The sequence below is a fragment of the Streptomyces sp. RK62 genome, from assembly GCF_018070255.1.
Classification (GTDB): Bacteria; Actinomycetota; Actinomycetes; order Streptomycetales; family Streptomycetaceae; genus Streptomyces; species Streptomyces nigra.
The window spans coordinates 283,295-340,841 of the sequence record NZ_JAGPYD010000004.1 but is presented as its reverse complement, the minus strand read 5'-3'; the positions used below and the strand labels follow the sequence as shown (position 1 = coordinate 340,841).

Sequence of the window (57,547 nt, the reverse complement as noted above, 5' to 3'; positions counted from 1 at the left end):
GCCTTCAACCGCCAGCCGCACTACACCAAGGGCCTGCTGCTCGTCGGCGACGCCGGCGGACTGGTGAACCCCTTCAACGGCGAGGGCATCGCCTACGCCATGGAGTCCGGGCAGATCGCCGCCGAGGTCATCGTCCAGGCGCACGCCCGCTCGACCCCCGCGGGCCGGGAGATGGCCCTGCAGCGCTACCCGCGCGTCCTGAAGGACACCTACGGCGGCTACTACACGCTGGGCCGCGCCTTCGTGAAGCTCATCGGCAACCCGAAGGTCATGAAGATCGCCACGCAGCGCGGTCTGACCCACCCCATGCTGATGAAGTTCACGCTGAAGCTCCTCGCGAACCTCACCGACCCGACCGGCGGCGACGCGATGGACCGCATCATCAACGGCCTGAGCAAGGTGGCCCCGAAGGCCTGACGGGCCCGGCCCGGAGGGAACTCCGGGCACGCGTAAGGGCCGCTGCCCCCGAGCGGCTGCGGCCCTTACGTCGATCTGTACGGCTCAGAGCACGCGGACCGCGCCCGACGCCGGGTAACCCGACAGGTCCTGGATGACGACGCCCTTGGAGGGGTTGGCCGCGTCCAGGTACTGGCCGTTACCGATGTAGACGCCCACATGGTAGGCGGAGCCCTTGCCACCCCAGTAGAGGATGTCGCCGACCTGCACCTGCGACAGCGGGATGTCGGTGCCGGCCATCGACTGGTCCTGGGAGACCCGCGGCAGGTCGACGCCGACCTGCTTGAAGGCGGCCTGCACCAGGCTGGAGCAGTCCCACGCGTTGGGGCCGGTGGCACCCATGACGTACGCGTCGCCGACCTGGGCCTTGAGGAACGAGATGACCGTCGCGACGCTGCCGCTCGCCGGGGCGGAGACGCTCGCGGAGGCGGACAGGGTGGCCCGCTCGGTGCTGCGGGACGCGGCGGCCTCTGCGGCGGCCTTACGGGCCTCCTCGGCCTTCTTCTTCGCCTCGGCCTTCTTCTTGGCCTGTGCGAGGTCCTTCTTGGCCTCCTCGGCCGCTGCGGCGGCGGCCGCGTCACGCTCGGCCTCGAGCTCGTAGTTCGCCGCCGCCAGCTGCGTGGCGTCGGCGGACTGGGCGAGCTGGTCCGCCAGGTCACCCGACAGGGTGGGCAGTTCGATGGTCTGCGTGACGGGCTCGGCGGCGTTCGCCGTGGCCGCAGCACCAGCCGCTGCCATGCTGAGGACGCCACCGGCAACTCCGGCTCGCATCGCGATCGTGGTCGACGCGGTGCGGCGGGGCTTCCGGTGGCTGCGTATGTGAGCGGTGTGGGACATGGGTACAACCGGTATCAGGGGCTCCTCCATACCTTCAAGAAACGTGGGCTGCGCCACAGTTGTTCAACGGACGGCCCAAATTCCCGGCGGAGCGCCCTTTATTGACGCCGTAACGGACATTGCGGACGGTCTTCATTCCGCCCGTGATCACGGGCTTTCATCATTAAGTCCGAATTGCCCCGCGCTTACCACTGGTTGGGACCGGTGGCCAAGCCCGGTTCTCACGGAGCCCTGACGGGTGTGGCGGAGGTCACGCAACGGTCACGCCTTCGTGTGCGTCCGGTGCCCGGATCGCGCCTCCCGGAGTTCGTGAACGCGCGCACGCGTCCACATCGGTCCCCGCCGCTCCCTCTGATGTGTGAACGCGGTCCTCTATCAAGTCTTCCGGTCCAACTCCAATTTGCATGCACCGGAAGCCTCTTGATATGGAGACGCCCCCTCTGAGCTGGGCTGACGAGCGAAAATGTCACCTCTGGTGATCACTCGGACGCTTCACGTGCGAAGATCACCGCTCATCCGTGTTCATGATCGTTCGTCAGGTGGTGGAGATCACAAAGCTTGTGCAATACCCCGTGTCGCAGATCACAGACCGGCAGGCATAAGATGCGAGGCAGTTGGGCTTGTGACCTGCTTCACATGTTCTCGATCTTCGCCGGGGCGGGCGTGGTTCGTGGGGTTGGTGAGGCGAACGGGCCCGCTGCACAACCGCCAGCAGTCAGTGCCGACTGAGAGGAGCGAGGAGCGGTGAACGCGTATGCGCCCATCCTCGTACTGGGAGCCCTCGGGGCAGGCTTTGCGATCTTCTCCGTGGTCATGGCCACGCTGATCGGTCCGAAGCGGTACAACCGGGCCAAGCTCGAGGCTTATGAGTGCGGGATCGAGCCGACCCCCACGCCGGCCGGCGGCGGGCGCTTCCCCATCAAGTACTACCTGACGGCGATGCTCTTCATCATCTTCGATATCGAGATCGTCTTCCTCTACCCCTGGGCCGTCACCTTCGACTCCCTGGGGATCTTCGGGCTCGTGGAGATGCTGCTCTTCGTGCTCACCGTCTTCGTCGCGTACGCGTACGTATGGCGGCGCGGCGGCCTGGAATGGGACTGAGGGGCCTTTAGACATGGGACTCGAAGAAAAGCTGCCGAGCGGATTCCTGCTGACCACCGTCGAACAGGCCGCGGGCTGGGTGCGCAAGGCGTCCGTCTTCCCGGCCACCTTCGGCCTCGCGTGCTGCGCCATCGAGATGATGACGACCGGCGCCGGCCGATACGACCTGGCGCGCTTCGGCATGGAGGTCTTCCGCGGATCGCCGCGCCAGGCCGACCTGATGATCGTCGCCGGCCGGGTCAGCCAGAAGATGGCGCCGGTGCTCCGGCAGGTCTACGACCAGATGCCGAACCCCAAGTGGGTGATCTCCATGGGGGTCTGCGCCTCCTCGGGCGGCATGTTCAACAACTACGCGATCGTGCAGGGCGTCGACCACATCGTCCCGGTCGACATCTATCTGCCGGGCTGCCCGCCACGGCCCGAGATGCTCATGGACGCCATCCTCAAGCTGCACCAGAAGATCCAGGGCTCCAAGCTCGGGGTCAACGCCGAGGAAGCGGCCCGTGAGGCGGAGGAAGCGGCGCTCAAGGCCCTGCCCACGATCGAGATGAAGGGGCTGCTGCGGTGAGCGACGCCAACGGCACCAACGGGGCGAACGGGTCGAACGGGGTGAACCCCGAGAAGGACCTGTCCGCCTCCAACCTCCCCGGCCAGCGGGGCCAGGGCGGCGAGGAGATCCGTGTCCAGCGCGGCATGTTCGGCGCCGACAACGGCGGGGACACCTCCGGTTACGGCGGCCTGGTCCGCTCGGTCCGCCTCCCGGGACCGGCGAGCCGCCCCTACGGAGGCTGGTTCGACGAGGTCGCCGACGAACTCGAGGGCGCCCTGGAGGAACAGGGCCTGCTGCCCGACAACGCCATCGAGAAGACGGTCGTCGACCGCGACGAGATCACCTTCCACATCGAACGCGAGCACCTGGTCCGCGTCGCCCGCACCCTGCGCGACGACCCGGCCCTGCGGTTCGAGCTGTGCACCGGCGTCAGCGGCGTCCACTACCCGCACGACAAGGGCCGGGAACTGCACGCCGTCTACCACCTGCGCTCGATCACCCACAACCGGCTGATCCGCCTGGAGGTCAGCGTCCCCGACAGCGACCCGCACATCCCGTCGCTCGTCCCCGTGTACCCGACGAACGACTGGCACGAGCGCGAGACGTACGACTTCTTCGGCATCGTCTTCGACGGTCACCCCGCCCTGACGCGGATCATGATGCCGGACGACTGGCAGGGCCACCCGCAGCGCAAGGACTATCCCCTCGGCGGCATCGCCGTCGAGTACAAGGGCGCCCAGATCCCGGCTCCGGACCAGCGGAGGTCGTACTCGTGAGCACTCAGTCAGCATCCGCCCGCGAAACCACCGAGGGCACTGTATATACGGTCACCGGTGGCGACTGGGACGAGGTCGTCCAGAGCGCGGCCAAGGCCGACGACGAGCGCATCGTCGTCAACATGGGCCCCCAGCACCCGTCCACCCACGGAGTGCTGCGCCTGATCCTGGAGATCGAGGGCGAGACGGTCACCGAGGCCCGCTGCGGCATCGGCTACCTCCACACCGGCATCGAGAAGAACCTCGAGTACCGGACCTGGACGCAGGGCACCACGTTCGTGACGCGCATGGACTACCTGACGTCCTTCTTCAACGAGACCGCCTACTGTCTCGCCGTCGAGAAGCTCCTCGGCATCGAGGACCAGATCACCGAGCGCGCCAAGATCATCCGGGTGCTCCTGATGGAGCTGAACCGGCTCTCCTCCCACCTGGTGTGCATCGCCACCGGCGGTATGGAGCTCGGCGCCACCACGATCATGATCTACGGATTCCGTGATCGTGAAATGATTCTCGACATCTACGAGCTCATCACGGGCCTGCGGATGAACCACGCGTACATCCGCCCCGGCGGACTCGCGCAGGACCTGCCGCCCGGCGCGGTGGACCACATCCGCGAGTTCGTGAAGAAGATGAAGAAGAACCTCCCGGAGTACGACAAGCTCGCCACCGGGAACCCCATCTTCAAGGCCCGTATGCAGGACGTCGGCTATCTCGACCTGGCCGGCTGCATGGCCCTCGGCGCCACCGGCCCGATCCTGCGCTCGACCGGCCTGCCGCACGACCTGCGCAAGACCCAGCCGTACTGCGACTACGAGACCTACGACTTCGAGGTCCCCACCGCCGACACCTGCGACTCCTACGGGCGCTTCCTGATCCGCCTGGAGGAGATGCGCCAGTCGCTCGGGATCGTCGAGCAGTGCCTGGACCGCCTCGAGCCGGGCCCGGTCATGGTCTCCGACAAGAAGATCGCCTGGCCCGCCCAGCTCGCCCTGGGACCCGACGGGCTCGGCAACTCCCTCGACCACATCAAGAAGATCATGGGCACCTCCATGGAGGCCCTGATCCACCACTTCAAGCTGGTCACCGAGGGTTTCCGCGTCCCGCCGGGACAGGCCTACGCGGCCGTCGAGTCGCCCAAGGGCGAGCTCGGGGTGCACGCCGTCTCCGACGGAGGCACCCGCCCCTTCAGGGTCCACTTCCGCGACCCGTCCTTCACCAATCTGCAGGCCATGGCGGCGATGTGCGAGGGCGGCCAGGTCGCCGACGTCATCGTCGCCGTCGCGTCCATCGACCCCGTGATGGGAGGCGTCGACCGGTGACCACCTCATCTTCCGAGCGGGGCGTCAGCCTGGGCATGCCCCAACTGCCCGCGCCGGCCTACCCGGACGACGTCCGCGCCCGGCTGGAGGCCGACGCCCGCGAGGTCGTCGCCCGCTACCCGGACTCACGGTCCGCCCTGCTGCCGCTGCTGCACCTCGTGCAGGCGGAGGAGGGCCATGTCACGCGCACCGGGATGCAGTTCTGCGCGGACGTGCTCGGCCTGACCACCGCCGAGGTCACCGCGGTCGCGACCTTCTACACCATGTACCGCCGCAAGCCCTCCGGCGACTACCAGGTGGGCGTGTGCACCAACACGCTCTGCGCGGTCATGGGCGGCGACGCGATCTTCGAGGAGCTCCAGGAGCACCTGGGCGTCGGCAACGGCGAGACCACCGGCGACGGCAAGGTCACCCTGGAGCACATCGAGTGCAACGCGGCCTGCGACTACGCCCCGGTCGTGATGGTCAACTGGGAGTTCTTCGACAACCAGACCCCCGACAGCGCCAAGCGGCTCGTCGACGACCTGCGCGCCGGCCGTGACGTGGCGCCCACGCGCGGGGCCCGTCTGTGCACGTTCAAGGAGACCGCGCGGATCCTGGCCGGCTTCCCCGACGAGCGTCCCGGGGCCGTCGAGGAGGGCGGCAGCGCCGGACCGGCCTCGCTGGTGGGCCTGCGCCTGGCCAAGGGGGAGACCGCACCCGCGCGCGTGGTCCACCCGCGCGACGGCGGACCGCACGACGAGCAGCAGGACAGGACCGCGCACCAACCGTCGCCGGCTGAACACCTCAGCTCGCACGACGCGCCGCAGGATTCGTCCGCGTCCGACCCGGCCCACCCGGCGGGGCCTGTCGCCGAGGAGGGGGAGTGATGACATTGGCACCGGAGCTGAAGGAGAACAGTCCCGAGAAGCTGCTGGCACCCGTGCTGTCGGCCTTCTGGGACGAGGACCGGTCCTGGACGCTCGACGTCTACCGCAGGCACGACGGGTACGAGGGGCTCCGCAAGGCGCTCGCCATGGCGCCGGACGACCTGATCGCGTACGTCAAGGAGTCCGGTCTGCGCGGGCGCGGCGGCGCGGGATTCCCCACCGGGATGAAGTGGCAGTTCATCCCGCAGGGGGACGGCAAGCCGCACTATCTCGTTGTCAACGCCGACGAGTCGGAGCCGGGGACCTGCAAGGACATCCCGCTCCTCTTCGCGAACCCGCACAGCCTCATCGAGGGCATCGTGATCGCGTGCTACGCCATCCGGTCGTCGCACGCCTTCATCTATCTCCGGGGTGAAGTCGTCCCCGTCCTGCGGCGGTTGCACGAGGCCGTGCGCGAGGCCTACGCGGCGGGCTACCTCGGCAAGAACATCATGGGCAGCGGACTCGACCTCGAACTCACCGTGCACGCCGGGGCGGGGGCGTACATCTGCGGTGAGGAGACCGCGCTGCTCGACTCGCTCGAAGGCCGCCGTGGTCAACCGCGACTGCGTCCCCCCTTCCCGGCCGTGGCAGGTCTCTACGCCTGCCCCACTGTGGTGAACAACGTCGAGTCGATCGCGTCGGTTCCCGCCATCCTGAACCGGGGCAAGGAGTGGTTCCGGTCGATGGGCAGCGAGAAGTCCCCCGGCTTCACGCTGTACTCGCTCAGCGGCCATGTCGCCAGCCCAGGCCAGTACGAGGCCCCGCTCGGCATCACCCTGCGCCAGCTGCTCGACATGAGCGGCGGCATGCGCCCCGGTCACCGGCTGAAGTTCTGGACGCCCGGCGGCTCGTCCACGCCGATGTTCACCGACGAGCACCTCGACGTCCCCCTCGACTACGAGGGCGTCGGCGCCGCCGGCTCCATGCTCGGCACCAAGGCGCTCCAGTGCTTCGACGAGACGACCTGCGTGGTCCGGGCCGTCACCCGCTGGACCGAGTTCTACGCCCACGAGTCCTGCGGCAAGTGCACGCCCTGCCGCGAAGGCACGTACTGGCTGGTGCAGTTGCTGCGCGACATCGAGGCCGGCAAGGGCGTGATGAGCGACCTCGACAAGCTGAACGACATCGCCGACAACATCAACGGCAAGTCCTTCTGCGCCCTCGGCGACGGCGCCGCCTCGCCGATCTTCTCCTCGCTGAAGTACTTCCGCGAGGAGTACGAGGAGCACATCACGGGCCGTGGCTGCCCCTTCGACCCGGCCAGGTCGACGGCCTGGGCCGACCACCGCACGGAGGTGAACGCATGACCGTACAGCAATCCGACAGCGGCTCCGCCGCGGGCCAGCGCTCCTCCGGAGGGGGAGAGGCGGCGGTCCCGCCGGAGGACCTCGTGACGCTGACGATCGACGGCGCCGAGATCAGCGTGCCCAAGGGAACCCTGGTCATCCGGGCCGCCGAGCAGCTCGGCATCGAGATCCCGCGCTTCTGCGACCACCCGCTCCTCGACCCGGCCGGCGCCTGCCGCCAGTGCATCGTCGAGGTCGAGGGCCAGCGCAAGCCGATGGCGTCCTGCACGATCACGTGCACCGACGGCATGGTCGTCAAGACGCACCTCACCTCGCCGGTCGCGGAGAAGGCCCAGAAGGGTGTGATGGAGCTCCTGCTCATCAACCACCCGCTGGACTGCCCGGTCTGCGACAAGGGCGGCGAGTGCCCGCTGCAGAACCAGGCCATGTCGCACGGCGCCGCCGAGTCCCGCTTCGAGGGCCGCAAGCGCACGTACGAGAAGCCCGTCCCGATCTCCACGCAGGTGCTGCTCGACCGCGAGCGGTGCGTGCTGTGCGCCCGTTGCACCCGGTTCTCCAACCAGGTCGCGGGCGACCCGATGATCGAGCTGGTCGAACGCGGCGCCCTGCAGCAGGTCGGCACCGGCGAGGGCGACCCCTTCGAGTCGTACTTCTCCGGCAACACCATCCAGATCTGCCCGGTCGGCGCGCTCACCTCGGCGGCGTACCGGTTCCGCTCCCGGCCGTTCGACCTGATCTCCTCGCCGTCGATGTGCGAGCACTGCTCGGGCGGCTGCGCCACCCGCACCGACCACCGGCGCGGCAAGGTCATGCGGCGCCTCGCGGCGAACGACCCCGAGGTCAACGAGGAGTGGATCTGCGACAAGGGGCGCTTCGGCTTCCGCTACGCCCAGCAGCGCGACCGGCTGGACACCCCGCTGGTCCGCAACGCCGAGGGCGACCTGGAACCGGCGTCCTGGCCCGAGGCGCTCCAGATCGCCGCGCAGGGCCTGCTCGCCTCGCGCGGCCGGACCGGTGTGCTGACCGGCGGCCGGCTCACCGTCGAGGACGCCTACGCGTACAGCAAGTTCGCGCGCGTGGCCCTCGACACCAACGACATCGACTTCCGCGCGCGCGTGCACAGCGGCGAGGAGGCCGACTTCCTGGCCGCGCAGATCGCCGGCCACGGCCGTGACCTCGACGGCAGCGGCGTCACCTACACCTCGCTCGAGCAGGCGCCCGCCGTCCTGCTGGCCGGGTTCGAGGCCGAGGAGGAGGCGCCCGGCGTCTTCCTGAGGCTGCGCAAGGCGTGGCGCAAGCACGGCCAGAAGGTCTTCTCGCTGGCCACGCACGCGACCCGGGGCCTGGAGAAGGCGGGCGGCACGCTGCTGCCGGCCGCTCCCGGCACCGAGACCAAGTGGCTGGACGCGCTGGCCGCCGGCACGGGCCTGGAGGGCCCCGGCGCCGAGGCCGCCGGGGCGCTGCGCACCGAGGGCGCCGTGATCGTCGTCGGCGAGCGGCTGGCCGCCGTCGAGGGCGGGCTCACGGCCGCCGTACGCGCCGCGAACGCGACCGGCGCCGCCCTGGTGTGGATCCCGCGCCGGGCCGGTGAGCGGGCCGCCGTCGAGGTGGGCGCGCTGCCGTCGCTGCTGCCCGGCGGGCGTCCCGCGACCGACCCGCGCGCGCGGGAGGAGGTCGCCGCCCTGTGGGGCGTGGCCGAACTCCCCTCCCGCTACGGCCGCGACACCGGTCAGATCGTGGAGGCCGCCGCCCGCGGCGAACTCCAGGCCCTGCTCGTCGCGGGCGTCGAGGTCGCCGACCTGCCAGACCCGGCACGCGCGCGTGAGGCGCTCGCCGAGGCCGGTTTCGTGGTGTCGCTGGAGCTGCGGCCCAGCGAGGTGACCGCGCTCGCCGACGTGGTGCTCCCGGTGGCCGCCGTCGCCGAGAAGGCCGGCACCTTCCTCAACTGGGAGGGCAGGGTGCGCTTCTTCGAGGCCGCGCTGAAGCCCGACCAGATGACCCGCCGGATCGCCCCGACCGACGGACGCGTCCTGCAGATGCTGGCCGACGCCATGGACGTGCACCTGGGGCTGCCCGATCTGCGCACCACGCGCGCGGAGATCGACCGGCTCGGCGCCTGGGACGGCCCGCGGGCCACCCAGCCGCTGGAGATCGCCGCCCAGCTGCCGCGCCCGGCCGCCGGCGAGGCCGTCCTCGCCGGGCACCGGCTGCTGCTCGACCAGGGTCTGCTCCAGCAGGGCGACGAGGCGCTCGCCGGCACCCGGCACGCCGCCCACGCGCGCGTGTCGGCCGCCACGGCCGCCGAGGCGGGCGTGAAGGACGGCGACGTCCTCGCCGTCACCGGCCCCGCCGGAATCGTCGAACTGCCGTTGCGGATCACGGCGATGCCCGACCGGGTGGTGTGGCTGCCGCTGAACTCCGTGGGCGCGGGCGTCGCCTCCGACACCGGGGCGCTGCCCGGCTCACTCGTCCGCATCGGCCCGGCGACCCTCGCGTCCGAGACCCCCGAGGAGGTGGAGGCATGAGCGCGTACTACCTCGCCGCTGAGGACCTCTCGATGTTCGGCCGCGACCCCTGGTGGCTGGTCGTCGTCAAGGCGGTGTTCTGCTTCGCCTTCCTGATGGTGACCGTGCTGTTCTCGATCGTCTGGGAGCGCAAGGTCGTCGCGTGGATGCAGCTGCGCATCGGCCCCAACCGGCACGGCCCCTGGGGCATGCTCCAGTCGCTCGCCGACGGCATCAAGCTGATGCTGAAGGAAGACGTCATCGTCAAGCGCGCCGACAAGGTGGTGTACGTCCTCGCGCCGATCGTCGCGGCCATCCCGGCCTTCATGGCGATCGCGGTGATCCCCTTCGGCCCGGCCGGCAACGAGATCTCGATCTTCGGCCAGCGCACCACCATGCAGCTCACCGACCTGCCGATCGCGATGCTCTACATCCTCGCGGTCGCCTCCGTCGGCATCTACGGCATCGTGCTCGCGGGCTGGAGCTCGGGATCGACGTACCCGCTGCTCGGCGGTCTGCGCTCGTGCGCCCAGATGATCTCCTACGAGATCGCGATGGGCGCCGCGTTCGCCTCGGTGTTCCTCTACTCCGGGTCGATGTCCACCTCGGCGATCGTCGAGGCGCAGCAGGACCGCTGGTACATCGTGCTGCTGCCGGTGTCCTTCCTCATCTACATCGTGACGATGGTCGGCGAGACCAACCGCGCCCCCTTCGACATGCCGGAGTCCGAGGGCGACCTGGTCGGCGGCTTCAACACCGAGTACTCGTCGATCAAGTTCGCGATGTTCATGCTCGCCGAGTACGTGAACATGGTGACGGTCTCCGCGGTGTCCGTGACGCTCTTCCTGGGCGGCTGGCGCGCGCCGTACCCGATCAGTTCTTTCTGGGAGGGCGCGAACCACGGCTGGTGGCCGATGCTCTGGTTCGTCATCAAGGTGCAGCTGCTGCTGTTCTTCTTCATCTGGCTGCGCGGCACGCTCCCGCGAGTGCGCTACGACCAGCTGATGAAGCTCGGCTGGAAGGTCCTCATCCCGGTCTCCGTCGTCTGGCTGATGCTGGTCGCGACCGTGCGGACGCTGCGCAACGAGAACTACGACTTCGCCGACATCGCCCTGTACGTCGGCGGCGGCGTCATCGCGCTGCTGCTGCTCTCCTTCGTCGCGGACCTCTTCCGCGAACGCGCGAAGGGCGGCGAGCGGCCCGCCGAGGAACCCGCCGCGTTCGACCCGATGGCCGGCGGATTCCCCGTGCCGCCGCTGCCCGGACAGGAGTTGCCACCGGTCCCGCGGCGCGCTCCGCGCCGGGAGCGGGAGCTGATTGTCAGTGGCGGGTCCGATACTCACAGTGACGGATCTCTGGATGGAAAGGAGGCGTCCGATGGCTGAGGAGCCAAAGGAGACCGGGCAGACGAAGCACGGCTTCCAGAACCCCGTGGCCGGCTTCGGCGTGACCTTCAAGGCCATGTTCAAGAAGCGGCTGACCGAGCAGTACCCGGAGCAGCAGAAGACCACCGCTCCGCGTTTCCACGGACGGCACCAGCTCAACCGCCATCCGGACGGCCTGGAGAAGTGCGTCGGCTGCGAGCTGTGCGCCTGGGCCTGCCCCGCCGACGCCATCTACGTGGAGGGCGCCGACAACACCGACGAGGAGCGCTACTCGCCGGGCGAGCGGTACGGCCGCGTCTACCAGATCAACTACGCCCGCTGCATCCTGTGCGGCCTGTGCATCGAGGCGTGCCCCACACGCGCGCTCACGATGACCAACGAGTTCGAGCTGGCCGACTCCAGCCGCGCCAACCTCATCTACACCAAGGAGCAGCTGCTCGCCGGTCTGGAGGAGGGCATGGTCGACACACCCCACGCCATCTACCCCGGCACCGACGAACAGGACTACTACCGGGGGCTGGTGACGGAGGCCGCGCCGGGCACGACCCGGCAGGTCGCGGTCTCCAAGGGCGAGGTCCCGCAGGAGGGCGCCTCGACCTTCGGCGAGGACGAGCCGGCGTCGGGGAAGGTGGTCGGCCGATGAGCGCCCAGATCGCCGCCGCCTACTCCACCTCCACCGGCGAGGCCGTGCAGTTCTGGATCCTCGGCACCGTGGCCGTGCTCGGCGCCCTGTGCACCGTCTTCCTCAAGAGGGCCGTGCACAGCGCGCTCTGCCTCGCCGGCACGATGATCATCCTCGCGGTGTTCTACCTGGCCAACGGCGCCTACTTCCTGGGCGTCGTGCAGATCGTCGTCTACACCGGCGCGATCATGATGCTGTTCCTCTTCGTGGTGATGCTGGTCGGCGTGACGGCCGCGGACTCCCTGAAGGAGACCATCAAGGGCCAGCGCTGGCTGGCCCTTCTGTGTGGCCTCGGCTTCGGCATCCTGCTGTTCGCCGGCATCGGGAACGCCTCGCTGCAGCAGTTCGACGGCCTCGGGCAGGCCAACGCGAACGGCAACGTGGAGGGCCTGGCCGCCCTCATCTTCACCAAGTACGTCTTCGCGTTCGAGATCACCGGCGCCCTGCTGATCACGGCCGCGGTCGGCGCCATGGTGCTGACGCACCGCGAGCGCACCGAACGCGCCAAGACCCAGCGGGAGATGGCGGAGGAGCGCGTGCGCGCCGGCCGGCACGTCCCGCCGCTCCCGGCCCCCGGCGTCTACGCCCGGCACAACGCCGTGGACATCGCCGGTCTGCTGCCGGACGGGACCCCGTCCGACCTCACCGTCAGCAAGACGCTGCGCGAGCGCGGACAGATCCGTGACGTGTCCACCGAGGCGCTCAACGATCTGCGGGCGCTGGAGCAGCGCGCGGAGGAGCGCCTGGAGCGGACCGCGATCGAGCCGGCCACCTTCAAGCGGCCGGAGGAGGCGTCCAAGTGAACCCGGTCAACTACGTCTACCTCGCCGCCCTGCTGTTCACGATCGGCGCCACCGGTGTGCTGATCAGGCGCAACGCGATCGTCGTCTTCATGTGCATCGAGCTCATGCTGAACGCCTGCAACCTCACGCTCGTGGCGTTCTCCCGGATGCACGGCAATCTGGACGGCCAGATCATCGCCTTCTTCACGATGGTCGTGGCCGCCGCGGAGGTCGTCGTCGGACTCGCGATCATCGTGTCGCTGTTCCGTTCCCGCCACTCGGCCTCGGTCGACGACGCCAGCCTGATGAAGCTCTGAGGGGTCCGAAGAATCGTGGAGAACCTGATCGCGCTGCTGATCGCGGCGCCCTTGCTCGGAGCGGCCGTCCTGCTGTGCGGTGGCCGGCGGCTGGACGCCGTCGGCCACTGGATCGGCACGCTCCTGTCGTTCGTCTCCTTCGCCTTCGGTGTGGTCCTCTTCGCCGATCTGCTCGGCAGGGGCGCCGAGGAGCGGACCCTGACGAGTCATCTGTTCACCTGGATCCAGGTGGAGGGCTTCCAGGCGGACATCGCCTTCCGTCTTGACCAGCTGTCGATGACCTTCGTGCTGCTGATCACCGGCGTCGGCTCGCTGATCCACGTGTACTCGATCGGGTACATGGAGCACGACGAACGCCGGCGCCGCTTCTTCGGCTATCTGAACCTGTTCCTCGCGGCGATGCTGCTGCTCGTCCTCGCCGACAACTACCTGCTGCTGTACGTCGGCTGGGAGGGCGTCGGTCTCGCCTCGTACCTGCTGATCGGCTTCTGGCAGCACAAGCCCAGCGCCGCCACCGCCGCGAAGAAGGCCTTCCTGGTCAACCGCGTCGGTGACATGGGCCTGTCCATCGCGATCATGCTGATGTTCCTCTGGTTCGGCACCTTCGCCTTCGGGCCGCTGCTCGGCGGCGAGGGGGAGCCGGGTCTCGCCGGGGACGCGAGCGAGGGCAAGCTCACCGCGATCGGCCTGATGCTGCTGCTCGCCGCGTGCGGCAAGTCCGCCCAGGTGCCGCTGCAGTCCTGGCTCGGGGACGCGATGGAGGGCCCGACCCCGGTCTCGGCCCTCATCCACGCCGCGACGATGGTGACCGCGGGCGTCTACCTGATCGTCCGCTCGGGCGCCATCTTCGACGCGGCGCCCGACGCGCAGCTGGTCGTCACCATCGTCGGCGCCGTCACGCTCCTCTTCGGTGCGATCGTCGGTTGTGCGAAGGACGACATCAAGAAGGCGCTGGCCGGCTCGACCATGTCGCAGATCGGCTACATGATCCTCGCCGCGGGCCTCGGCCCCATCGGCTACGTCTTCGCGATCATGCACCTGGTGACGCACGGCTTCTTCAAGGCCGGGCTGTTCCTCGGCGCCGGATCCGTCATGCACGGCATGAACGACGAGGTCGACATGCGCAAGTACGGCGGTCTGCGCAAGTACATGCCGGTCACCTTCGTGACGTTCGGCCTGGGCTACCTCGCCATCATCGGCTTCCCGGGTCTGTCCGGCTTCTTCTCCAAGGACAAGATCATCGAGGCGGCGTTCGCCAAGGGCGGCACCGAGGGCTGGATCCTCGGCGCCTGCGCCCTGCTCGGCGCGGCCCTCACCGCGTACTACATGACGCGTGTGATGCTGATGACGTTCTTCGGCGAGGAGCGCTGGCGGCACACCAGGACCGCCTCCCCGGCCGAGCCCGGCGCGGAGCCCGCCGCCGAGACGCACGGCGAGCACGCGGAGCCGCACCCGCACGAGTCGCCCAAGGTCATGACGATCCCCATGATCGTCCTGGCGGTCGGGTCGGTCGCGGGCGGTGCGTTCTTCAGCATCGGCGACCGCTTCGTGCACTGGCTCGAGCCCATCACCGGGCACGCGCACGGCCATCCGCCGATCAGCGCGGGCACCGTCACCGGCGCGACCGTGGCGTGCATGGTCGTCGGCGTCGCCCTCGCCTGGGCCCAGTACGGCAGGCGCCCGGTCCCGGTGGCCGCCCCGCGCGGGTCGCTGCTCACCCGGGCGGCCCGGCGCGACCTGTACCAGGACGACTTCAACCATGTCGTCCTGGTCCGCGGCGGCGAGCACCTCACACGCTCCCTGGTCTACGTCGACCACACCCTGGTCGACGGTGTCGTCAACGGCACGGCGGCCTCGGTCGGCGGCCTGTCCGGACGGATGCGCAGGCTCCAGAACGGCTTCGCGCGGTCGTACGCGGTCTCGATGTTCGGCGGTGCGGCGATCCTCGTCGCCGCGACCCTGCTGATGAGGGCGGTCTGATACCGATGTCCTTTCCCCTGCTGACAGCCACGGCGGCGCTCCCGGCGATCGGGGCGATCGCCACGGCCGCCGTGCCGGCCGCCCGGCGCACCGCCGCCAAATGGCTGGCGCTGTTCTTCTCCCTCGGCACACTCGCCCTCGCGATCGCCGTCCTGGTCCGGTTCGACCCGGACGGCGACCGCTACCAGCTCACCGAATCGCACTCCTGGATCGCCGACTTCGGGGTCCGCTACGAACTCGGCGTGGACGGCATCGGGGTGGCGCTCGTCGCGCTGACGGCGCTGCTGATCCCGTTCATCGTCCTCGCGGGCTGGCACGACGCCGATCCGCTGGAGACGGGCAGCCGGAGGTGGCGACCGACGCAGGGCTTCTTCGCCCTGATCCTGGCCGTCGAGGCGATGGTGATCCTCTCCTTCGAGGCCACCGACGTCTTCCTCTTCTACATCTTCTTCGAAGCCATGCTCATCCCGATGTACTTCCTCATCGGCGGCTTCGGGGACCGTGCCCACGAGCACGGCGAGAAGGTCGCGTCGACGCAGCGGTCCTACGCCGCGGTGAAGTTCCTGCTCTACAACCTGGTCGGCGGACTGATCATGCTGGCCGCGGTGATCGGCCTGTACGTCGTCGCCGGGAACTTCAGCCTCCAGGAGATCGCCGAGGCCCGCGCCGACGGCTCGCTGGACATGGCGACGAACACCGAACGCTGGCTGTTCCTCGGCTTCTTCTTCGCCTTCGCGGTGAAGGCGCCGCTGTGGCCGCTGCACACCTGGCTGCCCAACGCGATGCAGGAGGCCACCGCCCCGGTCGCCGTCCTCATCACGGCGGTCGTCGACAAGGTCGGCACCTTCGCGATGCTCCGCTTCTGCCTCCAGCTCTTCCCGGAGGCCAGCAAGTGGGCCACGCCCGCCATCCTGGTGCTGGCGCTGATCAGCATCGTCTACGGGGCGCTGCTCGCGGTCGGCCAGCGGGACATCAAGCGCCTGATCGCCTACGCGTCGATCTCGCACTTCGGCTTCATCATCATGGGCATCTTCGCGATGACCAGTCAGGGCCAGTCCGGGGCGACGCTCTACATGGTCAACCACGGCATCTCGACGGCCGCGCTGATGCTGGTCGCCGGATTCCTGATCTCCCGGCGCGGCTCGCGGCTCATCGCGGACTACGGCGGGGTGCAGAAGGTCGCCCCGGTGCTCGCCGGCACCTTCCTGATCGGTGGCCTCGCGACACTGTCGCTGCCGGGTCTCGCGCCGTTCGTCAGCGAGTTCCTGGTCCTGGTCGGCACGTTCACGCGGTACCCGGCGATCGGCATCATCGCCACCTTCGGCATCGTGCTCGCCGCGCTCTACACCCTCGTCCTCTACCAGCGGACGATGACGGGCCCGGTGAAGCCGGAGGTCTCCGCGATGCCGGACCTCAGGGTGCGCGAGATCGCGGTCGTCGCGCCGCTGATCGTCCTGCTGGTCTTCCTGGGCGTCTACCCGAAGCCCGTCACGGACATCGTGAACCCGGCGGTCAAGCAGACCTTGTCCGACGTTGAGAAGAAGGACCCCCAGCCCGAGGTGGAGGCGGCCAAGTGAGCGCATCAGCCGTCCACAGCCTGTGGACAACCGCGGCCGACCCGATCTCGAAGATCGACACGCCGAAGATCGAGTACGCACAGCTCTCGCCCACCCTGATCGTCGTCGGCGCGGCGATCGTCGGGGTGCTGATCGAGGCCGTCGTCCCGCGCAAGTCCCGTTACTACGCGCAGGTGTTCGTCGCCGTCGTGGCGCTCATCGCGTCCTTCGCGGCGGTCGTCGCGCTGGCCGCCGGCGGGTACGCCACGACCAAGTCGGGCATCGCCGCGATGGGCGCGATCGCCGTCGACGGACCCGCACTGTTCCTGCAGGGCACGATCCTGCTGACCGCCATCGTCGGCCTGTTCACCTTCGCCGAGCGCCGGCTCGACCCCGCGGCGCACGGCAACCGCGTCGACTCCTTCGCCGCCCAGGCCGCTTCCGTGCCGGGCAGCGACAGCGAGAAGGCCGCCGTGAAGGCCGGGTTCACCACCACCGAGGTGTTCCCGCTGCTGATGTTCGCCGTCGCGGGCATGCTGATCTTCCCGTCGGCCAACGACCTGCTGACGCTGTTCATCGCGCTGGAGGTCTTCTCCCTCCCGCTGTACCTGATGTGCGCGCTGGCCCGCCGCAAGCGGCTCATGTCGCAGGAGGCCGCGGTCAAGTACTTCCTGCTGGGAGCCTTCGCGTCCGCGTTCACCCTGTTCGGCATCGCCCTGCTCTACGGCTACGCGGGCTCCGTGTCGTACGGCACGATCGCGCGGGTCGTCGACGGCACCGTCGCGGAGGTCACCCCGGCCCTCGCGAACACCATGGGCAACGACGCGCTGCTGCTCGTCGGCGCCGCGCTGATCGTCATGGGCCTGCTCTTCAAGGTGGGCGCGGTGCCGTTCCACATGTGGACCCCGGACGTCTACCAGGGCGCCCCGACGCCGGTCACCGGCTTCATGGCCGCGGCGACGAAGGTGGCCGCGTTCGGCGCGCTGCTGCGCATCCTGTACGTCGTGCTGCCCGGGCTGCGCTGGGACTGGCGGCCGGTCATGTGGGCCGTGGCGATCGTCACCATGCTGGGCGGCGCGATCATCGCGATCACCCAGACCGACATCAAGCGGCTGCTGGCGTACTCGTCGATCGCGCACGCCGGGTTCATCCTGGCCGGTGTCATCGCGACCACGCCGGACGGGGTGTCGTCCGTCCTCTTCTACCTGGGCGCCTACTCGTTCGTGACGATCGGCGCGTTCGCGGTGGTGACGCTGGTGCGCGACGCCGGCGGCGAGGCGACGCACCTGTCGAAGTGGGCCGGTCTGGGCCGCCGCTCGCCGCTGGTCGCGGCGGTCTTCGCGGTGTTCCTTCTGGCCTTCGCCGGTATCCCGCTGACCTCCGGGTTCGCCGGGAAGTTCGCCGTGTTCAAGGCGGCGGCCGAGGGCGGGGCGGCCCCGCTGGTCGTGGTCGGTGTGATCTCGTCCGCGATCGCCGCGTTCTTCTACATCCGGGTCATCGTGCTGATGTTCTTCAGCGAGCCGAGGCCCGAGGGACCGACGGTCGCGGTGCCGTCCCCGCTGACGATGACGGCGATCGGCGTCGGCGTGGCGGTCACCCTGGTCCTCGGCGTGGCGCCCCAGTACTTCCTGGACCTGGCGAGCCAGGCGGGCGTCTTCGTGCGCTGACCGAGCCTTGCGCGCACGGCCCGGCTTCCCCGCGAGGGAGCCGGGCCGTTCCCGTTCCCAAGGGGTGAGCCTGTGGATAACCCGGGGGGCTGTCGGTGCGGACCCCTATCGTGGAGGCAGTGGTCGAGGGACGACGGGCGGGGGACACGGCGATGGGTGCGACGGGCGTGATCAGCGAGATGCCAGCGGTGACCGAGGCGGACCGGACAGGCGACAGCGAGGCGCTGGCGGCGCTCCACCGCGTCTTCGGATACGACTCCTTCCGGGGTGAGCAGGAAGCCGTCATCGACCATGTCGTGGCCGGCGGCGACGCGGTCGTGCTCATGCCGACCGGCGGCGGCAAGTCCCTCTGCTACCAGATCCCCTCCCTGGTCAGACCGGGCACGGGTGTGGTCGTCTCCCCGCTGATCGCCCTCATGCAGGACCAGGTGGACGCGCTGCGGGCGCTCGGCGTGCGCGCCGGGTTCATCAACTCCACGCAGGACTTCGACGAGCGCCGGGTGATGGAGGCGCAGTACGCGGCCGGGGAGCTCGACCTGCTCTACCTCGCCCCCGAGCGCCTGCGGCTCGACGCGACGCTGGACCTGCTCTCCCGCGGCAAGATCTCGGTGTTCGCCATCGACGAGGCGCACTGCGTCTCGCAGTGGGGCCATGACTTCCGCCCCGACTACCTCTCCCTGTCCCTGCTGGGCGAGCGCTGGCCGGACGTGCCCCGGATCGCGCTGACGGCCACCGCCACCCGGGCCACCCACCAGGAGATCACCCAGCGGCTGGGCATGCCGGACGCCCGGCACTTCGTCGCCAGCTTCGACCGGCCCAACATCCAGTACCGGATCGTGCCGAAGGCCGACCCGAAGAAGCAGCTGCTGAGCTTCCTGCGCGAGGAGCACACCGGCGACGCGGGCATCGTGTACTGCCTGTCCCGGAAGTCGGTCGAGGCGACCGCCGAGTTCCTCTCACGCAACGGCATCGAGGCGGTCCCGTACCACGCGGGCCTCGACGCGGCGACGCGCGCGGCCCACCAGTCCCGGTTCCTGCGCGAGGAGGGCCTGGTCGTCGTGGCGACCATCGCCTTCGGCATGGGCATCGACAAGCCGGACGTACGGTTCGTCGCCCACCTCGACCTGCCCAAGTCCGTCGAGGGCTACTACCAGGAGACCGGCCGCGCCGGGCGTGACGGCCTGCCCTCCACGGCCTGGATGGCCTACGGCCTCAACGACGTCATCCAGCAGCGCAAGATGATCCAGCTGGGCGAGGGCGACGAGGCGTTCCGGCGCCGGGCGGCCGCCCATCTGGACTCGATGCTGGCGCTGTGCGAGACGGTCCAGTGCCGGCGCGGCCAGCTGCTCGCCTACTTCGGCCAGGACCCCGAGGCGGGCGCCTGCGGGAACTGCGACACGTGTCTGACGCCGCCCGAGACCTGGGACGGCACCGTGGCCGCGCAGAAGGTGCTGTCGGCGATCGTGCGACTGCAGCGCGAGCGCGGGCAGAAGTTCGGCGCGCTGCAGATCGTCGACATCCTGCTGGGCCGGCGCACCGCCAAGGTGATCCAGTTCGACCACGACCAGCTCTCCGTGTTCGGCATCGGCGAGGAGCTGACCGAGGGCGAGTGGCGGGGCGTCATCCGCCAGCTGCTGGCCCAGGGCCTGCTCGCCGTCGAGGGGGAGTACGGCACGCTGGTGCTGACCGAGGACAGCGGCTCGGTGCTGCGGCGGGAGCGGGAGGTGCCGCTGCGCAAGGAGCCGAAGAAGCCGGCGTCCACGCGCTCGGGCTCCGGTTCCGGACGCGGCGACCGCAAGGCCAAGAGCCCCGCCGCCGAGCTGCCGCAGGAGCTGGTGCCGGCCTTCGAGGCCCTGCGCGCCTGGCGCGCCGAACAGGCGAAGGAACAGGGCGTCCCGGCGTACGTCATCTTCCACGACGCCACGCTCCGCGAGATCGCCACGGTGTGGCCCACCTCGGTGGCCGAGCTGGGCGGGATCAGCGGCGTCGGTGAGAAGAAGCGGGCGACGTACGGGGAAGGGGTGGTCGAGGTGCTGGCGGGACTGACGGCGCCGGGAGCCGCCGAGGCCGCCCCGCAGTCCGCTCCGGCTTCCGCTCCGGCTTCCGCTCCGGCTTCCGCTCCGGATTCCGCATCGGACTCCGCACCGCGGTCCGTGGACCGACCCGCAGCGGACGACTTCGACTGGGCGCAGGAGGAGCCGGAGCCCGACGGCTGGGAGTGAGCCCCGGCTAGGACAGGGTGAGGAGCCCTGGCGCGAAGGTGATCAGCAGGGGGACCAGCGGGACCAGGGCCGCCAGGGTCGTGGTCAGCGCGCGGTCGCGGCGGCCCAGGCGCGGGGGCGGCTGCAGCAGACGGTCGACGCGTTCGCCCAGCAGCCGGTGGGTGGAGGCGCAGGACAGCACGCCCCGGTGCTGGTTGAGCTCGATCAGGGCGAGGGCCGTCGTCAGATGGCCGCAGCGGCGGGACGCCGTGTCGTCGGCGGCCAGTTCGACCAGGCGGTGCGTCTGGTCGCAGAAGTGGGCGAACAACGGGACGCGGGGGAAGCCGGTGGCGAGCGCGGTGGAGAGGTGCAGCAGCCAGTCGTGGTGGGCGCGGGCGTGGCCCCGCTCATGGGTGAGGACGGCGTCGAGCTGGTGGTCCGTGAGGCGGTGCAGGGTGCCGGTGGTCACGATCAGCTGCGGTGGGCTGCCCGGCATCCACCAGGCGTCCGGGTACTCGTCCTCCAGCACCAGCAGCGGGCCGCGGGTGGAGCCGAGGCCGGCCGGCAGGTCGGGGGCGCGTTCGCGGAGCTGGGCCCGGGCGCGGCCGCGCCGCCGGCGCGCCTCGACCAGCTCGCGTCCCAGCATCGCGGTCGTCCAGGCCGCCCCGCACGCCAGCAGAAGGGTGAGGAGCGCGGACCAGGCCGGCGCCGCGGAGAGGTCGTACGCCTCCGTCACGGACGGCGGCGCCGGGGCGAACAACTGGGCCCGTGCGGTGCCGAAGACGGCGGCCGTACCGAGGGCGAGCGCCGTGAGGCAGCACAGCAGGACGGTGGCGACGAGGCACTGCCACACCCACAGCGCGACCACGGGGTCCCGTTCCGGCCAGGCGGCCCGGGTCAGCGCACGCGGGACGGGAATGGCGGCCGTCAGGCCGACGATGCTCAGCAGGAGCAGGCAGACGGTCATGCCGGAGGCTCCGGATCCTGGTGAAGGAAGGTGCGCGGACGACGGTGCGGGGCGGTGGGCCGCGATCGCCCCGAGGGACGCGCTTCCCACCGCCAGCCAGTATGACGGTGAGCCCGGCGGGAGTCAGCGGGAAAGAGCCGACGGAGCCACGGTCGTGACCGACTCGACAGGCTCACCCGCTCACTCGGTGACCGTGCCTCAGCCGGCCACGATCCGGCCGGTGACCTCGCCCAGGCCCACCCGCACGCCACCCGGCCCGGGCGCCCACGCCGACAGGGTGACCACATCGCCGTCCTCGAGGAACGTCCGCTTGCCGTCCGGGAGTTCCAGCGGGTCGCGGCCGTTCCAGGTCAGCTCCAGGAGGGAGCCGCGCTCGCGCTCCGTGGGGCCGCTGACCGTGCCGGAGCCGTACAGGTCACCGGTGCGCAGGGAGGCGCCGTTCACCGTCATATGGGCGAGTTGCTGGGCGCCCGTCCAGTACATGGTGGAGAAGGGGGGCTCGGAGATCACATGGCCGTTGACGGTCACGGTGATCCGCAGGTCGTAGCCGCCGGGCTCGGCCTCGTCGCCGGAGTCGTCGAGGTACGGCAGCAGGGGGTGCGTGCGCTCGGGCGGTGCCGTCCTGGCCTCGTCCAGGGCGTCCAGCGGGGTGATCCAGGCCGACACCGACGTGGCGAAGGACTTGCCGAGGAACGGGCCCAGGGGGACGTACTCCCACGCCTGGATGTCGCGTGCCGACCAGTCGTTGAGCAGGCACAGACCGAAGACGTGCTCACGGAAGTCGCGGAGCGGCACCGGGGTGCCCATCGCGGACGGCTTGCCCACGACGAAGCCCACCTCGGCCTCGATGTCCAGACGGACGGACGGGCCGAAGACCGGCGCCGGGTCGCTGGGGGCCTTGCGCTGACCGGAAGGGCGGACGACGTCCGTGCCGGAGACGACCACCGTGCCGGAGCGACCGTGATAGCCGATCGGCAGATGCTTCCAGTTGGGGGTGAGGGAGTCCTCGGCGTCCGGGCGGAAGATCTGGCCGACGTTCCGGGCGTGGTTCTCGGAGGCGTAGAAGTCGACGTAGTCCGCGACGTCGAACGGAAGGTGCAGCGTCACGGAGGAGAGCGGGTGGAACAGGTCCGCGACCACCTCCTGGTGCGCCGGCACCGTCACCCAGGCGGTCAGCGCCCGCCGGACGTCCGACCAGGTGGTGCGGCCCGCGGCGAGCAGCGGGTTCAGCGACTCCTGGGCGAGCAGCGGGGCGTACGGCGAGCCGAGGGCCTGGGCCGCGCGGCCCGCGTCGAGGACGTGGTCGCCGAGCCGGACGCCCACCCGGCGCGCGGAGTCCGTGCCCGGGAGGGAGAAGACGCCGTACGGCAGGTTGTGCGCGCCGAAGGGGTCGCCCTCGGGGAGATCGAAGGGGGGCATGGGGTGCTGCCTCACTCTCATACGCTCCGTAAGCCATGTGGTCGGGCCCACGTTACGGGTGAGGTGGCTGTCTTGGGCAGGGTGAATATGCCGGGGACGCCGGGGAGGGCGATCGGCTCCGTCCCAGGTCGCCGGGGCCGGCCGTGGTGTCGCACGCGTGGTCACAAAGGAAACGGCCCCAACTCGCCCCACCGTAACGCCGACAGGAAGTTCGGAAAGATCTCGTGGGGGCGAAATCGCCATAAACGGGCGTTGGTTGTGCGCGCATGGACACAACTGGGACCGGAACGAGTGTCAACTCATGTGAACCGAGCAGCCGTCCGGTTCAGGTCGAGTCGATGGGCCTTCCTGTCCGTATTCTCTGATCATGGCCGCACCGATCGCATATTCACTCATCGCCACTGACCTGGACGGGACCCTTCTCCGAGGTGACGACACGCTCTCCGACCGGTCCCTCGCGGCCCTCGCGCAGGCGGCGGTGGCCGGTGCCCAGCACCTGGTGGTGACGGGACGCCCGGCGCCCAGGGTGCGGCCCCTCCTGGATTTGCTGGGCAGCAGGGGACTGGCGGTGTGCGGGCAGGGCGCGCAGCTCTACGACGTCGGCCGGAACCGTCTGCTGTGGTCCATCACCCTGGAGCGGGACCTGGCGGAGACCGCGCTCGGCAAGATCGAGGCCGAGGTCGGGCAGGTGTACGCGGCGGTCGACCAGGACGGCGTCGACGGGCTCACGCTCATCGAACCGGGGTATCTGATGCCGCACCCCACCCTGCCGGCCGTGCGGGTGCGGCACCGCGACGACCTGTGGTGCGAGCCGATCAGCAAGGTGCTGCTGCGCCACCCGACGCTGAGCGACGACGAGTTGGCGGCGACGGCCCGCGCGGTGGTGGGTTCGCTGGCGACGGTCACCATGTCGGGGCCGGGCACCGTCGAACTCCAGCCATGCGGCATCACCAAGGCGACCGGCCTCGCGCTCGCCGCCGAGCACCTCGGTCTGGGCCCGCACGAGACGATCGCCTTCGGGGACATGCCCAACGACATCCCCATGTTCGACTGGGCGGCCCACGGGGTGGCGATGGCCAACGCGCACCCGGAGCTCAAGGCGGTCGCGGACGAGATCACCTTGTCCAACGAGGACGACGGCATCGCCGTCGTCCTCGAGAGACTGTTCGCCTGCAGCCTGGCCGAGTTCCCCTACTAGACCTGTCGGACAGGGGAGGCGCCCGGCGGAACGTGGGGCCGGAACGCGGGCCGGAACGTGGGGCCTAGTAGGGGCCGTTCACGTTGTCGATCGAGCCGTAGCGCGCGGCCGCGTAGTTGCACGCGGCCGTGATGTTCGCGACCGGGTCGAACGGGTCGTACGCGGTGCCCGCCACGTGGTACGTCGCGAAGGTCGGGTCGATGACCTGGAGCAGGCCCTTGGACGGGGTGCCCGCGACGGCGTTGGAGTCCCAGTTGTTGATGGCGGCCGGGTTGCCCGAGGACTCCCGCATGATGTTGCGGTGGATGCCCTCGTAGCTTCCGGGGATCCCCTTCTGCGCCATGATGTCCAGCGCCTCGCGGATCCAGCCGTCGAGGTTGTTCGCGTAGGTCTTCGCGGAGGCCTGGGTGGCCTGGGCGACGGCGGACTTCTTGACGGGGGCGGACGCGGTGTTCGCCTTCGCCGGCGTGGCCTTCTTCGTGGCGCGGACCTTCAGGTCGACACCCGGGTGGATCAGCCGCGGGTTGTCGCCGATGGCCTTGCGGTTGTCCTTGTAGAGCTGACGCCAGCCGCCCTGGGCGTCGTAGCGGTCGGCGATCCCGTAGAGGGTGTCGCCCTTCTTGGTGGTGTAGCTGACCGAGCCGGTCTTGGCCACGGTGGAGACCTTGGCGGGCTCGGCGGCGCTCGCGGTGGTGGCGCCCAGCAGGGGGAGCGCGAGGGCGGCGGTACCGGTGCCGGCGGCGATGACGCGGCGGGCGAGCGGGCTGGTACGGGTGCGGCGGTGCTTGCCTCGGGACATGGCGCTGTTCGTTCCTCTCCGGCGCCTGCGAGGTGAGCTGTCGGGTTCGGGCGGGAGATGCCCGGTCGTGCCGTCGTGCGACGACGCGACTTCACCCCTAGCCGGACCGGGCCGCCATCAAGGCGTCCGATACGGCGACTTACCTGGGTCCCCCGCTCCTGCCGTGCGTGAGTGCGTAGGTGGATGACTCGGGCGGCGGCAGGATTCGGCGTCCGCCCGACAGAGCGGGAACGTATGCGAGAGCACATGTCGGGAACAAGTGCCGCAGACACCTGACGTGCTAGTTGACCATGGTCTGGGGTGTATGGGGTACTTGATCCTTTGCGGTTGCCAACGCTCAACTCGCTTTTGCCGTAAGGCGACGAAGGGCTCCGGCGGGAAGGGGTGAGGGGCGGTGCCGCGTGACCCAACTCACGGCGATCACAACAACGGCAAATCGGGCAATGGCTCCAACTCCCCGTTTATTGCCTGCCCGTCGGACGGGTGTCGCCAGCTCGCCTATCTGTCCCTTGAGTTCGGAAAGTCCGTTTTGTGGACGCGTCGGGGAACCTCGCATGCCGTGCGCGTCGTTGAGTGGGTGTCGGGCGCGGGGGTGTGCGGGTGCCGAGTGGCCGGACAGGTGGAGGTGGCGGAGAGGGCGTCTCCGGGGCGGGCCGGGGTAGACGGGCTGCCGTAGGGAGCGGGTCCGTGATCGGCGATACGGAGTGGCGGGTGCCGGTGCGACTACACACAGTGACATGCCGATAAATCGATGAATCTCCACCCTTATCAGGTGATCGAAAAACATACCGACCGTGAACCGATGTCGCCCGTGGTGGACGGGTGGGCGGCATCGGTGATCGAAACGTGACCGGATACGCTGACTTGAGTGATGGCAGCGACCTATCGACAAACCGTGTAACCAGCCGAAAGACACCAGCAGACAGGAGACCCCTCGTGACCGTCGTCGGGCCGTTCGGGCTGAGCGTGCGGGACCAGGCTCTGGAAGCCGATGTCCAGGCCGGATTGGCGGCTGTCGAGGAGGGACTGCTCGAAGCCACCAAGAGTGAGGTCCCCTTCATCACCGAGGCCGCCCAGCACCTGGTGCGGGCGGGCGGGAAGCGCTTCAGGCCGCTGCTGGTGATGCTCGCCGCGCGCTTCGGGGACCCGTATGCCCCGGGGATCGTGCCGTCGGCCGTGGTGGTGGAGCTGACGCATCTGGCGACGCTGTACCACGACGACGTGATGGACGAGGCCGAGGTCCGGCGTGGGGTGGACAGCGCGAACACCCGCTGGGGGAACTCCGTCGCCGTCCTGACCGGCGACTTCCTCTTCGCGCGCGCCTCGCACATCCTGGCCGACCTCGGGCCGGAGGCGGTGCGGGTGCAGGCCGAGGCGTTCGAGCGGCTGGTCACCGGGCAGATCCTGGAGACGGCCGGGCCGCAGGACGGCCGGGACCCCGTGGAGCACTACCTCGACGTGCTGAGCGGCAAGACCGGCTCGCTGGTCGCGGTGTCCTGCCGCTTCGGGGCGATGATGTCGGGCGCCGACGAGACCATGGTCGACGTGCTCACGCAGTACGGCGAGCGGCTCGGGGTCGCCTTCCAGCTGGCGGACGACGTCCTGGACATCGCGAGCGACTCCCACGAGTCCGGCAAGACGCCCGGCACCGATCTGCGCGAGGGCATCCCGACGCTGCCGGTGCTGCGGCTGCGCGAGCGCGCGGAGCGCCTGGGCCTGCCGGAGGACATCGCCCTGTGCGAGCTGCTGGACTCCGATCTCAGTGACGACGACCGGCTCGCGGAGGCGCTGGCCGCCCTGCGGGAGCACCCGGCGCTGGAGCAGGCGCGCCGGGACACCGTCCGCTACGCGGAGGACGCGCGTGCCGCGCTGGCGCCGCTGCCGGAGAACGACGCGAAGGCCGCGCTGATGGAGCTGTGCGACGCCGTGGTGCACCGCGCCGGCTGAGGCGCTCGGCCCTCCACCCCGCCGCACCCTTCGCAACGTCCACCCCTCGACCCCTACGGGTCGGGGGACGTCCACCCCTCCGGCGTCATACCGCAGGTGTACGCGGAGTTGGCTCCGCAGGTTGACGAAACTCCCTGCCCGATTTGGTCAGATGGACATCACGGAAACCCCAGTCCTCACCGGTTCGGGTGAGAATGGCGGCCTCAGGGGTGGACGGATGCCGGGTCGGGAGACCCACGGGCGCGAAGACGGAACGGACGGCCGCCGCCGACGACGGAGGTAGGGCACACATGGCACCGTACGAAGTCGACGACAGTACGACCGCGGGGGAGGGCGACGACTCGCGTGCGGGCCGGCGCAGGGCCGCACGGTACGTCGTCCCGGTCACGGTGGTGGGGATCGCCGCGGCGACGATCGGGCTCGTCCCGGCGCTCGCCGACGCCGGGGACCCGGACCTGCCGGAGATCACCGCGCAGCAACTGATCGAGAAGATCGCCGAGTCGGACGTCCAGCAGCTGTCCGGCACCTTCAAGATCACGACGGATCTGGGGCTGCCCGACCTCGGCGGCCTGGAGTCGAGCCTCACCTCGGGCATCACGGGATCGGGATCGGGCGACGGTTCGTCCGCCGACCCGTCGGCCAGGCTGACCGAGCTGGCCTCCGGCACGCACACGCTGCGCGTCGCCGTCGACGGCGAGGACCGGCAGAAGCTGTCCCTGGTGGACGGCGGCTCCGAGTACAGCCTCATCCACAACGGCAAGGACGTCTGGGGCTACGACAGCAAGTCCGACGAGGTCTTCCACGGCACCGCCGACGACGCGGAGCGGAAGGGCGAAGGCAAGGGTGAGGGCAGGCCCGACGAGGGCGCCGCCACCCCCAAGGGGCTCACCGAGGAGGCGCTGAAGGCGGTCGACGACACGACGTCGGTCACCGTCGACGGCACCGCGCACGTCGCCGGCCGGGACGCCTACCGGCTGCTCATCAAGCCGAAGCAGTCGGGCACCACGGTCGGCGCGATCACCGTGGCGGTGGACGCGAAGACCGGGCTGCCGCTGAAGTTCACGCTGACCCCCGCGAGCGGTGGCGCCGCCGTGGTCGACGCCGGCTTCACGCAGGTCAGCTTCGCCAAGCCCGCCGCCTCCACCTTCGACTTCACCCCGCCCAAGGGCGCGAAGGTCACCGAGGAGGGCGAGTCGGCCGGGGGCGAGGCCGACGCCCGCAAGGACTTCGAGAAGGAGCTGGAGAAGGGCTTCGGCTCCAAGGCGCCCGCGCCCGGTCACTCCGGCAAGGGGGCCGAGGGCGGTCCCGAGATCATCGGCGAGGGCTGGAACACGGTGGCGGTCTTCGACACCGGCGGCACCGGCGTTTCGTCGGGGTCCGAGGTCGGCGGCGACCTGGGCGGGTTCCTCGACTCGCTGGGCGACAAGGCCAGCGGGAAGTTCGGCTCGGGCACGGTCTTCTCGACGCGCCTGATCAACGCCCTGATCACCGACGACGGCAAGGTCTACGTCGGCGCGGTCGACAAGGCCACGCTGGTGAAGGCGGCCGACTCGGCCAAGTAGCTCCGCGAAGTGGGACGACTGCGGCCCGGCCCCCCGTGGGTCGGGCCGCAGTCGTACCCGGTGCAGCGGTCAGGCGGCCCGGTCCTCGTACGGGAAGCGCGCGAGCGGCGCGTCCTGGGCGAAGAAGGTCTTCGCCCGGCTCAGCGCCTCCTCATCCCGCAGTACGTCACCGGGCTTGCTGCCGTTGCCGAGCAGCACCCCGCCGAACCGCATCCCCATGTACGCGGCCGAGTTGTTGAGGGTGCCGATCAGCGGATCGGCGACCACCTGCTCGTCGTGGGCGAGTGCGGTGACGCCCCAGAGGGTGCGCCCGGCCAAGGTGGCCTTGAAGTCGAGGCCGGGGGTGCGCAGCCAGCCCGACCAGTGGTCGAGGTAGCGCTTGACGTGCGCGGACACCGCGTACCAGTACAGCGGCGAGACGATCACGACGTCCGTGGCCGCAAGCGTGGCGTCCAGCAGGAGTGCGACGTTCCCCTCCGTCGGCCGCACATGGTCGCTGTCGTGGCGCAGATCCTCGAAGTCGGGCAACGGGTGGGCCGCGAGGTCGATCCACTGCTGTTCCACGCCCTCGGGCAGCTGCTCGGCGGCGCGGCGGGCCAGCAGTTCGGTGTTGCCGTCCGGACGGCTGCTGCCGAGGACGAACAGGAAGCGGCGGGTCATCGGTCCCCCAGGTGATGGTGCACGGCGATTAAGTGCCCCTGCATTATATGCGTGTGCATGTAGCTGCCGTCCAGGGACCCAGAACGCCCTCGGCCGCCTCCGCCACCGCGAGCAGCGACGCCTCCCGGCCGTGCGCCGCCACCAGGTGCAGCCCCACCGGGCAGCCGTCCGGCCCGAATCCGGCCGGAATGCTGATCGCCGGATGCCCGCTCAGGTTGAACGCCCAGGTGAGCGCGGTGGAGTACCGGTCGCCTGGACCCTCGTGGCCGTGCGGCGGGGTGGGGGCCGTCGGCGTCAGAAGCAGGCGGGTGCGGTCGAAGAGGGCGGCGAGGCGACGGTCGTTGACGGCCCGGATGTGCACGGTGGCCATGGGGGAGGGGTCCGCCTCGGGACTGCGCAGGGCGAGCCACGCCGGGGCCGGATCCTCGAGCCGGAAGGGGTGTTCCGTGTCCGCGAGCCGGAAGGGGTGCTCCGAATCCAAGAGCCGGACGACACCGGCCTCGGCGAGCCGCACGGTGGCCGCGTGCGCCACCGCCACGACCTCCGGATCGGGAGAGGCGAAACCCAGGTCGGGGGACCAGAGGGCGGTGGGTGCGGCCGGCTCGGGTGGGATGGCCGGCTCGGGCGTGCGGGGGCGCGTGTCGCCCGCCATCACGCCCCAGTACGCCGCCGCGTCGGCCACGCGCCGGGTGAGTACCCCTGGCGCCATGAGCCCCGTGGGATCCGCGGTGGGGAAACGGCCGTTCGTCACCTTCAGGCCGACGACTCCGCACCACGCGGCCGGAATCCGTACCGACCCGGCGCCGTCGTTCCCCGTGGCGAGCGGCACCAGCCCCGCCCCGACCGCCGCCGCCGAACCGGCCGACGAGCCGCCCGGCGTCCGGTCGCGCCGCCAGGGATTGACCGTACGGCCGTACCGTCCCGCACCCCAGGTCTGCCACGGGGTCCCCGGCCCTGGTACCGACGTAGCGCCGACCGGCACGCATCCCGCCGCGAGCAAGGGGCCCGCCGTACGCAGTCCGTGGCGGCCCTTCACCCCGATCGGGACCCCGGCCAGCGGCAGGTGTTCGCCCGCGTCGATCCGGGCGTCCACCTCGCGGGCGCACTCCAGTGCCCGTTCGTCCCACACCTCGGCGAAGGCGGACAGGGCACGGTCGAGGCGCTCGATCCGGTCGAGGGCGTCCGTGGTCACGTCCACCGCGCGCACGGTCCCCGCCCGGACGGCCGAGGCGATCGACACCGCCGAACGAGCCGAGATCGGGGGCTGGGAGCCGGGCTCCTCGGATGTGGTGGGGCTGCGGTCCGGCATGGGTCAGCGCCCGTGGCCGGTCAACCGCGCCAGCGCCTCCGTCTGCCGAGGCGGCTGGGCCGGAGGGCCGGGCGGATCGCCGAGCCGCCAGTCCGGCACCCACGGCACCCGGTACACGTCGATCACCGCTTCGAGTGCACTGACGCGGTCGGCGAGGGGGCGCGGCAGCCGGCCCGGAGCGTCCGCGACCAGCACGACGCCTTCGAGGTCCAGCCCCTGCGGAGCCGCCCCGCGCCGGAAGAGGTCGAGGGCGCCGGGCACGGTGGCCAGCCCGGACGCGTGGGTCCGCGCGACCAGCAGCACCGAGCGCGGGTCGTGCGGGCCGGGCCAGTTGCGCCCGCAGTCCTGGCCGCCGTACACCGTCGCGAGGGTCGTGACGCCCGCCCCGCCGTGCAGGCCGATCCAGGAGAAGCGCCGGGGGGTGCCGGGAGCGGGCGGGGGCGGGGGCGGCGGGTCGTCGGGAAGGGGGACCGGTCCGCGCAGCCAGATCTCCGGGCCCCGGCCGGACGGCCCCTGCTGTTCCCGCATGTCGGTGCGCATGCCCGCGCTCCTCCCTCGTCACGCCATGATCCCGGTGTGGGGGAGGCATGAGAACGCCGTGGCGTGGCACAAGCTCCTGGAACGAGTCTGTGACGTCCTGGTGACGCCCGCGCCGCCCGCGGCCGGAGAGACTCGACAGTACGCGTACGGCGTGTCCGGCGTTAACGACGTGTTCGACGTCGCGGCGTCACCGACGTCCACGATGTGTCCGACCTGAACGACCGCCTGCCCGGCGCATGCGAGTGAGGAAGCGATGTCTCGTCTCAGCCGCGCGATGAAGCGGGAACAGAAACGCGCCGCGTCCGCCGAGGGATCCGCGGCGCAGGCGCCGATCGACGTACGCGTCCCGGTCGCCGGGCCCGGCGCGTCGATCGGCGGGGTGCCCGTCACCGCGGCGCCGGGCGAGGAGATCCAGCGGGCCGTGCTGACCCATCTGCACCGGATCGCCGTGGCCGCCGGGCATCCGGTGCACGCGATGGTCCACGACGAGCGCATCGGGTACGTCGTGCCGCTGTGCGTGGAGCAGGACGGTTCCAGCCGCTACACCGCCGAGCCGTTGCGCACGGAACCCGCACACGTACCCGACACGCCGGGTGTGCCGGTGCCGCCCGCCTCTTCCGTCGTGGAGCCCGAGGAGGACCGGGCCACGCGGGTCCTCCGGCCGCGGAGGGCACCCGAGCCGGACGCGCCGCCCACGTTCCGGCTGCGTACGGTGTCCCGCCGGACGGATGGCGCGGCTCCCGGCACGGTCGCGGCCCCGCTGGGGGAGTTCGGGCCGCCGCCGGTCATGGACGGCTACGGGGCTGCCCCCGACGCCGGGTCCACGGATGCCCCGGCGCCGGACGCCCGGACTTCGGACGCCCCGGCCTCGGACGCCCGGGTTTCGGACGCCCCGGCTCCGGACGTACGCGCCTCGGACGTACGCGTGGCGCCGGAGCCGCGACCGCTCCCGACGGCATCCGCCGTACCGGACCCGGAGTCGCTTCCGGTCTCGGCCCCCGAGCCCGCGCCGCCCCGAGGCTTCGACGCCGTCGCCGAGAGCGTGCTCGACGACGACGCGCAGCCGCAGCCCGGTGCCGCCGCCGACGTCTCGCCGTTCGCCGGGCCGATGGCGCGGGTCCATGACGCCGTGCGCGCGGGGCGGACCGCCGAGGCGGCCGAGCTGGTGGGGCGGGCCGTGGCCGAGGCTGCCGCCCTGATGGGCGTCGACCACCCCGAAGTGCTCCGGATGCGCGAACTCGACGCCTACATCGCCTACTTGGCGGGCGAACCGGAAAGCGCCTTCGCGCTGGCCCTCGACGTGGCGTGGGCGTACCGCCGGACCGGTGACGCGGAGGCGTCGTACAGCAGCCTCCAGGGCGCGGCCACGGCCTGGCGGGCCGTCCGGGACCCGGCCCTGGGGCAGGAGCTCGGCCGGAACCTCCTCGGCCTGTGGAACGACCTCGTCGCCGAGGGCGTACCGACCGCCGAGGAGGCCGAGGAACTGGAGTCGGCCCGGGCCCGTATGGACCGGCTCGCGGCACGGGCCGCCCGGGCCGACGGAGCGACGGGCGCCTGATCGCGACGGGCGCTCGTCGTTACGGGCGCCTGATATTCACCGGCGCCTGTCGCTCACGAGTTCCTATTCGGACAGCTCCCACACCGCGTGGGCGAGGGCGTCGCTGTTGCGGTCGAGTGCGGTGTCGTTGATGTTGGACGTCGTGTCGCAGGACGAGTGGTAGCAGCGGTCGAAGGCCTGCCCCGCCGTGCCGCCCCACTTGGCCGCCTGTGCGGAGGTCTTCGCACGGCTCGCCCCGGTGAACAGCCCGCCCACCGGCACGCCCGCGCTCTTGAAGGGCGCGTGGTCGGAGCGTCCGTCGCCCTCGGTCTCGATCTCCGTCGCGACGCCGAGACCGGCGAAGTAGTCCTTGAAGGTCTTCTCGATCGTGGGGTCGTCGTCGTAGACGAAGTACCCGGCGTTCCGGGAGCCGATCATGTCGAAGTTCAGATAGCCGGTGATCTTCGCGCGGTTGGCGCTGGACAGGTTGTTGACGTAGTAGCGGGAGCCGACGAGCCCCAGCTCCTCCGCGCCCCACCAGGCGAACCGCAGATGCTTCGCCGGCCGGTGGGCGGCCCGGGACACGGCGAGCGCGGTCTCCAGGACCGCCGCCGAGCCGGAGCCGTTGTCGTTGATGCCGGGCCCCGAGGTGACGCCGTCGAGGTGGGAGCCGGCCATGAGGACCTGGTCGGGGTCGCCGCCGGGCCAGTCGGCGATGAGGTTGTAGCCGGTGCGGCCGGACGACGTGAACTGCTGGATGGTCGTCGTGTAGCCGGCGGCGTCCAGCTTGGCCTTCACATAGTCGAGGGACGCCTTGAAGCCGGGGCGGCCGTGGGCGCGGTTGCCGCCGTTGGCCGTGGCGATGGACTGGAACTGGCTGAGGTGCGCCTTCACGTTCGCGAGCGGGATGTCGGGCGCGGCGGCGAGGGGCTGGGCCCCCGGTGACGCGCCTGCTATGGATCCGCCGGTGAGCAGGAGGGCGACCGCGACGGCACCAGCCGCCGTCGCGCGCCCGGAGACGGAGAGCTTCATGTGGGGGGCTCCCGAAGTCCAGGGGGATCCTGTGGGATGGCCACAGGGGATCCGGGTGAATGGGGTGACTGGATGGTCAGGCGGAATCTGACTTTCCGTCAAGAGCGCAGTCCGGACACGGCGTTCACCCGGCGATGCGCGTTCACCCGGCGCGCGGCAGCAGCCTTTGCCGATATGGCGTGCAGCTCAGTGCACGCAGAACTCGTTACGGCGTGCAGCTCAGTGCACGCAGAACTCGTTCCCCTCCGGGTCCGTCATCGTCACCCACTCGCCGGCCGGTTCGCTCACCCGCCGCAGGACGTCCGCCCCCAGCTTCTCCAGCCGCTCCACCTCGGCCTCGCGCGCTCCGGACGCCGTGTGGACGTCCAGGTGCAGCCGGTTCTTCACGGTCTTGGGCTCCGGCACCCGCTGGAACAGCACCCGCCGCCCCAGACCGGTCCCGCTGTCCTCGTCGTACGGGTCGTCCGGATGCCGTACGGCCACCAGGTCCCGGAACGCGAGCCGGCCGTGGAACTCGACGGTGGCCTCCCGGGGCAGGGCGCCCAGTTCCAGGAGCCGTTCGATGAGCGCGTTGTTGTCCTCGGCCTCGTAGTGCAGCGCGGCCGCCCAGAAGTCGGCCTGGGCCTGCGGGTCGGCGCAGTCGACGACGACCTTCCAGTGCAGCGGGGCGGGGCGGCTCGCGGGTTCCTGAGTCATGCACCACTTGTAGGGGGCGGGTGTTCGGGGCGCAACGGGAATCGCCAGTCGGCGTAATCCGGCCGCAGATCCGGGATTTCTGGGACCGCCGGTGTCAGGCGTCCACGGCCGCCGAAGCCGACGAGGCCGGCTTCTCCGCCGTGCGCGGTGCGGCGGCGATCGCGGCGGCGACCCTGGCCCGCCGCGCGGCACGCCACGCGTCCGCCGTGAGCAGCGTCAGCGCCAGCCACACCAGCGCGAACCCGGCCCACCGCTCGGCCGGCATGGCCTCGTGGAAGTACAGGATGCCGAGCAGGAACTGGAACACCGGCGCCAGGTACTGCAGCAGGCCCAGCGTCGACAGCGGCACGCGGATCGCCGCCGCGCCGAAGCAGACGAGCGGCAGCGCGGTCACGATGCCGGTGGCCGCGAGCAGCGCCATGTGCCCGGCGCCCTCGGTCGCGAACGTCGACTCGCCCTGCGCCGACAGCCACACCAGATAGCCCACGGCGGGCAGGAACTGGATCGCGGTCTCCGCGGCCAGCGACTCCACCCCGCCGAGGTTGACCTTCTTCTTCACGAGCCCGTACGTGGCGAAGGAGAACGCGAGGGTGAGGGAGATCCACGGCGGCCGGCCGTAGCCGACCGTGAGGACGACGACCGCGGCGAAGCCGATCCCGACCGCCGCCCACTGCACGGGCCGCAGCCGCTCCTTCAGGAGCAGCACGCCCATGGCGATGGTGACGAGCGGATTGATGAAGTACCCGAGCGACGCCTCGACCACATGGCCCGAGTTCACGGACCAGATGTAGACGCCCCAGTTCACGGTGATCACCGCCGCCGCCACCGCGACCAGCGCCAGCCGCCGGGGCTGCCGCAGCAGCTCACCCGCCCAGGCCCAGCGCCGGACGAAGACCAGCGCGACGGCCACGAACACCAGGGACCACGCCATCCGGTGGGCGAGGATCTCGACCGCGCCGGCCGGCTTGAGCAGCGGCCAGAAGAGGGGGACCAGCCCCCACATGCCGTACGCCGCGAATCCGTTCAGCAGGCCTATGTGCCGCTCGCCCCTGGATTTCCGGGTCACGGCCCCTCCTTCACGCTCTCACCCCGGTCGCGCGGCCGCTGCCACGAACCCGATCGAAGGTAACGCCGAAGACCCCCGCCTGTCATGTCCGTATCGCCATACGGTCATGACAGGCGGGGGTGCGCCCGAGGGGCGGGACCGGGCTCAGCCCTTGAGCGCGGCGGCGATCGCGTCGGCGAGCGGAGTGGTCGGGCGGCCCGCCAGCCGGGACAGGTCACCGCTGTCGATGACCAGCTCTCCCTTGGCGATCGAGGTGTCCACGCCCGCCAGGACCGCGGCGAACGGCTCGGGGACCCCCGCACCGGCCAGGATCCCGGTCAGCGTCTCGGCGGAGACGGGGTTCTCGGCGATCTCCCGGCCGGTCTGCCGGCTCAGCTCCGCCGCGTACTCGCCGAAGCTCCAGGCGACGTCGCCCCCCAGCTCGTACGTCGTGTTCTCGTGCCCCTCGCCGGTCAGTACGGCGACGGCGGCCGCCGCGTAGTCGGCGCGGGCGGCGGAGGAGACCCGGCCGTCACCGGCGGCGTGCGTGACGGCGCCGTGCTCCAGCACCGGGGCGAGGTTCTCGGTGTAGTTCTCGTGGTACCAGCCGTTGCGCAGCAGCACATACGGCACACCCGACGCGAGCAGCGCCTCCTCGGTGGCCCGGTGGTCGTCGGCGAGGGCGGCGGTCAGCGAGCCGGGGGCGCTGGTGTACGCGAGGAGGGCGACACCGGCGGTCTTCGCGGCCTCGATGACCGTGCGGTGCTGGGCGACCCGGGCGCCGCCGACCTCGCTGCCGGAGATGAGGAGCACCTTGTCGCCGGCGGCGAACAGCCCGTCGAAGGTCTCCGGCGCGTCGTAGTCGGCGACGGCGATCCGTACGCCGCGTGCGGCGAGGTCGGCCGCCTTCTCCGGGGTGCGGACGACGGCGGTGACCTGGTCGGCCGGGACCTTCTCCAGCAGCTGCTCCACGACATGGCGGCCCAGGTTCCCGGTGGCTCCGGTGACGACGATGCTCATGATCAGAACTCCTTGTGGGGTGCGGTGTCACTCACCCTAGGACCGGCACTAACTGTTGGAAAGTACCCACTTTGAAGTAAGGTACGGGCATGGCAGTAAGTACCGTCTCAACCGTACCCGGCACCCCGGGTGCGTCCCGCATGGCGCCCGGCACGTACACGGCCGGCGAGGAGATGTGCCCGTACCGCCTGGTCCTGGAGCATGTGACCAGCCGCTGGGGCGTCCTCGTCCTGATGGAACTCCTCGACCGCCCGTACCGCTTCAGTGAGCTGCGCCGGACGATCGGGCGGGTCAGCGAGAAGATGCTGACCCAGACGCTCCAGACCCTGGAGCGCGACGGCCTGGTCCACCGCGACGCCAAACCGGTGATCCCGCCGAGGGTCGACTACTCCCTGACCGACCTGGGCCGCGAGGCCGCCGAGCAGGTGCGCGCCCTCGCCCTGTGGACCGAGCGCCGGATGGACGACGTGCAGCGGGCGCGCGAGGCGTACGACAGCCGTAAGAACGACGCGACGGCGACACAGGGCTGACCGCGCGGCCGGTGTCGGTCAAGACAACGGAACAGCAGCGGGGGCGGCCCGGAGCACACGCTCCCGACCGCCCCCGAGCCACACGATCATGACCCGGCCGAGGTCAGCCCACGACCGTCCAGGTGTCCCCGCCCGCCATCAGCGCCGCCAGATCACCCTTGCCGTTCTGCTCGATCGCGGTGTCGAGCTGCTCGGACATGAGCGTGTCGTACACCGGGCGGTCCACCGCGCGGAACACCCCGATCGGCGTGTGGTGCAGGGTGTCCGGGTCGGCCAGCCGGGAGAGGGCGAACGCCGTCGTCGGCGACGCGGAGTGCGCGTCGTGGACCAGGATCAGCGACTCGTTCTCCGGGGTCACCGTCACGACCTTCAGATCACCCGTGGCGGCGTCCCGCACGACACCGCGCGAACGGTCGGTCCCGAATCGGATCGGCTGCCCGTGCTCCAGCCGGATCACCGCCTCCTCCGCCTGCTGTCTGTCCTTCAGCACCTCGAAGGCGCCGTCGTTGAAGATGTTGCAGTTCTGATAGATCTCGATCAGCGCCGTCCCCTGGTGGGCGGCCGCCTCCCGCAGCACCTGCGTGAGGTGCTTGCGGTCGGAGTCCACCGTGCGCGCCACGAACGACGCCTCGGCGCCGAGCGCGAGCGACACCGGGTTGAAGGGCGCGTCCAGCGAACCCATCGGCGTCGACTTGGTGATCTTGCCGAGCTCGGAGGTCGGAGAGTACTGCCCCTTCGTCAGACCGTAGATCCGGTTGTTGAACAGCAGGATCTTGAGGTTGACGTTACGGCGCAGGGCGTGGATCAGGTGGTTGCCGCCGATGGACAGCGCGTCACCGTCGCCCGTGACCACCCACACCGACAGATCGCGGCGCGAGGTCGCGAGCCCGGTCGCGATCGCGGGCGCGCGCCCGTGGATGGAGTGCATCCCGTACGTGTTCATGTAGTAGGGGAAGCGCGACGAGCAGCCGATGCCCGAGACGAAGACGATGTTCTCCTTGGCCAGGCCCAGCTCCGGCATGAAGCCCTGCACCGCGGCGAGGATCGCGTAGTCACCGCAGCCGGGGCACCAGCGCACCTCCTGGTCGGACTTGAAGTCCTTCATGGACTGGCGGGCCGTGGCCTTGGGGATGAGCGAGAGCGCCTCGATCGTGCCCGTGCCTTCCGGGGACGTCTCAGGCATCGATGGCCTCCTTCAGAGCCTTGGCGAGCTGTTCCGCCTTGAACGGCATGCCGTTGACCTGGTTGTACGAGTGGGCGTCCACCAGGTACTTCGCCCGGACCAGGGTGGCGAGCTGCCCGAGGTTCATCTCGGGGATCACCACCTTCTCGTACCGTGCGAGCACCGCGCCCAGGTTGCGCGGGAACGGGTTCAGATGCCGCAGATGGGCCTGCGCGATCGACTCACCCGCGGTGCGCAGCCGGCGGACCGCCGCCGTGATCGGGCCGTACGTCGATCCCCACCCCAGCACCAGCGTGGTCGCCTCGTGCGGGTCGTCGACCTCCAGGTCCGGGACCTCGATGCCGTCGATCTTGGCCTGGCGGGTGCGCACCATGAAGTCGTGGTTGGCGGGGGCGTACGAGATGTTGCCCGTGCCGTCCTCCTTCTCGATGCCGCCGATGCGGTGCTCCAGACCCGGCGTGCCCGGCACCGCCCACGGGCGGGCGAGCGTCTGCGGGTCGCGCTTGTACGGCCAGAACACCTCGCTGCCGTCGTCCAGGGTGTGGTTCGGCCCCTGGGCGAACTGCACCGTCAGATCCGGCAGCTCGTCGACCCCCGGGATCCGCCACGGCTCGGAGCCGTTCGCCAGATAGCCGTCCGACAGCAGCATCACGGGCGTGCGGTACGTCAGCGCGATCCTGGCCGCCTCCAGGGCCGCGTCGAAACAGTCCGCCGGTGTGCAGGGGGCGATCACCGGGACCGGCGCCTCACCGTTGCGCCCGTACATCGCCTGCAGGAGGTCCGCCTGCTCCGTCTTCGTCGGCAGACCGGTCGAGGGACCGCCGCGCTGGATGTCGATGACCAGCAGCGGCAGCTCCAGGGACACGGCGAGCCCGATGGTCTCCGACTTCAGGGCCACACCCGGACCGGACGTCGTGGTCACCGCGAGCGAACCGCCGAAGGCCGCGCCGAGCGCCGCCCCGATCCCGGCGATCTCGTCCTCGGCCTGGAACGTGCGTACACCGAAGTTCTTGTGCCGGCTCAGCTCGTGCAGGATGTCCGAGGCCGGGGTGATCGGGTACGACCCCAGATACAGCGGCAGGTCGGCCTGCCGGGACGCCGCGATCAGGCCGTACGACAGGGCGAGGTTCCCGGAGATGTTCCGGTAGGTGCCCACGGGGAACGCCTTCGTCGCCGGGGCGATCTCGTAGGAGACGGCGAAGTCCTCCGTCGTCTCGCCGAAGTTCCACCCCGCGCGGTAGGCGGCGATATTGGCGGCCGCGATATCGGGCTTCTTGGCGAACTTCGACTTCAGGAACTTCTCCGTGCCCTCCGTGGGCCGGTGATACATCCAGCTCAGCAGGCCCAGCGCGAACATGTTCTTGCTGCGCTCGGCCTCTTTACGGGTGAGATCGAATTCCTTCAGCGCCTCGACCGTGAGCGTCGTCAGCGGCACCGGGTGAAGGCTGTAACCGTCGAGGGAGCCGTCCTCCAGGGGCGAGGTGTCATAGCCGACCTTCTGCATCGCCCGTTTGGTGAACTCGTCCGTGTTGACGATGATCTCCGCCCCGCGCGGAAGATCACCGATATTGGCCTTCAGGGCCGCCGGATTCATCGCGACCAGCACGTTCGGCGCGTCGCCCGGGGTCAGGATGTCGTGGTCGGCGAAGTGCAGCTGGAAGGACGACACGCCCGGCAGCGTGCCGGCGGGGGCCCGGATCTCCGCCGGGAAGTTCGGCAGGGTCGACAGGTCGTTTCCGAAGGACGCCGTCTCCGAGGTGAAGCGGTCGCCGGTGAGCTGCATACCGTCGCCCGAGTCCCCGGCGAAACGGATGATCACCCGATCCAGCCGGCGTACGTCCTTCGTCGTTCCTGCCGGATTGCGCTGCTCTCCTACGACGGCTTCGTCGGCCTGCTCCGCTGGGCTACTGACCTGGCTGGTCACTGAACTGGACCTCCCTCGAGGCGGCTGTCTGGGCTGGCCTTCCCGCAAGCCTTCCCAGGATCAACCCTACGTCCGTAAAGGTCGCTCTCCCGGGGCCATTCGCATGACGGACTTGATGATGAAACCGCGGCCCCACCTTTGCTCCCCATGATTCACCAGCCCCCCGGCGCTGAACTTGAAGACGCTGCGAGTTCTTCCTTCGGTTGCCGTTCGATTGCCGTGCGATTATCGAACCCCTGACCGAACCCGTGTGGGTGAATCCCTGTGGGTCGAATCCCGGCCGGCCCGATTCCCGACGGGCCGCGTCGGGAGTTCGTACAGGTCAGGAGTCCGGTCACGTCAGGAGATCGGTCACGTCAGGAGATCGGTCATGTCAGGAGATCGGTCATCTCAGGAGTCCGGAGACGTCAGGAATTCAGATAGGTGAGAACCGCGAGGACCCGCCGGTGGTCCCCGTCGCTCGGGGACAGCCCGAGCTTGAGGAAGATGTTGCTGACGTGCTTCTCCACGGCTCCGTCGCTCACGACCAGCTGCCGGGCGATCGCCGAGTTGGTCCGGCCCTCCGCCATCAGCCCGAGCACCTCCCGCTCCCGCGGAGTGAGCCCGGCGAGCACGTCCTGCTTGCGGCTGCGGCCCAGCAGCTGGGCCACGACCTCCGGGTCGAGGGCCGTACCCCCCTGGGCCACCCGCACCACGGCGTCCACGAACTCCCTGACCTCCGCCACGCGGTCCTTCAGCAGATAGCCGACCCCGCGGCTGGACCCGGCCAGCAGCTCCGTGGCGTACCGCTCCTCCACGTACTGCGAGAGAACGAGTACCCCCAGACCGGGATGTGCCTTGCGCAGCTGCACGGCCGCCCGCACCCCTTCGTCCGTGTGCGTCGGCGGCATCCGTACGTCCGCGACCACCACGTCCGGCAGCTCCCCCTGGGCGTCCAGCTCCGTGATGGTCTTGATCAGCGCCTCACCGTCCCCGACACCCGCCACCACGTCGTGCCCGCGGTCGGTCAGCAGCCGCGTCAGTCCCTCCCTCAGCAGCACCGAATCCTCGGCGATGACCACCCGCACCCTGTCCTCCACGATCCTCGGCCCCCCGCGCCCTGGGAATCGGCCGGGCATCCCCCCGGCCCTGACGTCCTCGCGACCTCAGTATCCCGCGTGCGGCTCGCTCGGAGGGGGCCTGTGGATAACCCGCACACGGCGATCCGGCCCCGAACATCCGGAGCCGGATCCTCACTTGCCTCCCCGCCCGACGCGGGGGCGGTTCAAGAACGCTTCAGACGGTCCGCCAGGGCAGCTCCGCCGTCACACGGGTCGGACCGCCCTGCGGCGAGTCGACCACGAGGATGCCGTCGACCGCGTCGAGCCGCTCCGCGAGCCCCGCAAGCCCCGAGCCGGCGGACACGTCGGCGCCACCGACGCCGTTGTCCACGACCTGGAGCATCAGCCGGTTCTCCACCCGCCACACGTCCACCGACGCCCAGGTGGCCCGCGCGTGCTTGCTGATGTTCTGCAGCAGCTCGGAGACCGTGAAGTACGCGATGCCCTCGATCGCCGGCACCGGGCGCTGCTCCAGATCGACCTGGACCTCCACCGGCACCGTGCACCGCGACGCCACCGCCGACAGGGCCGCGTCCAGACCGCGGTCGGTCAGGACGGCCGGGTGGATGCCGCGGGCCAGATCGCGCAGCTCCTGCAGGGCCGTCTTCACCTCGCCGTGGGCCTCGTCGACCATCCGCGCCGCCGCCTGCGGGTCCTCCGTCAGCTTCTCCTTGGCCAGCCCCAGATCCATGGCCAGGGCCACCAGGCGGGCCTGCGCCCCGTCGTGCAGGTCACGCTCGATACGGCGCAGATCGGCGGCGGCGGTGTCCACGACGACCCCGCGGTCCGACTCCAGCTCCACCACGCGCGTGGCCAGCTGCGACGGCCCGAGCAGACCGTGCACCATCACCCGGTCGACCGTCGTCAGCGCCCGGATGATCCACGGCGTGGCCAGCGTGAACACCAGCCCGACCAGCGCGGTGACGGTGATCTCGAACGGGTTGTCGAGGTAGATGCTGTGCGTCTCGTCGCCGAACAGCTGCAGGCCGTCCTGCCCCGCCCAGACCGGGAAGACCCAGAACCACAGCGGATACGTCAGCAGCGCCCACCCGTACGTCCACAGGCTCACCGCGACGGAGAAGGAGAACACCGCCCACGGGAAGTGCAGCACCGCGTACAGCACCGACCGCCACGACGTCCCGCTCTTCAGCACCGCGCCGACCCACGCCATGAAGCCGCCCGAGCGGGTCCGCAACGGCTCCGGGTCGCCCACGTCCAGGTGGAGCAGGGCACGCGCGCGTACCCGCTCCAGCGCCGCGAAGCCCCGGCAGCCGGCCAGGGCCGCCGCCAGCACCGGCACCCCGAGGAACGTCACCAGCAGGCCCGCCCCCAGCGACACCATCGTGACCGCGTACACGAAGAGCATGATGCTGATCGGCAGACCCAGCAGGACGTAGCCGAACTCCCGCCAGGTGCGTGCCGCGAACGGCGCGCGCAGCACGGCCGGCATCCGGTGCCGCCGCTCACCGTGCTCGGGGAACCCGTGCTCGGGGTGGCCGAGCCCGTGCCCGTAACCCTGTCCGTACTCCGTGGCCATCGGCGTCGTCCGTTCTCCTCGTCCCTCAGCCCCCGTGCGAGGCTGTGCCGTCGTACCTCCACCCTCCTCGACCCCGCGTGCCCGGACCATGGAGACCGTCGGCCTCTTGGACGGGGGGTTTTCCCTACCCCTGGGCCGTCCCCTGGGTGTGCCTACCCCTGGCCCGCCGCACGCGGCCGCCACGGAAGCTCGGCCGTCACCGTCGTGGGGCCGCCGTCGGGGGAGTCGACGACGAACAGCCCGTCCACGGCGCCCAGCCGGTCGGCGAGCCCGCGCATCCCCGTGCCGCCGTCCAGGCGCGCACCACCGCGGCCGTCGTCCCGCACCTGGATCAGCAGCCGGTCGTCCCGGCGCCACACGTCCACCGACGCGGACGCCGCCGCGCTGTGCTTGCTGACGTTCTGCAGCAGCTCGGAGACCGTGAAGTAGGCGATGCCCTCGATGGCCTCGGCCGGTCGCGCCGGCAGGTCCACGGTCACCTTCACCGGCACCGTGCAGCGCGACGCGACCGCCGACAGGGCGGCGTCCAGACCCCGGTCGGTCAGGACGGCCGGGTGGATGCCCCGGGCCAGATCGCGCAGCTCCTGCAGGGCCAGCTTCACCTCGCCGTGCGCCTCCGCGACCATCTCCGCCGCCGCGTCGGGGTCCTCCAGCAGCTTCTCCTTGGCCAGGCCCAGCCCCATGGCTAGGTTGACCAGACGGGCCTGCGCCCCGTCGTGCAGGTCGCGCTCGATACGGCGCAGATCGGCGGCCGCCGTGTCGACCACGACCCCGCGGTCCGACTCCAGCTCGGCGATCCGGCGCTCCAACTCGTCGGAGGGCGACAGCAGCCCGCGCACCATCGCCCGGTCCGCGTTCGACAGACCCCGCGCGATGAACGGCAGAACCGGCCACAGCACGAACAACGACGTCAGCGTGATGACGAACGTGAGGACGCCCCACGGCAGCCGGATGAAGTCGTACAGGACCGTCCGCCAGCCCACCGGGTCCTTCAGCGCCAGCCACAGCTGCGGGAAGAAACCGTCCTTCCCGCCGCTCAGCGGCAGCCTGCTCGGCTCGTCCACCCGCACCCCGAGCAGCGCACGCGCGCGCGCCCGCTCCAGCTTGCCCAACTGCCGCGCGCCCATCAGCCCGCCCGCGAGCAACGGGAACCCGATCACCGTCACCGTCAATCCGGCACTGGTGAACAACACCGTCACCACATAGATGAAGCCCACCAGCGACACCGGGAAGTTCGCCAGCAGGTGCGCGATCTCCTTCCAGGTGTGCCGGTCGTAGGCGAAACGGGCGGGCGGCAGCGGCGGCTGCGTGCTGTCGGACGGCCCGGAGGCGTCCCGCGAGGAGGGCTGCGAGGAGGTGGGGCGTTCGGTCATACGGGTCAGCGTGCCGCGCGCGCCGCCCGCGCGCCATGGAGTGGACCGCCTCCGCACCCTGGGGAAAACCCCACCTCCGGGCGTCCGCCGCGGGCCCGCGGGACGCTTCTCGCCGCCTCGAGGAGCATGCTCCTCGCCTCCCGACGGGAACCAGAGGCGTGACGGGCTGCTTACGGTGTCTTTAGCAGGGCCTAGACTCCCGTGCGTACAGATCGTCGAACAGCGTCGACAGCGACGTTCACGGCACTGTTCACGAGATCACGCGTCGCAGGACACTGGCCCCGGACGGGGCGGAGCCTGGTCCTGGGACATCGGTCACGAGGTCAGGGAGCGAGGGACGGACGTGTCGGAACAGACCGTCGTCGTCGCGGCGGATGGGTATGACGTCGTCGTCTCGGCGGACTACTTCCAGTCCTACTCGGTCGTCGGGCTGCTGGCCGTCGTCGGCGTGCTGTTCGTCGCCGTCGCCTTCGGCGCGGGCCGCCTGCTGCGACCCGTGGTCCCCACACCCGAGAAGCTCCTCACCTACGAGTGCGGCGTCGACCCCGTCGGCGAGGGCTGGGCCCACACCCAGGTCCGCTACTACGTGTACGCCTTCCTCTACGTGATCTTCGCCATCGACTCGATCTTCCTCTTCCCCTGGGCGACGGTCTTCGCCGCCCCGGGCTACGGCGCCACCACGCTCGTCGAGATGTTCGTCTTCCTGGGGTTCCTGGCCGTGGGCCTGCTCTACGGATACAAGAAGGGCGTCCTGGCATGGACGTGACGCCAGACACCAACGAGCAGCCGGTTCTGCTGCCGGAGCCGAAGCGGCTGGGCGCGCTCGCCCGCCTGGCTCCGGAGCCGATGAAGGTGATCCTCAACTGGGGCCGCCGCTACTCGCTCTGGGTCTTCAACTTCGGCCTCGCCTGCTGCGCCATCGAGTTCATCGCCGCGTCGATGGCCCGCCACGACTTCATCCGGCTCGGCGTGATCCCGTTCGCGCCCGGCCCGCGCCAGGCCGACCTGATGGTCGTCTCCGGCACGGTCACCGACAAGATGGCACCTGCCGTGAAGCGGCTGTACGAGCAGATGCCCGAGCCGAAGTACGTCATCTCCTTCGGCGCCTGCTCGAACTGCGGCGGCCCCTACTGGGACTCCTACTCCGTCACCAAGGGCGTCGACCAGATCATCCCGGTCGACGTCTACGTCCCCGGCTGCCCGCCCCGCCCCGAGGCGCTCCTCCAGGGCATCCTCAAGCTCCAGGAGAAGATCGCCGAGGAGTCGCTGGCCGACCGCTACGCCACCTCCCGCCCATCCACGGCCGCCCTCCAGAGCGGGCTGGTACGGGGTCCTGAGACGCCGGGCACGGCGACTTCCGGCGATGCTGCCAGCGCCACCGCCACGGACACCGACGCGGGGGAGGCCGGGCGATGACGACGATCGGCTGGCTGCCCGCCCCGGCCGAGGAACTGTTCGGCCCGGAGGCCACCGCCGAGGAGTCCTACGACGTCCTCACGGTCGACGTGCCCCCGGCGACCTGGATCACCGCCCTGGAGACCGCCCGCGACACCCTGGGCTGCACCTACTTCGACTGGCTCAGCGCCGTCGACGAACCCGGCACCGGCTTCCGCGTCGCCGCCCACGTCGCCGCCCTCGCGCCCGTCCGCCGTCTCCTGGTCCGTACGACCGTCCCCCACGAGTCGCCGACCCTCCCTTCAGCCGTCGGCGTCTACGCCGGCGCCACCTGGCACGAACGCGAGACCCACGAGATGTTCGGCGTGGAGTTCACCGACCACCCCGGCCTCGACCACCTCCTCCTCCCCGAGAACTTCGAAGGCCATCCCCTCCGCAAGGACTTCGTCCTGGCCGCCCGCGTCGCCAAGGCGTGGCCGGGCGCCAAGGAACCCGGCGAGTCCGAGCACGGCGGCCCCAAGCGCCGCCAGATGCTGCCGCCCGGCGTGCCCGACCCCAACGAGTGGGGCCCGCTGAAGGGCCAGCTCCCGCCCGCCCCGGCCCGCCCGGCCAGGGCCGCCGGACGCACGGCCGGAGAACGCCCCGTACGCCGCACCCGCTCCGCCGCCGAAGGCTCGGCGACCCAGCCGGGCGCCCCGACGGAGGCCACCCCCGCCGCCGGCACCAGGCCCCGCCGCACCCGCACGGCATCCCAGGGCTCCGCCAGCCAGACGGCCCCCGGAGCCGACGCCCAGCCCCCGGCCACCGGAGCCGAGGCCCAGACCCCGGTCACCGGAGCCGAGGCCCAGCCCCCGGCCACTGGAGCGGGAGCCGAGGCCCAGACCCCGGTCGGCACTGGGTCCGAGGCCCCGGTCACCGGGGCGGAAGCCGGGGCCCCGGCCGAGCCCGGCACCACGGCGCCCCCGGCCCGCCGCGCCCGTAGTGTGAGCGAGGGCTCGGCGTCCCAGCGCACCCCGGCCACGCCCCGGCGCTCCCGCAGCGCCTCGGAGGGCTCGGCCAGCCAACGCCCCGCACCCGAAGCGTCGACCCCCACGGCTCCGGCCCCGGAGGGAGAGGGGGAGGCACCGGCACCGGCCACCCCGGACGACGGCCCGGCCCCGGGCACACCCGCCCCGGACTCGGCCGCCCCCGGCACCGGCGCCCCCGCCGCCCCCAGGGCTCCGCGCAGCCCGGACGCCCCGTGGCACCACGCCCGCCCGGCCTTCGAGGAAACGGCCCCCGAACCGACCGCGCACGAGGAACAGACCGCGCGGGAAGAGCGGCAGGACGACCCCCGGCCCGGCAAGGAGACCGCCGAGCAGCCCGACGGGTCGGCCGACGACCAGACCGATCAGCCCGCCGATCACCCCACCGACCACCCCGACGAAGGAACCGACCCCGCAGGAGGCCCGCGGTGAACGACGCTCTCGACGTCACCCTGCGACTCCTGATCGTCTTCGTCGTCTTCCTGACCTTCCCCCTGCTCGTCGGCCAGACCGAGCACAAGGTGATGGCTCATATGCAGGGCCGCCTCGGCCCCATGTACGCCGGTGGCTTCCACGGCTGGGCCCAGCTCGTCGCCGACGGCGTGAAGTTCGCGCAGAAGGAGGACGTGGTCCCGGCCGGCGCCGACCGCCGTATCTTCCAGCTCGCCCCTGCCGTGGCCCTCCTTCCGTATCTGCTCGTGCTCCTGGCCATCCCCATCGGCCCGGGCGAAGGCGCGGTCGGCGAGGTCGTCGACGCGGGCATCTTCTTCGTCCTGGCGGTCATGGGCGTCGGCGTCCTCGGCTCGCTCATGGCCGGCTGGGCCTCCGCCAACAAGTTCTCCCTTCTCGGTGGTCTGCGCACCGCCGCGCAGCTCCTCGCCTACGAACTCCCCATGCTGCTGACCGCCGCCTCCGTCGCGATGGCGGCCGGCACGGTCTCCCTTGTCGGCATCCTCGACGCCTTCGAGTGGTGGTGGCTGCCCTGGCAGATCGTCGGCGCGATCGTCTTCTTCGTCGCCGGCCTCGCCGAACTCCAGCGCCCGCCCTTCGACATGCCCGTCGCCGACTCGGAGATCATCTTCGGCGCCTACACCGAGTACACCGGGCTGCGCTTCGCTCTCTTCCTCCTCGCCGAGTACGCCGGGATCGTCGTCCTGTGCGGGCTGACCACCGTCCTGTTCCTGGGCGGCTGGCACGGCCCCTGGGGTGCCGACGGTCTCGGCTGGGTCTGGACTCTGCTGAAGACGGCCGTCCTCGCCTTCATCGTGATCTGGCTGCGCGTCACCTACCCGCGGCTGCGCGAGGACCAGCTGCAGAAGCTCTCCTGGACCCTTCTCGTCCCCCTCTCCCTCGCCCAGATCGCCCTCACCGGCGTCGTCAAGGTGGTGATCCAGTAACCATGGCCCCCGTCCCCGGAAGTGGCCTGGCCAAGGGCCTGGCCGTCACCCTCCGCACGATGACGAGGAAGTCCGTCACCGCGCAGTACCCGGACACCCAGCCGGCCCTGCCGCCCCGAAGCCGCGGTGTGATCGGCCTGTTCGAGGAGAACTGCACGGTCTGCATGCTGTGCGCCCGTGAGTGCCCCGACTGGTGTATCTACATCGACTCCCACAAGGAGACGGTCCCGCCGGCGGCCCCGGGTGGCCGGGAACGCAGCCGCAACGTCCTCGACCGCTTCGCCATCGACTTCTCCCTGTGCATGTACTGCGGTATCTGCATCGAGGTCTGTCCTTTCGACGCCCTGTTCTGGTCCCCGGAGTTCGAGTACGCGGAGACCGACATCCGTGACCTCACCCATGAGCGCGACAAGCTGCGCGAGTGGATGTGGACCGTCCCGGCCCCGCCCGCCCTAGACCCCGGTGCCGAGGAGCCCAAGGAGATCGCCGCCGCCCGCAAGACCGCCGAGAAACTGGCGGCCGCACAGGCGGAGTCGCGACAGAACGCGCAGGAGGGGGAGTCGTGAGCCTCGCCGCAGCCGCCGTCACCGCCCACACCCTGACCACCAACGCCCTGACCACTCACGCGGCCCCGTCGAACGGCACCCACGGCTTTCTCTCCCCGACGGGTGTCGAGATCACGTTCCTCCTCGTCGGCCTGGTCACCTTCGGCGCCGCCCTCGTCACCGTCACCACCCGGCAGCTGGTGCACGCCGCCCTGTGGCTGGTGGTGGCGCTCGGCGGGCTGGCCGTCGAATACCTGCTGCTGACGGCCGAGTTCATCGCCTGGGTGCAGGTCCTCATCTATGTCGGATCCGTCGTCGTCCTCCTTCTGTTCGGTCTGATGCTCACCAGGGCTCCCATCGGCCGCTCCCCGGACGCCGACTCCGGGAACCGCTGGGCCGCCCTCGCCGTGGCCGCCGTCTCCGCGGTCACGCTCATCTGGGTGGTCGTCGACGCGTTCCGCACCACCTGGATCGATCTGGACGGTCCCGCCGCCGGCTCCACCAAGGCCACCGGCGAGAGCCTCTTCCAGAACTGGGTCCTCCCCTTCGAGGGCCTGTCCGTCCTCCTCCTCGCCGCACTGGTCGGCGCGATCGTCCTGTCCCGCAAGGCGAAGGACGAGCCCGGCTCTCCTCCTGTGAACTCCCGAGTCGCGACTGGGAGTTCCCCATCCGTCCCGGATTCCCGTAATCACCCGATCGGGCGAAAAGCGGCGTCCGAGGGAACTCAGTCGGCCGAGCAGGAAGGCGCCCGCTGATGCATCTCGCGTATCCCGCCGTGCTCTCCGCGCTGCTCTTCTGCACCGGCCTGTACGGCGTCCTCGCCCGCCGCAACGCGATCCTGGTCCTGATGTCGGTCGAGCTGATGCTCAACGCCGTCAATCTCAACCTGGTCGCCTTCGACGTCTGGCTCAGCCGGGCCGCCGAGGACACCCTGCACTCCGGTCAGGCCCTCACCCTCTTCACGATCACCATCGCGGCCGCCGAGATCGGCATCGGCCTGGCGATCGTGCTCGCCGTCCACCGCAACCGCGGCACCTCGGACATCGACCGGCTCCGCGACACCGCCGAGGGCCACGACCCCGATCACGACAGCCCCGCCACCGGGCAGGCCGAGAAGGCTGAGGCCACCGCGTGACCACGACCACCCTCGCCGTCCTCGTCCCCCTCCTTCCCTTCCTCGGCGCCGCGGCCGGCCTGCTCCTGGGCCGCACGGCACCCGGCTTCGTCCGGCCCCTCGCCGTCCTGCCGACCCTCGCCTCGGTCGTGCTCGCCGCCGTCGTCGCCGTGCGCCAGGGCGGCGACCGGGCGATCGACGCCGCCACCGAGCTCACACCCACGGGCTCGGTGCCGATCGAACTCGCCCTGTACATCGACGGCTTCGCCGCACTGGTCGCCGTGCTCGTCGGCGTCGTCGCGACCTGCGTGCAGATCTACTCCACGGGTTACCTCCGCGAGGACCCCCGCTACCCGTCGTACGCCGCGCTCGTCTCCCTGTTCACCTCCGCGATGCTGCTCGTCGTCTACTCCGGCGACCTCATGGTGCTGCTGGTCGGCTGGGAGATCATGGGCATCTGCTCGTACTTCCTGGTCGGCCACTACTGGGAGACCCCCGAGGCCCGTGCCGCCTCCCTCAAGGCCTTCCTGGTGACCAAGCTCGGTGACGTCCCCTTCCTCATCGGCCTGTTCGCGCTCGCCACCGACGCCGGGTCCTTCCGGATCACGGAGATCCTCGGCACCGTCGCCGACGGCGGACTCGACCACCCGACCCTTGTCGCGCTGCTGCTCCTCGCGGGAGTGGCCGGCAAGTCGGCGCAGTTCCCGCTGCACACCTGGCTGCCCGACGCCATGGCCGGTCCGACGCCCGTCTCCGCGCTGATCCACGCCGCGACCATGGTCGCCGCCGGTGTCTACTTCGTCGCCCGTCTCCTCCCGGTCTTCGAGGCCTCCCAGGCCGCGATGGTCGTACTCGCCGTGATGGCCGCCGTCACCATGGTCGGCTCCGGACTCGCCGCCCTCGCCCAGGACGACATCAAGCGGGTCCTCGCCTACTCGACGATCGGCCAGCTCGGCTACATGACCGGAGCCCTGGCCGTCGCCGACCGCGGCGCGGCCGTCTTCCACCTCCTCTCGCACGGCGCCTTCAAGGCGCTGCTCTTCCTCGCGGCCGGCGTGATCATCCACGCCGCCGGCACCAATTCGCTGGCCGTCATGTCCCGTATGAGCGGGCTGCCCGACCGGGTCCCGGACGCCTTCTGGACGATGACCGTGGCGCTCCTCGCGCTCGCCGCGATCCCGCCGTTCAGCGGCTTCTTCTCCAAGGAGTCCGTCCTCGGCGCGGCCGAGCACGTCGCCACCGGCCACACCGAGCACGCCCCGGGCGCCGCCGGCTGGACCGTCCTGATCGCCGGCGTGATCACCGCGCTGCTCACCGCCGCGTACGCGACCCGCCTGTGGCTGCTCACCTTCCGCGGCCACGGCGTCGCGGCCCCCGACCACGGCAGGCAGCCGGCCACGATGACCGTGGTGCTGTGGGTGCTGGCCGTGCCCTCGCTGGCCGTCGGCGCGTTCGCCTACCGCGTGCTCCCCGACTGGTTCGACGGCGACGACCTCGCCCCCACCCTCACCACCTCCGTCCTCGGCACCGGAGTCGCCCTCATCGGCGGCATCGTCACCTACGCCGCCTGGCGGCACACGACCCCCCTCGCGGCCGACGTCCCGATCGGCGCGGTCGTCGCCCACCCCGAGGGCGACGCCGGACAGGTCGAGGCGGAGGCCATCGCCAGCCACGCGCCCGTGTACGGGGGAGTGGCCTACGCACCCGACCCGGCGGACCCCGGCAGGCTGCTGCTCGGCCCGCTGCACCGCCACGCGGCCGTCGGCTTCCACCTGGACGCCGTGTACCAGGCGCTGTTCGTCCGGCCCGTGCGGGGCGGCGCGGCCCTCGTCCGGTTCCTCGACCGCGAGGTCGTCGACACCTACGTACGCGGCGCCGGCGCCCTTCCCCGCTGGCTCGGCATCGCCGTCCGGCGTGCCCAGACCGGCAATGTGCAGACCTATGTGAGCGCGCTGCTCGCCGGCACCGTCGTCCTCGCGGTCGCCGCCGTCCTCGTCGCCACGGGAGCGTGAGCAGGCGTGATCGATATCAACGAGTCCGTGATGCAGTTCCTTCTGGCGTTCGTCGTCGTCGGGCCGCTCCTCGGCGCGGCCGCCGCCCTCCTGCCCGCCCCACCCGGGCTGAAGGGGAAGTCACCCGAGCAGGCGGTGCTCCGGCACGGTGTCACCGTGACCGGCGCGGTGCTCATCGCAGCGATCGTCCTCGCGCTGGGCTTCGACCACGACCAGCCATCGAAGATGCAGGCCAGCACGGACATCAGCTGGATCCCCGCACTCGACGTGCGCATCCACCTCGGTGTCGACGGCATCTCCCTCCCCCTTCTGGTCCTGACCGCGCTGCTGACCTTCCTCTGCGCGCTCTACTCGTACTTCAAGATGCCTTCCGGCCCCACCCCGAAGGCGTTCGTCGCCCTGCTGCTCCTGCTGGAAGGCGGCACCCTCGCCACCTTCGCCGTCCTCGACCTGCTGCTCTTCTTCCTCGCCTTCGAGACGGTCCTCATCCCGATGTACTTCCTCATCGCCCGCTGGGGCGGCGACGGCCGGGCCGCGGCCGCCTGGAAGTTCATCCTCTACACGCTGCTCGGCTCCGTCGTGATGCTGCTCGGCCTGCTCCTGATCGGTCTCAAGGCGGGCACATTCGACATGGTGGCACTCGCCACTGACAACGGCCGGTCACTGACCGCATCCGTGCAGGTCATCGCCGTTCTGGCGATCGGTCTCGGCCTCGCGGTCAAGACACCGATGTGGCCCCTGCACAGCTGGCTGCCCGACGCGCACACCGCCGCGCCGACGGTCGGCTCGGTCCTGCTGGCCGGCGTCCTGCTGAAGATGGGCACGTACGGGTTCGTGCGGATCCTCCTGCCGATCGCGCCCGACGGCTTCGCCGACTTCGCGCCCTACCTCGCCGCCTTCGCCGTCGTCGGGATCATCTACGGATCGCTGGCCTGCCTGGCCCTGGCCAAGCAGGGCGCGAAGGGCGACCTCAAGCGCCTCATCGCCTACTCGTCCGTCGGCCACATGGGCTTCGTGCTGCTCGGCATCGCCACGATGACCCCGACCGGCGTGAACGGCGCCCTGTTCGCCAACATCGCCCACGGCCTCATCACCGGCCTGCTGTTCTTCCTGGTCGGTGCCCTGAAGGACCGTACCGGCACGACCGACCTCGACACCCTCGCCGAGGAGACCGGCGCCGCGCTGTACGGCAAGGCCCCGCGCCTGGGCGGACTGGTCGCCTTCGCGGCGGTCGCCTCGCTGGGCCTGCCCGGGCTCGCCGGGTTCTGGGGCGAGATGCTCGCTCTGTTCGGGGCGTTCGACCCCGCCGCCGGCCTCAGCCGCCCGGCCTTCCTCACCTTCATGGCGATCGGCGCCTTCGGCACCCTGCTCACCGCCGCCTACCTGCTCGTCGTGGTGCGCCGCGTGTGCATGGGCGCGGTCCCGCAGGAGGCGCCGCGGCTCGCCGACGTCCACGGTTACGAGTTCGCGGCCTGGACGCCGCTGGTCGCCCTCACCGTTGTCGCAGGGCTCTGGCCGAAGACCCTTCTCGGCCTGACCGACCCGGCCGTGCAGCAGCTCCTCGCAGGAGGCACCCGATGAGCTCCCCGGCCCACACCCTCGCCGAGTCGCTGGTCCAGTCCGTCGACTGGCTGGCCATCGCGCCCCCCACGGTCGTGGCAGCCGTGGCACTCGCGGTCCTCGTGGCCGACCTGTTCGTCCCCGAGGCCAGGAAGGCCCTGCTCGGCTGGGCTTCCGTGGCGGGCCTCGCCGCCTCCGCGCTCCTGCTGCTGCCCCTCCTGGACGGCGACCGCTCCACCTTCTGCCTCACCGGTGCTCCGGAGGTGTGCAGCTACACCGCGGACCGCTTCACCCTCGTCATCCAGTTCCTCGTCCTTGGCGGCGCCCTTCTCGCGGCCCTCCTCTCGGTCACCGCCCTGAAGGACGCGAGGAAGGACCTGGCCGAAGGTGAGTACTGGTTCCTGCTGCTGTCCTCCGCCGCCGGGGCCGCGCTGCTGCCCGCCGCCCGCGACCTGGCGACTCTCATCGTCGCCCTGGAGGTCGCCTCGCTCCCCGCGTTCGCGCTGGTCGGCCTGCGCCGCGGCGACCGCAGGTCGTCCGAGGCGGCCCTGAAGTTCTTCCTGTCCTCGGTCACCGCCACCGCGGTCAGCCTCATGGGCATCAGCTTCGTGTACGCCGCGACGGGCACCCTGCACCTCACGCGGCTCGCAGAGCGCATCCAGGACGTCGACGGCCAGCTCCAGACCCTCACCCAGACCGGCGTGGTCCTCACCCTCGTCGGCTTCGCCTTCAAGACGGCCGCCGTGCCCTTCCACTTCTGGGTGCCGGACACCTACATCGGTGCGCCTCTGCCGGTCGCCGCCTATCTGTCGGTCGTCGGCAAGGCGGTCGGCTTCACCGGCCTGATCCTCGTCACCGTCGTGGCGCTGCCGTCGTACGCCGGCGTCTGGGGCCCGGCGCTCGCGGCGCTCGCCGCGCTCACCATGACCGTCGGCAACGTGGGCGCCCTGCGACAGCAGGCCACGCGCGCGTACAGCGCGGTACGCCTGCTCGCCTGGTCCTCCGTCGGCCAGGCCGGCTACCTCCTGGTACCGATCGCCGCCGCCGCGTACTCCGGGGACGCCGAGCGGTCCATCGGCTCCACCGTGGCCTACGCGCTCATGTACGGCGCCGTGAACCTGGGCGCCTTCGCGGTGGCCGCACTGGTCGGCCGTACGAAGACCCTGAACCGGGTCAGCGACTACCGCGGCCTGTACGCCCGCAACCCCGTGTCCGCCCTGGTCCTGGCCTTCTTCCTGCTCTGCCTCGCGGGGCTGCCGCCGGGCATCATCGGGCTGTTCGCCAAGGTCACCGTCTTCTCCGCCGCCGTCGACGCGGGTCTGGGCTGGCTGGCCGTGGTGATGGCGGTCAACGTAGTGATCGCGCTCTTCTACTACCTCCAGTGGACGGCCCTGCTGTTCCGCGCCCCTGAGGGCGAGCCGGTCAGGCATCTCCCGCCCGCGCCGGTGACGGCCGCGATCGCCCTCACCGGCGTCATCGCGGTCGCCCTGTCCGGAGCGCCCCAGCTGGTCCTGCGCTTCGCCGACACCGGGCTGTTCTGACCTGCCCGTCCCCACACGCGCCCGTTGCACCCCCTGCCCGTCCCGGCACGCGTGCGTGCCCGCGTGCCGACGTGCCCGCGTGGCCCGGGTCCTCACCCGGACAGCCCAGACGTGGTGGCGGCCGACCAGGGAACCCGTGACCTTCGCCTGGCGTTGACCAGTACAGAAGGGTCCACTGGACGTGACACCACGACACCGGTGGCGTCGGACAACGACCAGTAGAGGTTCCCCTGCCGCACCACTTGGAGGGCGTACCGTGCACCGCCGGCACAACGGGCTCAGGACCGCAGTCCTCCTCGGGGGACTGTCCGCACTCATCATCGGTATCGGCAGTTTCTTCGGCCGGACGGGGCTCGTCATCGCGGTCGTGGTCGCCCTCGGAACCAACGCCTACGCGTACTGGAACAGCGACAAGCTCGCCCTGCGCGCGATGCGAGCCCGCCCGGTCAGCGAGTTCGAGGCGCCCGGGCTGTACCGCATGGTCCGCGAGCTCTCCACCCAGGCCCGTCAGCCCATGCCCCGCCTCTACATCTCGCCGACGGAGGCACCGAACGCGTTCGCGACCGGACGCAACCCGCGCAACGCCGCGGTGTGCTGCACCGAAGGCATCCTGCGCCTCCTCGACGAGCGAGAGCTGCGCGGTGTCATCGGCCACGAGTTGAGCCATGTCTACAACCGCGACATCCTGATCTCGTCGGTCGCCGGTGCACTCGCCTCGGTGATCATGTTCCTGGTCAACTTCGCTTGGCTGATCCCGATCGGCCGCTCGGACGACGACGACGGACCCGGCATCCTCGGCCTGCTGCTGATCATGATCCTGGGGCCGCTGGCCGCCTCCCTCATCCAGCTGGCCATCAGCCGCTCCAGGGAGTACGAGGCGGACGCGTCCGGAGCCCAGCTCACCGGAGACCCGCTCGCTCTGGCCAGCGCCCTGCGCAAGCTGGAGATGGGCACCAAGCAGCTGCCGCTGCCGCCCGAGCCCCGGATCGAGACCGCCAGCCACATGATGATCGCGAACCCGTTCCGTCCCGGCCAAGGATTCGCGAAGATGTTCTCCACCCACCCGCCGATGGCAGAGCGCATCGCCCGACTCGAGAAGATGGCAGGCCACCAGTGAAGACCATCCTGAACGTCATCTGGCTCGTCCTGAGCGGCTTCTGGCTGTTCCTCGCCTACATGGTGGCGGGCCTCGTACTGTGCATCACCATCATCGGCATCCCGTTCGGCATCGCGGCCTTCCGCATCGGCGTCTACGCCCTGTGGCCCTTCGGGTACACCACGGTCGAGCGCCATGACGCGGGCGCGCCCTCGTGCGTCGGCAACGTCCTGTGGCTGGTCCTCGCGGGCTGGTGGCTCGCCATCGGCCACATCGTCACGGGCCTCGCGCTGTGCGTGACGATCATCGGCATCCCGTTCGGCATCGCCAACTTCAAGCTGATCCCGGTGTCGCTGTTCCCGCTGGGCCGCGAGATCGTGCCGACGGACAGGCCGTTCGCGGCGACCTGGTAGACGGGGCGGCAGCCGGGCTGTCCGCCTGCGACTGTCCACACTCCGGCGCCCGGACTGCCCACACCGCGGCGCCCACCCTGCCCACACCTCGGCGCCCGACTGTCCACAGCCCGACGCTCCGTCTGTCTGTCCACAATCCGCCGGTTGTCCACGGCCCAACCGGTTGTCAGTGGCGGCTTGCATCATGAACGCATGACCGAGAACGAGCAGTTGCTGACGAGGGTGGCGGACCAGGCCCGCAACACCCGTCCGTGGGGCTGGCCTTCACTCCCCGAGCCGGTGGACGCGGCCACCGTGGCCCGCGCCGAGGCCGCCCTCGGCTTCAGCCTGCCCCCGCTCCTCGCCGACCTCTACCTCCGCATAGGCGACGGCGGATTCGGCCCGGAGTACGGCCTGTTGCCACTGCTCGACAACCCACCCGCCGGCGAGCCGGCCGCCGTCCCGCAGTACCTCGCCAACCGGGAGGAGGCGCGGACGGACACCGACTGGCCCTGGCCCGAAGGGGTCCTGCCGATATCCCACTGGGGCTGCGCGATGTACGCCTGCGTGGACTGCCGCAGCCCCGAGGCCCCCGTCCTCCTCTTCGAACCGAACGCCGACGACGCCGCTCACGCCTGGTACGTGGACGCCCCCAGCCTCGCCGACTGGCTGCGCGCCTGGCTCGACGGCACCGGCTGGTACGACGAGGCGAACGACGGCATGGACCTGACCCCGTGGGCGGACTTCCCCCTGCGCACAGCGTCCCAGCACCCCACCACGTGAGCACCTGAGCTGCTGAGGCGAGCCCGCCCCACCGTCGCCGTCCCCGCACCCCACCACCTGAGCCCCTGAGCCCCTGAGGCGAGCCCAGCCCCACCATCACGGCCCCCGTCCCAGGCCCGGCATCCCGCCCTACGCCCGGGATGGCCGTCGCCCCACCCACCACCGCACCCCGTACAAGGCGCCGCCGACCGCCAGCACACCCGCGCCCACGACCACCGAGACCACCGGAAGGGAGAAAGCGAGCACCGCACACCCGACCAGCCCCACCACCGGCACGACTCGTGCACGCCGGGCCCGGTCCAGCGTCCAGGCCGAGGCGTTGGCCACCGCGTAGTACGCCAGCACACCGAAGGAGGAGAAGCCGATCGCACCCCGCACGTCCACCGTGGCGGCGAGGACCGCGACCACCGCGCCGACCGCCAGCTCGGCCCGGTGCGGCACCTGGAAGCGCGGATGGACGGCGGCCAGGACGCCGGGCAGATGCCGGTCGCGGGCCATGGCCAGCGTCGTACGCGAGACACCCAGGATCAGCGCGAGCAGTGAGCCCAGCGCCGCCACGGCAGCCCCCACCCGGACGACGGGGACCAGCCCCGGTACCCCCGCCGCGCGCACGGCGTCGGTCAGCGGCGCGCCCGCAGCCCCGAGCCGCTCGGCTCCCAGCACGGAGAGGACCGCCACCGCGACACACGCATAGACGACCAGCGTCACGCCCAGGGCGAGCGGGATCGCCTGGGGGATGGTGCGCGCGGGATCCCGGACCTCCTCGCCCAGGGTCGCGATCCGCGCGTACCCGGCGAACGCGAAGAAGAGCAGACCGGCCGCCTGGAGGACGCCGCCGACACCGCCGGACGCTCCGGTCCACAGATGCCCGGCATCGGACCGGCCGGAGCCCAGGCACACGACCACCACAGAAGCCAGGACAGCCAGAACCACCACCACGATCGCCCGTGTCAGCCAGGCGGACTTCTGGACGCC

The 57,547-nt window shown here is 70.8% G+C and carries 51 protein-coding genes and 1 riboswitch (2 of these 52 cut by a window edge); of the genes, 34 read left to right on the top strand and 17 right to left on the bottom strand.

Annotated features, from left to right (window positions below; translation table 11 throughout):
- On the top strand, positions 1-417 hold the 3' end of the coding sequence (locus KBY32_RS10390; protein ID WP_055622619.1) for a geranylgeranyl reductase family protein. 918 nt of this gene lie to the left of the window's left edge; the window shows 417 of its 1,335 coding nt (coding positions 919-1,335); its start codon lies off the left edge, out of view; the stop codon is at positions 415-417.
- Positions 418-501: 84 nt separating this feature from the next.
- Here the strand turns inward: KBY32_RS10390 and KBY32_RS10385 are convergent, their stop codons facing one another.
- Entirely contained in the window at positions 502-1,323 is an 822-nt protein-coding gene (locus tag KBY32_RS10385) for a C40 family peptidase (RefSeq protein ID WP_055622618.1), read from the bottom strand.
- 714 nt (positions 1,324-2,037) lie between these two features.
- Here KBY32_RS10385 and KBY32_RS10380 point away from each other — a divergent pair.
- The 15 genes from KBY32_RS10380 to recQ all read left to right on the top strand — a co-directional run bounded on the left by KBY32_RS10380 (position 2,038) and on the right by recQ (position 20,355).
- On the top strand, positions 2,038-2,397 hold the full coding sequence (locus tag KBY32_RS10380; protein WP_030950624.1) for an NADH-quinone oxidoreductase subunit A: 360 nt from the start codon (positions 2,038-2,040) through the stop codon (positions 2,395-2,397).
- Positions 2,398-2,410: 13 nt separating this feature from the next.
- Positions 2,411-2,965, top strand: coding sequence for an NADH-quinone oxidoreductase subunit B family protein (locus tag KBY32_RS10375; RefSeq protein ID WP_030494814.1), 555 nt, complete (start codon positions 2,411-2,413; stop codon positions 2,963-2,965).
- A complete protein-coding gene (locus KBY32_RS10370) occupies positions 2,962-3,723 on the top strand; it encodes an NADH-quinone oxidoreductase subunit C (protein ID WP_115507764.1) in 762 nt (253 codons plus the stop codon). Before KBY32_RS10375 ends, KBY32_RS10370 begins: the two co-directional genes overlap by 4 nt.
- Positions 3,720-5,042 (top strand): NADH-quinone oxidoreductase subunit D, encoded by a 1,323-nt coding sequence (locus tag KBY32_RS10365; RefSeq protein WP_055622616.1) that lies wholly within the window; start codon positions 3,720-3,722, stop codon positions 5,040-5,042. The genes KBY32_RS10370 and KBY32_RS10365 overlap by 4 nt, the downstream gene beginning before the upstream one ends.
- Positions 5,039-5,911, top strand: coding sequence for an NADH-quinone oxidoreductase subunit NuoE (gene nuoE / locus KBY32_RS10360; protein ID WP_055622615.1), 873 nt, complete (start codon positions 5,039-5,041; stop codon positions 5,909-5,911). The genes KBY32_RS10365 and nuoE overlap by 4 nt, the downstream gene beginning before the upstream one ends.
- A complete protein-coding gene (nuoF, locus tag KBY32_RS10355) occupies positions 5,911-7,260 on the top strand; it encodes an NADH-quinone oxidoreductase subunit NuoF (protein WP_055622614.1) in 1,350 nt (449 codons plus the stop codon). The genes nuoE and nuoF overlap by 1 nt, the downstream gene beginning before the upstream one ends.
- Positions 7,257-9,785 (top strand): NADH-quinone oxidoreductase subunit G, encoded by a 2,529-nt coding sequence (locus KBY32_RS10350; RefSeq protein ID WP_210979688.1) that lies wholly within the window; start codon positions 7,257-7,259, stop codon positions 9,783-9,785. Before nuoF ends, KBY32_RS10350 begins: the two co-directional genes overlap by 4 nt.
- The gene (gene nuoH, locus KBY32_RS10345) at positions 9,782-11,149 is read left to right on the top strand and encodes an NADH-quinone oxidoreductase subunit NuoH (protein WP_055622612.1); all 1,368 of its coding nucleotides are present in this window, start codon (positions 9,782-9,784) and stop codon (positions 11,147-11,149) included. Before KBY32_RS10350 ends, nuoH begins: the two co-directional genes overlap by 4 nt.
- On the top strand, positions 11,142-11,792 hold the full coding sequence (nuoI, locus tag KBY32_RS10340; RefSeq protein WP_055622611.1) for an NADH-quinone oxidoreductase subunit NuoI: 651 nt from the start codon (positions 11,142-11,144) through the stop codon (positions 11,790-11,792). Before nuoH ends, nuoI begins: the two co-directional genes overlap by 8 nt.
- Positions 11,789-12,634: an NADH-quinone oxidoreductase subunit J gene (locus KBY32_RS10335; RefSeq protein WP_055622610.1), complete on the top strand. Its 846-nt coding sequence runs from the start codon at positions 11,789-11,791 to the stop codon at positions 12,632-12,634. Before nuoI ends, KBY32_RS10335 begins: the two co-directional genes overlap by 4 nt.
- A complete protein-coding gene (gene nuoK / locus KBY32_RS10330; protein WP_055622609.1) occupies positions 12,631-12,930 on the top strand; it encodes an NADH-quinone oxidoreductase subunit NuoK in 300 nt (99 codons plus the stop codon). Before KBY32_RS10335 ends, nuoK (KBY32_RS10330) begins: the two co-directional genes overlap by 4 nt.
- Before the next feature lie 15 nt (positions 12,931-12,945).
- A complete protein-coding gene (gene nuoL / locus KBY32_RS10325) occupies positions 12,946-14,910 on the top strand; it encodes an NADH-quinone oxidoreductase subunit L (protein WP_210979687.1) in 1,965 nt (654 codons plus the stop codon).
- Between the two features lie 5 nt (positions 14,911-14,915).
- Positions 14,916-16,487 (top strand): NADH-quinone oxidoreductase subunit M, encoded by a 1,572-nt coding sequence (locus tag KBY32_RS10320; protein ID WP_210979686.1) that lies wholly within the window; start codon positions 14,916-14,918, stop codon positions 16,485-16,487.
- Positions 16,484-18,133, top strand: coding sequence for an NADH-quinone oxidoreductase subunit NuoN (nuoN, locus tag KBY32_RS10315; protein WP_210979685.1), 1,650 nt, complete (start codon positions 16,484-16,486; stop codon positions 18,131-18,133). The genes KBY32_RS10320 and nuoN overlap by 4 nt, the downstream gene beginning before the upstream one ends.
- A 152-nt stretch (positions 18,134-18,285) precedes the next feature.
- A complete protein-coding gene (gene recQ, locus KBY32_RS10310) occupies positions 18,286-20,355 on the top strand; it encodes a DNA helicase RecQ (protein ID WP_210979684.1) in 2,070 nt (689 codons plus the stop codon).
- A 7-nt stretch (positions 20,356-20,362) separates the two neighbouring features.
- Here recQ and KBY32_RS10305 read toward each other — a convergent pair whose 3' ends face one another.
- Positions 20,363-21,301, bottom strand: a complete 939-nt coding sequence (locus KBY32_RS10305) for a M56 family metallopeptidase (protein WP_210979683.1) — start codon at positions 21,299-21,301, stop codon at positions 20,363-20,365.
- A gap of 198 nt (positions 21,302-21,499) precedes the next feature.
- Positions 21,500-22,720, bottom strand: a complete 1,221-nt coding sequence (gene fahA / locus KBY32_RS10300; RefSeq protein WP_210979682.1) for a fumarylacetoacetase — start codon at positions 22,718-22,720, stop codon at positions 21,500-21,502.
- 367 nt (positions 22,721-23,087) lie between these two features.
- Between fahA and KBY32_RS10295 the strand changes: the two genes are divergently transcribed.
- Positions 23,088-23,918 (top strand): HAD family hydrolase, encoded by an 831-nt coding sequence (locus KBY32_RS10295; protein ID WP_210979681.1) that lies wholly within the window; start codon positions 23,088-23,090, stop codon positions 23,916-23,918.
- A gap of 64 nt (positions 23,919-23,982) precedes the next feature.
- On the opposite strand, the gene KBY32_RS10290 is transcribed toward KBY32_RS10295, so the two are convergent.
- Entirely contained in the window at positions 23,983-24,717 is a 735-nt protein-coding gene (locus KBY32_RS10290) for a transglycosylase SLT domain-containing protein (protein ID WP_210979680.1), read from the bottom strand.
- Between the two features lie 7 nt (positions 24,718-24,724).
- Positions 24,725-24,901: riboswitch (cyclic di-AMP (ydaO/yuaA leader) on the bottom strand.
- A 752-nt stretch (positions 24,902-25,653) separates the two neighbouring features.
- Between KBY32_RS10290 and KBY32_RS10285 the strand changes: the two genes are divergently transcribed.
- Both KBY32_RS10285 and KBY32_RS10280 read left to right on the top strand, forming a co-directional pair.
- The gene (locus tag KBY32_RS10285) at positions 25,654-26,664 is read left to right on the top strand and encodes a polyprenyl synthetase family protein (RefSeq protein ID WP_210979679.1); all 1,011 of its coding nucleotides are present in this window, start codon (positions 25,654-25,656) and stop codon (positions 26,662-26,664) included.
- Positions 26,665-26,954: 290 nt separating this feature from the next.
- Positions 26,955-28,226 carry an outer membrane lipoprotein carrier protein LolA gene (locus KBY32_RS10280; RefSeq protein WP_210979678.1) on the top strand — a complete coding sequence of 424 codons (1,272 nt, stop codon included), beginning with the start codon at positions 26,955-26,957 and terminating at the stop codon, positions 28,224-28,226.
- A 69-nt stretch (positions 28,227-28,295) separates the two neighbouring features.
- Here the strand turns inward: KBY32_RS10280 and KBY32_RS10275 are convergent, their stop codons facing one another.
- From KBY32_RS10275 to KBY32_RS10265, 3 genes are read right to left on the bottom strand one after another with little or no spacing between them, the layout of a single operon-like run.
- A complete protein-coding gene (locus KBY32_RS10275; protein WP_055622598.1) occupies positions 28,296-28,886 on the bottom strand; it encodes a flavodoxin family protein in 591 nt (196 codons plus the stop codon).
- A 43-nt stretch (positions 28,887-28,929) separates the two neighbouring features.
- Complete coding sequence (locus KBY32_RS10270) at positions 28,930-30,195, bottom strand: amidase (RefSeq protein WP_210979677.1); 1,266 nt, start codon at positions 30,193-30,195, stop codon at positions 28,930-28,932.
- A gap of 3 nt (positions 30,196-30,198) precedes the next feature.
- Positions 30,199-30,735 carry a DUF6668 family protein gene (locus KBY32_RS10265; RefSeq protein WP_210979676.1) on the bottom strand — a complete coding sequence of 179 codons (537 nt, stop codon included), beginning with the start codon at positions 30,733-30,735 and terminating at the stop codon, positions 30,199-30,201.
- Between the two features lie 253 nt (positions 30,736-30,988).
- On the opposite strand from KBY32_RS10265, the gene KBY32_RS10260 reads away from it, so the two are divergent.
- Positions 30,989-32,293 carry a tetratricopeptide repeat protein gene (locus tag KBY32_RS10260; protein ID WP_210979675.1) on the top strand — a complete coding sequence of 435 codons (1,305 nt, stop codon included), beginning with the start codon at positions 30,989-30,991 and terminating at the stop codon, positions 32,291-32,293.
- A 63-nt stretch (positions 32,294-32,356) separates the two neighbouring features.
- On the opposite strand, the gene KBY32_RS10255 is transcribed toward KBY32_RS10260, so the two are convergent.
- From KBY32_RS10255 to KBY32_RS10240, 4 genes are all read right to left on the bottom strand, one after another.
- On the bottom strand, positions 32,357-33,304 hold the full coding sequence (locus KBY32_RS10255; protein WP_210979674.1) for a M28 family metallopeptidase: 948 nt from the start codon (positions 33,302-33,304) through the stop codon (positions 32,357-32,359).
- A 219-nt stretch (positions 33,305-33,523) separates the two neighbouring features.
- Positions 33,524-34,000 (bottom strand): VOC family protein, encoded by a 477-nt coding sequence (locus KBY32_RS10250; protein WP_210979673.1) that lies wholly within the window; start codon positions 33,998-34,000, stop codon positions 33,524-33,526.
- 94 nt (positions 34,001-34,094) lie between these two features.
- Positions 34,095-35,003, bottom strand: coding sequence for an EamA family transporter RarD (gene rarD / locus KBY32_RS10245; RefSeq protein ID WP_247689288.1), 909 nt, complete (start codon positions 35,001-35,003; stop codon positions 34,095-34,097).
- 207 nt (positions 35,004-35,210) lie between these two features.
- Positions 35,211-36,065 carry an SDR family oxidoreductase gene (locus KBY32_RS10240; RefSeq protein WP_210979671.1) on the bottom strand — a complete coding sequence of 285 codons (855 nt, stop codon included), beginning with the start codon at positions 36,063-36,065 and terminating at the stop codon, positions 35,211-35,213.
- Positions 36,066-36,205: 140 nt separating this feature from the next.
- On the opposite strand from KBY32_RS10240, the gene KBY32_RS10235 reads away from it, so the two are divergent.
- Positions 36,206-36,595, top strand: coding sequence for a helix-turn-helix domain-containing protein (locus KBY32_RS10235; RefSeq protein WP_234350879.1), 390 nt, complete (start codon positions 36,206-36,208; stop codon positions 36,593-36,595).
- 103 nt (positions 36,596-36,698) lie between these two features.
- On the opposite strand, the gene KBY32_RS10230 is transcribed toward KBY32_RS10235, so the two are convergent.
- The 5 genes from KBY32_RS10230 to KBY32_RS10210 all read right to left on the bottom strand — a co-directional run bounded on the left by KBY32_RS10230 (position 36,699) and on the right by KBY32_RS10210 (position 43,712).
- A complete protein-coding gene (locus tag KBY32_RS10230) occupies positions 36,699-37,778 on the bottom strand; it encodes a 2-oxoacid:ferredoxin oxidoreductase subunit beta (protein WP_210979670.1) in 1,080 nt (359 codons plus the stop codon).
- Positions 37,771-39,702: a 2-oxoacid:acceptor oxidoreductase subunit alpha gene (locus KBY32_RS10225; protein WP_210979669.1), complete on the bottom strand. Its 1,932-nt coding sequence runs from the start codon at positions 39,700-39,702 to the stop codon at positions 37,771-37,773. Before KBY32_RS10225 ends, KBY32_RS10230 begins: the two co-directional genes overlap by 8 nt.
- A 407-nt stretch (positions 39,703-40,109) precedes the next feature.
- Positions 40,110-40,820, bottom strand: coding sequence for a response regulator transcription factor (locus tag KBY32_RS10220; protein ID WP_247689225.1), 711 nt, complete (start codon positions 40,818-40,820; stop codon positions 40,110-40,112).
- Between the two features lie 157 nt (positions 40,821-40,977).
- Positions 40,978-42,339: a sensor histidine kinase gene (locus KBY32_RS10215; RefSeq protein WP_210979668.1), complete on the bottom strand. Its 1,362-nt coding sequence runs from the start codon at positions 42,337-42,339 to the stop codon at positions 40,978-40,980.
- Positions 42,340-42,491: 152 nt separating this feature from the next.
- Positions 42,492-43,712 (bottom strand): sensor histidine kinase, encoded by a 1,221-nt coding sequence (locus KBY32_RS10210; RefSeq protein WP_210979667.1) that lies wholly within the window; start codon positions 43,710-43,712, stop codon positions 42,492-42,494.
- 343 nt (positions 43,713-44,055) lie between these two features.
- Here KBY32_RS10210 and KBY32_RS10205 point away from each other — a divergent pair, with 343 nt between their 5' ends.
- The 13 genes from KBY32_RS10205 (at position 44,056) to KBY32_RS10145 (ending at position 56,572) form a co-directional block, all read left to right on the top strand.
- Positions 44,056-44,478, top strand: coding sequence for an NADH-quinone oxidoreductase subunit A (locus KBY32_RS10205; RefSeq protein WP_210979666.1), 423 nt, complete (start codon positions 44,056-44,058; stop codon positions 44,476-44,478).
- Entirely contained in the window at positions 44,469-45,128 is a 660-nt protein-coding gene (locus tag KBY32_RS10200) for an NADH-quinone oxidoreductase subunit B (protein WP_210979665.1), read from the top strand. Before KBY32_RS10205 ends, KBY32_RS10200 begins: the two co-directional genes overlap by 10 nt.
- Positions 45,125-46,564, top strand: a complete 1,440-nt coding sequence (locus KBY32_RS10195) for an NADH-quinone oxidoreductase subunit C (RefSeq protein WP_210979664.1) — start codon at positions 45,125-45,127, stop codon at positions 46,562-46,564. The genes KBY32_RS10200 and KBY32_RS10195 overlap by 4 nt, the downstream gene beginning before the upstream one ends.
- Positions 46,561-47,529: a complex I subunit 1 family protein gene (locus KBY32_RS10190; RefSeq protein WP_115507736.1), complete on the top strand. Its 969-nt coding sequence runs from the start codon at positions 46,561-46,563 to the stop codon at positions 47,527-47,529. Before KBY32_RS10195 ends, KBY32_RS10190 begins: the two co-directional genes overlap by 4 nt.
- A 2-nt stretch (positions 47,530-47,531) precedes the next feature.
- The gene (locus tag KBY32_RS10185; protein ID WP_210979663.1) at positions 47,532-48,095 is read left to right on the top strand and encodes an NADH-quinone oxidoreductase subunit I; all 564 of its coding nucleotides are present in this window, start codon (positions 47,532-47,534) and stop codon (positions 48,093-48,095) included.
- Positions 48,092-48,829, top strand: coding sequence for an NADH-quinone oxidoreductase subunit J (locus tag KBY32_RS10180; RefSeq protein ID WP_374224919.1), 738 nt, complete (start codon positions 48,092-48,094; stop codon positions 48,827-48,829). The genes KBY32_RS10185 and KBY32_RS10180 overlap by 4 nt, the downstream gene beginning before the upstream one ends.
- The gene (gene nuoK, locus KBY32_RS10175; protein ID WP_210979662.1) at positions 48,829-49,209 is read left to right on the top strand and encodes an NADH-quinone oxidoreductase subunit NuoK; all 381 of its coding nucleotides are present in this window, start codon (positions 48,829-48,831) and stop codon (positions 49,207-49,209) included. Before KBY32_RS10180 ends, nuoK (KBY32_RS10175) begins: the two co-directional genes overlap by 1 nt.
- Positions 49,206-51,200 carry an NADH-quinone oxidoreductase subunit L gene (locus KBY32_RS10170; protein WP_210979661.1) on the top strand — a complete coding sequence of 665 codons (1,995 nt, stop codon included), beginning with the start codon at positions 49,206-49,208 and terminating at the stop codon, positions 51,198-51,200. Before nuoK (KBY32_RS10175) ends, KBY32_RS10170 begins: the two co-directional genes overlap by 4 nt.
- Before the next feature lie 6 nt (positions 51,201-51,206).
- Positions 51,207-52,781, top strand: coding sequence for an NADH-quinone oxidoreductase subunit M (locus KBY32_RS10165; protein ID WP_210979660.1), 1,575 nt, complete (start codon positions 51,207-51,209; stop codon positions 52,779-52,781).
- The gene (locus KBY32_RS10160) at positions 52,778-54,301 is read left to right on the top strand and encodes an NADH-quinone oxidoreductase subunit N (protein WP_210979659.1); all 1,524 of its coding nucleotides are present in this window, start codon (positions 52,778-52,780) and stop codon (positions 54,299-54,301) included. The genes KBY32_RS10165 and KBY32_RS10160 overlap by 4 nt, the downstream gene beginning before the upstream one ends.
- A 256-nt stretch (positions 54,302-54,557) precedes the next feature.
- On the top strand, positions 54,558-55,418 hold the full coding sequence (gene htpX, locus KBY32_RS10155; protein WP_115507733.1) for a zinc metalloprotease HtpX: 861 nt from the start codon (positions 54,558-54,560) through the stop codon (positions 55,416-55,418).
- Positions 55,415-55,810, top strand: coding sequence for a YccF domain-containing protein (locus tag KBY32_RS10150; protein WP_108708216.1), 396 nt, complete (start codon positions 55,415-55,417; stop codon positions 55,808-55,810). Before htpX ends, KBY32_RS10150 begins: the two co-directional genes overlap by 4 nt.
- 192 nt (positions 55,811-56,002) lie before the next feature.
- Positions 56,003-56,572 (top strand): SMI1/KNR4 family protein, encoded by a 570-nt coding sequence (locus KBY32_RS10145; RefSeq protein ID WP_210979658.1) that lies wholly within the window; start codon positions 56,003-56,005, stop codon positions 56,570-56,572.
- A 129-nt stretch (positions 56,573-56,701) separates the two neighbouring features.
- Here the strand turns inward: KBY32_RS10145 and KBY32_RS10140 are convergent, their stop codons facing one another.
- Positions 56,702-57,547, bottom strand: the 3' portion of a protein-coding gene (locus tag KBY32_RS10140; protein ID WP_210979657.1) for an APC family permease. It continues 420 nt past the right edge of the window; only the last 846 of its 1,266 coding nucleotides appear in the window; the start codon falls outside the window, past its right edge; its stop codon occupies positions 56,702-56,704.

Bases quoted from the DNA above. Each gene is read 5' to 3' on its own strand.
- KBY32_RS10220 (WP_247689225.1), bottom strand. From the start codon at position 40,820: ATGCCCGGCCGATTCCCAGGGCGCGGGGGGCCGAGGATCGTGGAGGAC.
- fahA (WP_210979682.1), bottom strand. From the start codon at position 22,720: ATGCCCCCCTTCGATCTCCCCGAGGGCGACCCCTTCGGCGCGCACAAC.
- KBY32_RS10230 (WP_210979670.1), bottom strand. From the start codon at position 37,778: ATGCCTGAGACGTCCCCGGAAGGCACGGGCACGATCGAGGCGCTCTCG.
- KBY32_RS10295 (WP_210979681.1), top strand. From the start codon at position 23,088: ATGGCCGCACCGATCGCATATTCACTCATCGCCACTGACCTGGACGGG.
- KBY32_RS10280 (WP_210979678.1), top strand. From the start codon at position 26,955: ATGGCACCGTACGAAGTCGACGACAGTACGACCGCGGGGGAGGGCGAC.
- KBY32_RS10145 (WP_210979658.1), top strand. From the start codon at position 56,003: ATGACCGAGAACGAGCAGTTGCTGACGAGGGTGGCGGACCAGGCCCGC.
- recQ (WP_210979684.1), top strand. From the start codon at position 18,286: ATGGGTGCGACGGGCGTGATCAGCGAGATGCCAGCGGTGACCGAGGCG.
- KBY32_RS10160 (WP_210979659.1), top strand. From the start codon at position 52,778: ATGAGCTCCCCGGCCCACACCCTCGCCGAGTCGCTGGTCCAGTCCGTC.
- KBY32_RS10210 (WP_210979667.1), bottom strand. From the start codon at position 43,712: ATGACCGAACGCCCCACCTCCTCGCAGCCCTCCTCGCGGGACGCCTCC.
- KBY32_RS10195 (WP_210979664.1), top strand. From the start codon at position 45,125: ATGACGACGATCGGCTGGCTGCCCGCCCCGGCCGAGGAACTGTTCGGC.
- nuoF (WP_055622614.1), top strand. From the start codon at position 5,911: ATGACATTGGCACCGGAGCTGAAGGAGAACAGTCCCGAGAAGCTGCTG.
- KBY32_RS10250 (WP_210979673.1), bottom strand. From the start codon at position 34,000: ATGACTCAGGAACCCGCGAGCCGCCCCGCCCCGCTGCACTGGAAGGTC.
- KBY32_RS10260 (WP_210979675.1), top strand. From the start codon at position 30,989: ATGTCTCGTCTCAGCCGCGCGATGAAGCGGGAACAGAAACGCGCCGCG.
- rarD (WP_247689288.1), bottom strand. From the start codon at position 35,003: ATGTGGGGGCTGGTCCCCCTCTTCTGGCCGCTGCTCAAGCCGGCCGGC.
- KBY32_RS10305 (WP_210979683.1), bottom strand. From the start codon at position 21,301: ATGACCGTCTGCCTGCTCCTGCTGAGCATCGTCGGCCTGACGGCCGCC.
- KBY32_RS10240 (WP_210979671.1), bottom strand. From the start codon at position 36,065: ATGAGCATCGTCGTCACCGGAGCCACCGGGAACCTGGGCCGCCATGTC.
- KBY32_RS10350 (WP_210979688.1), top strand. From the start codon at position 7,257: ATGACCGTACAGCAATCCGACAGCGGCTCCGCCGCGGGCCAGCGCTCC.
- KBY32_RS10215 (WP_210979668.1), bottom strand. From the start codon at position 42,339: ATGGCCACGGAGTACGGACAGGGTTACGGGCACGGGCTCGGCCACCCC.
- KBY32_RS10185 (WP_210979663.1), top strand. From the start codon at position 47,532: ATGGCCCCCGTCCCCGGAAGTGGCCTGGCCAAGGGCCTGGCCGTCACC.
- KBY32_RS10270 (WP_210979677.1), bottom strand. From the start codon at position 30,195: ATGCCGGACCGCAGCCCCACCACATCCGAGGAGCCCGGCTCCCAGCCC.
- KBY32_RS10275 (WP_055622598.1), bottom strand. From the start codon at position 28,886: ATGACCCGCCGCTTCCTGTTCGTCCTCGGCAGCAGCCGTCCGGACGGC.
- KBY32_RS10265 (WP_210979676.1), bottom strand. From the start codon at position 30,735: ATGCGCACCGACATGCGGGAACAGCAGGGGCCGTCCGGCCGGGGCCCG.
- KBY32_RS10255 (WP_210979674.1), bottom strand. From the start codon at position 33,304: ATGAAGCTCTCCGTCTCCGGGCGCGCGACGGCGGCTGGTGCCGTCGCG.
- KBY32_RS10290 (WP_210979680.1), bottom strand. From the start codon at position 24,717: ATGTCCCGAGGCAAGCACCGCCGCACCCGTACCAGCCCGCTCGCCCGC.
- KBY32_RS10335 (WP_055622610.1), top strand. From the start codon at position 11,789: ATGAGCGCCCAGATCGCCGCCGCCTACTCCACCTCCACCGGCGAGGCC.
- KBY32_RS10385 (WP_055622618.1), bottom strand. From the start codon at position 1,323: ATGGAGGAGCCCCTGATACCGGTTGTACCCATGTCCCACACCGCTCAC.
- KBY32_RS10320 (WP_210979686.1), top strand. From the start codon at position 14,916: ATGTCCTTTCCCCTGCTGACAGCCACGGCGGCGCTCCCGGCGATCGGG.
- nuoK (WP_210979662.1), top strand. From the start codon at position 48,829: ATGCATCTCGCGTATCCCGCCGTGCTCTCCGCGCTGCTCTTCTGCACC.
- nuoH (WP_055622612.1), top strand. From the start codon at position 9,782: ATGAGCGCGTACTACCTCGCCGCTGAGGACCTCTCGATGTTCGGCCGC.
- KBY32_RS10200 (WP_210979665.1), top strand. From the start codon at position 44,469: ATGGACGTGACGCCAGACACCAACGAGCAGCCGGTTCTGCTGCCGGAG.
- nuoI (WP_055622611.1), top strand. From the start codon at position 11,142: ATGGCTGAGGAGCCAAAGGAGACCGGGCAGACGAAGCACGGCTTCCAG.
- KBY32_RS10235 (WP_234350879.1), top strand. From the start codon at position 36,206: ATGGCGCCCGGCACGTACACGGCCGGCGAGGAGATGTGCCCGTACCGC.
- KBY32_RS10375 (WP_030494814.1), top strand. From the start codon at position 2,411: ATGGGACTCGAAGAAAAGCTGCCGAGCGGATTCCTGCTGACCACCGTC.